This window comes from Pseudonocardia yunnanensis (genome assembly GCF_039534065.1).
Lineage (GTDB): Bacteria > Actinomycetota > Actinomycetes > Mycobacteriales > Pseudonocardiaceae > Pseudonocardia > Pseudonocardia yunnanensis.
In genome coordinates this window covers 1-53,365 of sequence record NZ_BAAAUS010000060.1, presented here as the reverse complement: position 1 = coordinate 53,365, position 53,365 = coordinate 1, and the positions used below count along the sequence as shown (strand labels likewise).

Here is a 53,365-nt window from a genome sequence, read left to right as displayed (position 1 = left end):
GGCGCCCGGTACCAGTCGATCTCCGTAGCGGCGGCGGCCCAGAACGACTCCGGCCAATCAAGACTTGCGCGGAACATATTGCGGTAGCTGATCACTTCTCTGCTCCGATCGTCGTCAACACATGACTCCGTCGCCGAGGGCACTGACCGCCACGTCGGCGAAGCAGCCCTGGGTGGCGCAAGTTCGTCAAGGTCAGGCAGGGCGACGCTGCAGGTAATGGACGTACCAGCCGACCACCGATCAAAAACCGGCTAGGCACCGTGACCGAGCTCGCCGAGCGTGTGCGGCTCACTGTCTCGCCGTGCCACTGCCGCCTGCGCGCCCTGGAGCATTCGGGCCATCGCGAGCTACCGAGCTTCATCTTGACGCCCACGCCCTCGGGTCCGGCTTCGACGCTCTCGTGTTCGCCACCATGCGCGACGCCGACCGCGACACCGTCGACGCCTTCGAAAACGCCGTCTCCGCCACCCCCCATCTCGCGCAGGCCCAACGGCTCTTCGGAATGACGGCTGCGCGCACCCGTCACCGATCTGCACCCCGCACGGCCGTCGCAGCAGTCGGGCGTGCGACATCTTTGCCAGGTGGCGCGGTCGAAGGTGGCGCCGATGGCCTCGGCGAGCCCGGTGTGTGCGCCGGAGTTGACCAGCGCGACTCCGGACAGCCCGCATGCGACCAGCGAGCGCAGGAAGGCCAACCAGCCCGCCCCCCTCGGCCGAGACGACGTCCAGGCCAACGACCTCGCGGCGTCCGTTGGCGGTGATGCCGACAGCGACCAGGGCGTGCACGATCACGGTCCGGCCGCCCTCGCGGACCTTCTGCGTCAGCGCGTCCAACCACAAGAACGTGGGCCCCCGCCGGTGGTCGTCGCCCGCTCCAGCGACGACCGCCAGTGGCTGCTGAACTACGTCGCGAGCCGCCACGTCGACGGCGCATGCTGATCGCGCCGCAACGCGGCGACCCACTCGGTCGGATGCTCCAGGAGACGGGTGTGCCGGTGGTGTTCATGGGCAGGCCGTTCGACGTGACCGGCTGCCGGTACGCCGACGCCGACAACGTGGGCGGCACGGCTGCGGCGGTCGAGTACCTACACGCGAAGGGCAGGCGCGGGATCGCCATGATCACGGGCGCCCGTAGCATGCGATCGGGCACGGACCGTCTCGCCGGCTACCGGCGGGGGCTTGAGCAGGTCGGCCTCGCGGCGGACGAGCGGCGCATCATCGACAAGCGACTACACCGAGGACGGCGGCGAGCGGGCCATGAGCGAGCTGCTCGGCCGGTCCGTGCCGATCGACGCGGTGATCGCCGCCTCGGACGTGAGCGCGGTGGGGGCGCTGCGGACGGCGCGGGTGCGCGTACCTCGCGACATCGCGGTGATCGGCTTCGGCGACGACCCGAACAGCGCACGTCACCGTCCGCCCCTCAGCACGGTGGCGCAACCGGTGGTCGAGATGGGGCGGCAGCTGGCCACGCTCATGGTGGACCCCATCGAGGGCAGAGCCGGAAAGCGACGGGTGGTCGTGCCGACGCGGCTCGTGGTGCAGGGCACCTCATGAGCCCGGGCGACTCGCGGCGTTTGGGGGTGGGGTCAGCTGCCGAAATCGACCGTCACCGGGCGGGACTGGCAGGCAAGGACGAAACCGGTCGCCACCTCGTCCTCAGTGACCCGGGCCCGGCAGGTGCCGCAGGCCCCGCCATTGCATGCGAACGGCAGGTCGCCGCGCACGCTCTGCGCCGCGTCCAGGATGGACTCGAGTCGGGAAGGATCAGGGTGCGGAGCGGCCGTCGGGCACGCCGGTGATGCCGCTGGTGGCTCCTGTCTACATCTGCTCGTCGTCCCTCACCGGCTCCGGCGGCGGCTCGTCGCTGCTCGACCGCACCCCGAGATCGTTGCGCAGCGGGCTGGAACAGCAGTAGCGTCCGATCCCAGGACGCGGAAAACGCATTCCACGTACCGGAACGCGTGTGTCCCGCGACCGGAGAGGCGCACAAGGTGCGGATCGCGGAAATGCTGCCCGTCGAGGGCGCAGGCGGGGACCTCTGGACACTCATGCAGCAGGCAGGCGTCACCGACGCCGTCGGCAGCCTGCCCGCCCCACCGCCCCGGATCGACGTGAACAGCGCCGACCTGCCGTGGGACTACCTGCCCATGGCCCGCACGAAGGACCTCTACGAACGCAACGGCTTCCAACTCGGCGTCATCGAATGGCGACCCCCACTCAACCTCGCCAAACGCGGGCTGCCCGGCCGTGACGAACAGATCGATGCCGTCTGCACCCTCCTGCGGAACATGGGCAGGCTCGACATCCCGGTCTGGTGCTACGAGTGGATGACCGACCGCAACTGGGTACGCACGAGCACCGCGATCCCATCCCGCGGCGGCTCGACCGTCACCGGCTTCAACCGCAGCGTCTTCGAAGCAGGCCCGCCACCCCCACTCGGCCCGATCTCCGAAGCACAGCTCTGGGCGAACCTCGAGTACTTCCTCGCCAAGGTGCTCCCCGTCGCCGAGGAAGCAGGCGTCCGCATCGCCATGCACCCCGACGACCCGCCCCTCTCCCCCCTCGGCGGCATCGGCCGAATCATGTCCAGCGTCGCGGGCTTCGAGCGACTGCTGGAGATCTCCCACAGCCCGGTCAACGGCATCACGTTCTGCCAGGGCAATTTCCGGCTCATGACCGACGACCTGCCGGCGACCATCCGAGAGCTGGGCACGACCGGGAAGATCTTCTTCGTGCACTTCCGCGACGTCGAGGGCACCGCCGAGAACTTCGTCGAAACCTGGCACGACGCGGGCCCAACGGACATGCTGGCCTGCATCGAAGCCTACCGAGACATCGGCTTCGACGGTCTCATGCGCTCAGACCACGTGCCCACGCTGCACGGCGAGGTCGGCCTGCCCGCCGGATACGGCGCCCTCGGGCGCCTGTTCGCCGTGGGATACATGCGCGGACTGCTCGAGGGAGCCGCCCGCACCGCAGGGCCGGGATACCGCTGACCTCGAACGTCAACCGGTCACCCACCGCATCCGGCATGCGGTCGAGCGCGACCGTGCGGAACCCGATCCGCCGCTGCCACGCGCATCGCTCTCGGGGTGGTCCGACCCCAAGGTGATCGCGTCGAAGGTAACCCACCAGGCCCCGCTAGGCGCTCCTCGGACGACGGGCGCGGGGGACCCACCTCGGCTCCCGCCTGGTCGGTCACAGCGGTACCGCCGTGACCGAACGGGTCTACCGCCACCAACTGCAGGCCGTGCTCGACGAGGGCACCCCCGCGATGGACGACCTCTTCCCACGCAACGAGCGAGACAGTCACTCAGATAGTCACTCAGCAAGAAACCATGATCGAGAACCTGCGTCCCACGGCTTCAGGCTCAGGCGAGGTACAAGCCCTCAAGCCCAGCCTTTCCGCAGGTAGAAATGCTGATGGGCGGCTCCCCCGACGTAGGGAACCGCCCATCGTGCCGTCGGGACGACAGGATTTGAACCTGCGACCCCTTGACCCCCAGTCAAGTGCGCTACCAAGCTGCGCCACGTCCCGGCCGCCCCCGAGGGAGCTCGATCAGCTTACCCCATCGCCAATCCGCCCCCACCGGCCGGTCGCGGCTCCCCCCACTGCCCTGGTAGCCCCACTCGCCCGCCCGCTCACGCCCGGATGTCCGGGGATCACGGCCCGGCCAGTCTCTGCCGCACCGGCCGATGACACCACCGCCCTCGGTCGCCCTTCGGAGGCGACCTTCGTGGGTACCGCCCGGTAACTCTCAGATGCCGGAGGGCTGTGCCAGCAGGTCCGCCACCGCTGCGTCGATGAAGGCGGTGTCGACCGGGTTGGCGCCGCCTCCTGCGAAGTGGCCCCAGACTCCAGGGATGACGCGCAGCTCGGCGTTCTGCATGTGCGAGACCGCCCACTTCTCGTCCTCGGGAGGGAAGTAGAGGTCCTTCTCCGCGGGCATCACGATCGCGCGGGCTCGGATGGAGGCCAGGGCCTCCTCCGTGGACGCGAAGCCCGGCGTGGTGCCGACGTCCCCGCTCCACCAGGTGTCGAGCATCGTCAGGAGGTTGTTGGGGTCGCGGTCGTCGAGGAAGAAGCCCTCCCAGAAGCCGACGGCGAAGTCCTCGAGCGAGGTGTACCCGAGCTCGCGCCAGACTTCGTCCCAGTAGAACGCCTGGGAGAAGCCCCAGCCCGCGTAGATCCGGGCGAAGGCCCGGAGGCCGCGTACCGGCAAGGCGTCCGGCAGGTACCAGCCCTCGGCGAAGGCGGCGTCGGCGCGCATGGCCCAGCGAAGGGAGTCGAGGAAGACCTGGTTGTGCGGGGCCGTCCGTGATGACCCGCAGAACGGCAGCATCCGCTGCACCATCTCCGGGTGGCTGACGGCCCACTGGTAGGTCTGCCCCGCGCCCATCGACCAGCCGAGCACGAGCGGGAGCGTCTCGATCCCGAACACCTCGGTGACGAGGCGGTGCTGCGACGCCACGTTGTCGCGGACCGAGATCCGCGGGAACCGGGCTCGATCCCACGGCGGCGGCGTGTTCGACGCCGACGAGCTCAGCCCGTTGCCGAGCATGTTCGGCACGATGATGAACCAGCGATCGGGGTCGAGTGCCATGCCCTCGCCGATCAGCCACTCGTTGTCCCAGTGCCGGCCCGAGTACCAGGTCGGGTAGACGATCGCGTTGTCCTTCGCCGCGTTGAGCGTCCCGTAGGTCTGGTAGGCCACCTTCGCCGGGCGCAGCGTCGCGCCGCACTCGAGTGTGAAGTCCGGGATCTCGTGGACGTCGTAGGGCGCGTCCGGGCCGGTCATGACGACACCGCGCAGCTCCCCCGGTCCGCGGACACGGGGCCCGAGGCCGACGGCTTGATGTCGAAGTCGAAGATCGCTGTGGGCAGGTAGAGCGAGCAGCAGGCGTTCGGGATGTCGACCACACCGCTCACCCGCCCCTCGATCGGCGCCGAGCCGAGCAGCAGGTAGGCCTGCGCACCGGTGTAGCCGAACTTCTTCAGGTACTCGACGGCGTTCAGGCACGCGTTCCGGTAGGCGGCGGTGGCGTCGTTGTAGAGCTGGGTGTCGCTCGTGTGGTCCACGCCGATGCCGATGAACGTGACGAACTCCGAGTAGCGCGGCTCGACGTTGCCGGGTATGAGGATCGGGTTGGTGGTGACGCCGTAGGTCTCCATGCCGCCCTTGATCAGGTCGACGTGGAAGTCGATGAACCCGCCCATCTCGATGGCGCCGCAGAACGTGATCTCGCCGTCGCCCTGGCTGAAGTGCAGGTCGCCGCCCGAGAACAGCGCCCCGGGCACGTGCACCGGGTAGAAGACGCGCGAGCCGCGGGTGAAGTTCTTGATGTCGTGGTTGCCGCCGTTCTCCCGGGCGGGAACGGTGCGGGCGCCGTCGCGGCCGATGGCCGACAGCGCGTCGCCGGAGGCGGTGCCGCCGAGCACGGACTCCTCCAGCGGCGGAAGAGCGAGCGGCGGGACGCGGTCCGGGTCCGTGGCGATCAGCGCGCGCTCGCGGGCGTTCCAGCGGGCCAGGAGCTCGGCGGACGGCGCGGTGCCGAACAGGCCGGGGTGGGTGATACCGGTGTACTCGACACCGGGGATGTGCCGGGAGGTGGCCTTCTGCCCCGCGAAGTCCCAGATGGCCTTGTAGGCGTCCGGGAAGGTGTCGGTGAGGAAGCCGCCGCCGTTGTGCTTCGCGAAGATCCCGGTGTAGCCCCAGCCCTGGCCGGGAGCATCGCCGACCTCCTGGGGCACCGGGCCGAGGTCGAGGATGTCGACGACCAGCAGGTCGCCCGGCTCGGCGCCCTCCACGTAGATGGGCCCGGACAGCATGTGCGCGTGGGTCAGGTCGACGTCGCGGACGTCGTTGGCGGAGTCGTTGTTGCCGATCTGCCCGTCGGTCCACTCACGACACTCGACCCTGATCGACTGACCAGGGCGCACGGTCACCGCGGGCGGAATGTCCGGGTGCCAGCGGTTGTGGCCGGGCACCGCCTGGTCGCGCATGGACTTGGCCTGGTCGACGGAGAACACGACATCGGGCATGAGGACCTCCGGAAGGCGCGTGCGGTTGCGATCGGGTCAGGGGCGGGGCAGCCGGGCGTGACGGGGGTCCCTGGTGACGGGCGTGGCCCGGCGGGACCGTCCGGGGACGGACGTCACGACCGGCGGGGAGTCGGCGCTCCGCTCGCCGGCGTCGAGCGCTCGGCGCAGTGAGGGGTCGAGCCTGCGGAACGCCGGGCCGCCGAAGACGCGGCGGGCGACCTCCCCGCAGTCGGGGCAGCTTGCCGGGTCGGCGGCCTCCGCCATCGGCCGGACGAGTTCGAAGTCATCACCCGAGGGGCACCGGTATGCGTAGGTCGGCACGGCAGGTCACCTCCTGGAGCTGAAACTGTCAGATGAAACTATTTTGATCAAAACATTCAGTCAAGCCTGGAGCTGGGCGACGACGTCCAGGTCCAGCCCGTCGGCGCGGGCCAGGTAGACGCTCTGCATCAGGTGGTTGCCCGCCATCCGAACCGTCCCACGTGGACTGTCGTAGGCGAGGGTCTCGGCGGCTGCGGAGAGCTCCTCGGACCCGAGACTCCCGGCCTTCTCGGCCAGCCTCGCCAGCAACGTCACGCCCTCGTAACAGGACTCGCCGAGCGACCCGGGCACCGGGGCCTGGACTCCGAATCGGGCCGCGTAACGGCGAGAGAAGTCGAGCCCGGACGCAGTGGCGAGCGCTTCGAAGTAGCCGGACGCGGCGTAGAGCTCCCGGGTGGCCGCGGCGCCTGTGGCGAAGACCATGTTCTCGTCCATGAGCGGGCTGAGCCGCACACACGCCTTGTCCAGCCCGGCGGCGGCGAACGCGCGGTTGAACCGGACGGCGTCCGAGCCGACCAGCAGCATCAGCACGCCCTCGGCACCGCTGCGCTCGACGCGTTCGACGGCCGCCGCGAAATCCTGGGTGCCCAGCGGCACGAACACCTCGTCGAGGATCCGGATGTCCGCCGAGTGCTGCGCGAAGCGGCGCGCCACGGCCGCGGAGGCGAGCGGCCACACGTAGTCGTCCCCGACCACGCACCACGTCCGGACGCCCAGTTCGCCCGCCATCCAGCGGAGCGCCGGGAGCAGCTGCCGGTCCGGGGTCTCCCCCGCCATGAAGACCCCCGGGGTTCGCTCGCCGCCCTCGTACAAGGGGCTGTACACGTAGGGCGCGCGGCCGGACACGAGCGGCGCGAGCTGCTGGCGGACAGCGGAGATGTGCCAGCCCGTGACCGCCTCGACCGCTCCCGTGCTGAGCAGCATGTCGATGTCGCCGGCCACCGCCTGCGGGGCGCGTCCGCCGTCGACGACCAGCAGCCGTAGCTCCCGCCCCAGCACCCCGCCGCCTGCGTTGACCTCGTCGGCCGCGAGCAGACCGCACGCCTCGCATGACGGGCCCACAATCGCCGCGGGCCCGCTGCGCGGTACCACGAAGGCGACTTCCAGCGTGTCACGGCTCATGGCGCATCCCCGGTCCCGCTCTCGCCCGGTGTCGAGGTGACTTCCTGCGATATGGCTTCCTGCCGCTGACGATGCCCGACGACGAGGCCCGATGAGGAGACCCTGCCGGTGACAGTGTTTACGATGAACGCGGCTACGTCACGCGGCCGAAGGAGGATGACGTGACCCTCTCTCGGGTGCCCTCGGCCGACCCGTCCGCGCTCACGACCGCGGTTCCTGAGCTGCTCCGCCAGGTGGCCTACCAGGTGTCCCGCCGCGTCGAGGCCGCGCTTGGCCCGGACGGCCCGACGCTCGAGCAGTGGCGGGTGCTCGACCTGCTCGCCGACGGGACCGGGCACCCCATGACGGAGATCGCGGGTCACGCGATGGTGCCCCCGCCCACCCTCACCAAGATCGTCGACCGGCTCGTGGACCGTGCGCTGGTGTACCGGCGGGCCGACGAGATCGATCGGCGGCGCGTGCTCGTGTTCCTGTCCGAGCACGGCCGCAGGACCCACGCCCGTCTCGCACCGGGCGTGGCAGGCGTCGCGGAGGCGCTGGCCGGCGAGCTCGGCGCTCAGGACGCCGCGCGGCTCGCGGAGCTGCTGGAGCGACTGCGCGCGCTGCCCGCCTGACCGCGGGCTACGCGGGCTGTTCCTCGCGGGCCGGGGCGGCGGGAGGCGGCACGGCGCGCAACGGGAAGCTCGCCCGCACGACGAAACCGGCGTCCACCCCGGGTCCCCATGACAGCCGGCCGCCCACCGACTCGACGCGCTCGGCGAGGCCCGTCAGGCCGGCTCCGCCACCGCCCAGCGGCTCGCGCCGCGACCGCACCGGACAGGTCGGGGCCGAGTTGCCGACCTGCACCTCCAGTTCGTGGGGAAGCCAGCGCAGGTCGACGCGGACGGCGGTGCCGGGCGCGTGGCGGGCGGCGTTCGTCAGCGACTCCTGCACCACGCGGTAGACGGCACGCTCGACGGCGGGGGCGGCATCCCCGGGCGTGCCGGTGTGCTCCAACTCGACGTCGACGCCTGCGGCCCGCGACCCGGCCACGAGAGCCGCCAGGCCCGTCAGCCCTGGGGTGTGCTCGCGCCCGTCGAGCATTCCGAGAGCGACCCGCATCTCCGCCAACGCCCGCTTGGCGAGCGCCCGGAGCTGCTCGGCCCCACGGCGCGTCTCGTCCTCCGCGGTGGTGGTGGCGATCGCCGCGGCCCCCACCGCGATCAGTGTGGCGTGGTGCCCGACCGAGTCGTGGATCTCCCGGCCGATCCGGGCCCGCTCCTGAGCCCGCGCCGCCTCCTGCGAGGCCGCGAGTGCTTCCTCACGCGCACGCTCGAGGTCTCTGAGGCTCTCCGTCAAGCGTTCCCGGGTGGTCATGAGCAGCCCCAGTGAGGTGGGCGCGATGGCGTACAGCGCGACGAACGCCACGGTGAGCACGATCCGCTGCCAGGGCAGCGCCTGGGTCAGGAGCACCGGGGTGACGGCCGCGACGACCGGGGGCAGCAGCCACGGAACGGTGGTCGACGCGCGTGCACCGCGCCTGCCGAGGGCGTAGAGCGCGACCAGTGCGGGGGGCCATGCCAGGCCGCCGGCGAGGCCCCACAGTGCGGTGAGGACGGCGAGTGGGGGCCAGATGTGGCGCAGCGGCAGCAGCGCGCAGGCCACGAGGGCTGCGGGCACCGACCACGAGAACGCCGGCACCGCCCAGAGCACCGCGATCGCCGGCACCGAGATGACGGCGATCTCCGTGACGAATCGACGTAGTAGCTTCGAGCTCATCGCCGGATTCCCCCCGCTCGGGGCGCCCGTCTCGCACCCTTCACGTAATGCCCCAGTTCTGTGCCATCAGCGCCGCCTGCACCCGGTTCTCCGCCCCGAGCTTCGTGAGCAGTGCCGAGACGTACTTCTTGACGGTGGCCTCGGCGAGCCCCAGCCGGGACGCGATCGCGGCGTTCGACTCGCCGGCCGCGAGCCCGCGCAGCACCTGCTGCTCGCGCAGGGTCAGGCCGGCGGGAGGCGGCGCGGGCCACCCGGCCGCGAGGCGGGGCAGCAACCGCGCCGTGATGCGCGGGTCGAGCACGGCGCCGCCTGCGGCCAGGTCGCGTACGGCCCGGATGAGCGCGTCGGGATCGGTGTCCTTGAGCAGGAAGCCCTGCACCCCGATCCGCAGCGCCTCGGCGACGTAGTCGTCGTGGTCGAAGGTGGTGAGGATCGCGGCGGGCGGGGCATCGGGCCGGGCGCGCAGGACGCGCAGGGCCGAGAGTCCGTCGGTGCCCGGCATCTGGACGTCGGCGAGCACCACGTCGGGCCGGTGGGCGTCGACGGCGGCGAGCAGTTCGGCCCCGTCTCCGGCCTGGCCGACCACCCGCACCGCACCCCCTGCTTCGAGGACCGTGCGCAGCCCGGCGAGCATCAGTGGCTCGTCATCGGCGAGCACGACACGGACGGGCGCCCTCCCCTGCGCCGCGTCGACCGCCATGTGGCCGAGAGTAACCGGAGCGCACCGGTCATCCCCAATCCAGCTCAGCGCTTGCGGGGCCGCTTCTCGCGCACCCGCACCGAGATCCGCACCGGTGACCCGGTGAACCCGAACTCCTCGCGGAGCCGCCGCTCCAGGAACCGCCGGTAGCCGGCCTCCAGGAACCCGCTCGTGAACAGCACGAACGTCGGCGGCCGCGTCTGGGCCTGGGTCGCGAACAGAATCTTCGGCTGCTTTCCCCCGCGCACCGGCGGCGGGGTCGCTGCGACCACCTCGGCCAGCCAGCCGTTGAGCCTGCCGGTGGGGATCCGCCGGTCCCAGGACTGCAGCGCGGTGCGCAACGCCGGGGCGATCTTCGCGACCGCACGGCCGGTCAGGGCGGAGACGTTGACCCGTTCGGCCCACTGGACGCGAACGAGGTCGCGCTCCAGCTCGCGCTTCATCGCGAGCCGCCGCTCCTCGTCGACGAGATCCCACTTGTTGAACACGAGTACGAGGGCCCGGCCGGCCTCCTCCGCCATACCGATCACCCGCTGGTCCTGCTCGGCGATGGGCTCGCTCGCGTCGATCAGGACGACCGCCACCTCGGCGGCCTCGATCGCCGCCCGCGTGCGCAGGCTCGCGTAGTACTCCATGCCGCTCGCCATGTGGACGCGCTTGCGGAGGCCCGCCGTGTCGACGAAACGCCACACCTCGCCGTCCAGCTCGACGAGCGAGTCGACGGGGTCGACAGTGGTGCCCGCGACGTCGTGGACGACCGAGCGGACCTCCCCCGACACGCGGTTGAGCAGGCTGGACTTGCCGACGTTCGGCTTGCCGACCAGCGCCACACGGCGCGGTCCCCCGGAGCCCCCGCCGGGAAGGTCCCGCGGGCTCTCCGGCAGTGCCTCGAGCACGGCGTCGAGCAGATCGCCCGAACCGCGCCCGTGCAGGCCGCTGACGGGGTGGGGTTCGCCGAGCCCGAGCCGCCACAGGGCGGCGGTGTCGGAGGTCAGCCGGTCGTCGTCGACCTTCGTGGCAGCGAGCAGCACGGGACGGTCCGAGCGGCGCAGCACCCTCGCCACGGCCTCGTCGGTGGTGGTGGCGCCGACGCTCGCGTCGACCACCAGCAGCACCGCATCGGCGGTCTGGATGGCCAGCTCGGCCTGCGCGGCGACCGCCGCCTGCAGCCCGGTGGCGTCGGGCTCCCAGCCACCGGTGTCGACGAGCGTGAACCGGCGGCCGTTCCAGAGCGCGTCGTAGGCGATGCGGTCGCGGGTGACGCCCGGAATGTCCTGCACCACCGCTTCGCGGCGCCCGATCAGCCGGTTGACCAGCGTGGACTTGCCGACGTTCGGACGCCCGACGACGGCGAGCACCGGCGCGGGCGGCAACACCTCCGACTCGGGGAAGCCCTCGTCGCCGGACCCGGGGCCGTCCTCGTCGTCGGCGCTCACGAACTCGCCGGGGTGGAGCCCCAGCGCTGCCATCGCGGCGACGTCACCGTCGTCGATCGGCCGGGTGTCGTTGCTCGGCCCCACCCGCGGGCCCTCGGTACCACTCACGTCCTGCTCCGAACATCATCGAGTTCACGGACCATCCCGGCCAGCTCGGCCCGGACGGTCTCGGTGGCGGTGGCCAGACCCGCCCGGCCACCACCAGGGGCCACGGTCAGCGGTTCTCCCACGAGAACGTCCACCTTGGGGCGCCACCGTCTGCCCGAACCATCGGGCCGACGGGTACCCCGGCAGACCACCGGGAGCACCTCCGCTCCCGAGGTGCGGGCCAGCCAGGCCGCGCCGTGCTGCGCAGCAGCGACCTCGCCCGCGCCCCGCGTGCCCTCGGGGAAGACCCCGATCAGGCCACCGGAACGCAGGACGTCGAGCGCGGTCGTCAGCGCTCGCCGGTCGGGCTCTCCGCGTCGAACCGCGAGCTGCCCGATCCGCGGCAGCCACCAGCCGATCACGCCTGAGAACATCTCCTGCTTCGTGAGGAACACCGCGCGGCGGCCCAGTAGTCCGAACAGCAGCGGACCGTCGACGAACGCGCTGTGGTTCGCGACGAGCACGACCGGTCCGGTGGCCGGGATGCGGTCGCGGTGGTGCACCCGTACCTGGTAGACGGGCAGGAAGAGCCACGTGCCGACCCAGCGGGCGAGGTCGTGCAGCCATGGCAGTGAGCCAGGCGGTAGATCGGCGTTCACGTCAGGAGACCTCTCTCCCGTACCAGCCGCAGCAGCTCCTCCAGCACGGCGTCGACGCTGAGGTCGTCGGTGTCGAGCACGACGGCGTCGGCAGCCGCGTGCAGCGGCGAGGTCTTGCGCGTGGAGTCGAGGCGGTCACGACGCCGGACGTCGGCCAGCACGGTGCCGATGTCCGCGTTGCGTCCCGCCTTGCGGTCCTGGGCGCCGCGGCGGGCAGCCCGGACCTGCTCCGATGCCGTGAGGTACACCTTCAGCGGGGCGTCCGGCACCACGACGCTGCCGATGTCGCGGCCCTCCACCACGATGCCGCCCTCGGTGGCGAGCGCGTCGGCCACGATCGCGCGTTGCCGCTCCACCAGCGCGGTGCGCACGGCGGGCACGGCCGAGACCGCGCTCACCGCTGCCGTCACCTCGGGGCCGCGGATCTCGGACTCGACGTCCTCGTCGGCCAGCAGGATGCGGGGAGCGTCCGGATCGACGACCGACCGCAGGTCGGGCACGGCGTCGAGCGCGACGCTCTCGGTGGCAGGCTCCGAGCCCTCGAGACCCTCGCGCAGCACGGCCAGGGTGAGCGCCCGGTACATGGCACCGGTGTCGAGGTACGCGGCCGCGCCTGCGTGGGCCAGCCGCCGCGAGACCGTGGACTTCCCGGTGCCCGAGGGGCCGTCCATCGCAACGACCCCGCGCAACCGCCCTGTCACCGTTCGCCCCTGTCCGGGCCAGCGGCCCTACCACCTTGCCGCACGCCGTTCGCGGATCGCGACCCATCATGCCGTGCGGACCGACGATGATCTCAGCTCGGGGCCGAAACCGCAGGTCGGGAAGCCGACGGAGGCTACTGGGGCAGATCGGTGCGCAGCGCCGCGGCTCCCCGCAGGTACACGTGACGCAGCTGGGCGCGCGACCGCTCGGTCTCCACATGCGCGAGCAGCCGCAGCGTGCGCGGCAGAGCCCCCGGAACCGCGATCTCCGACGCGCAGAGCAGCGGCACGTCGGTCAGGCCGAGCAGGCGCGCCGCGTAGGCGGGGAACTCGGCTGTGAGGTCCGGCGTGGCAGTGAAGACGATCGAGATGATGTCGTCGGCCGTCAGCTCGTTGCGTTCGAGCACGGTGCTGACGAGTTCCGCCGAACCGTCGAGGATCTCCTGCCGGCTGTCGCCGTCCACCTGGATCGCACCGCGTACCGCGCGAACCGCCACCGTCACATCCCGACCGAACGGTAGAGCGACCCGACCTCTTGCTGGGTGAGCGGACGGAAGCGCCCCGGCCGCTGGTCGCCGAGGCGCACGTCGCCGATGGCCGTGCGCACCAGGCGCTGCACCGGGAACCCGACCTCGTCGAGCAGCCTGCGGACCACGTGCTTGCGCCCCTCGTGGATCACCAGCTCCACCAGCGACCGTCCGGCGGTGGAGTCCACCAGCTTGAACGAGTGGACCGCGACCAGACCGTCCTCGAGCTCGATGCCCTCGCGCAGCCTGCGCCCGAGGTCACGCGGCACCTGGCCGACGACCTCGGCGAGGTAGGTCTTCTCCACCTCGTACGACGGGTGCATGAGACGGTGGCCGAGCTCGCCGTCGTTGGTGAGCAGCAACAGCCCCTCGGTGTCGGCATCGAGCCGACCGACGTGGAACAGGCGCGCGCGAGGGGCGCCGTCGAAGTGCTCGTCGACGATGCCACGCTCGACGACGAGGTCGCCGACACACGGCCTGCCGCGGTCGTCGGACATCGTGGAGAGGATCCCCCGGGGTTTGTTCAGCGCCAGGTGCACGAGGTCGTCGCGCAGCACGATCCGTGCCCCGTCGACGTGCACCACCGCGGTGTCAGGGTCGATCCTGCGGCCCATCTCCCGCACGATCTTGCCGTCGACGCTCACCCGGCCCGCCGCGATCAGCTCCTCCGCCGCACGGCGGGACGCGACGCCGGCCTGGGCCAGCACCTTCTGCAGCCGCACCCCATCGGGCCGGGCTTCCGTACTCATCTGACTCATCTCGATGCTCATGTCTCGGTACTCAGTCGTCACAACTCGTCGATCGCGTCCACATCGGGCAGCAGCGGCGCCAGCGCCGGCAGCTCCTCCAGCGACGACAGTCCGAGCCGTTCGAGGAACAGCTCGGTGGTGCAGAACAGGGTGCCCTGCGTGGAAGGGTCCGCCCCCGCCTCCTGCACGAGCCCGCGGGTGAGCAGCGTGCGGAGCACACCGTCGCAGTTGACCCCGCGAACCGCCGACACCCGGGCCCGCGTGACGGGCTGCCGGTACGCCACCACCGCAAGCGTCTCCAGCGCCGCCCGCGTGAGACGGGCACGCTGGCCGTCGAGCAGCAGGCGCTCGACGTAGGGGGCGTAGGCGTCACGCGTGTAGAACCGCCATCCCCCTCCGGTCTTCCGCAGGTCGATGCCGCGCCCCGTCTCGGCGTAGTCCGCCGACAGGCGCAACAGCGCCGCACGCACCCGCGCGACGGGCTCCTGCACGGCCAGCGCGAGGGCCTCGTCCTCGGTGGGGGCGTCGACCACCAGCAGCAGCGCTTCGAGGGCGGCGTCGAGCTCGGCGTCGCTCAGCGTGATCTCGTCCGGGCCGATCTCACCGGGGGTGTCCTGGTCCGGGCCGAGCTGTTCCGGGGAGACGGGCCCGGCGTCGTCGGGACCGTCGGGATCGGGAGAGGTGCTCACATCCATGAGGCTCACTGGCCTGTCGTCACTCATCACTCTCGTCGGGGCCGGCCGCCTGTGCGGTACCGGGCTCGGGGAGGGATCCAGGCTGGTCAGGCGGACTCCAGCGTACCGTCAGCTCGCCGAACGGCTCGGGCTGCTCCAGGTGGACGGTGGCCTCGCGGTAGAGCTCCAGCAGAGCGAGGAACCGCGCCACCACCTCGAGCGGCCCGTCGCAGTCCGCGGTGAGCAGCGCGAAGGTGGCCACACCCAGCTCGGCGAGCCGCTCCCGCAGGATCGCGACGTGCTCGGCCACCGACACCTTGGCGGCGTGCAGGTGGTCGAGCCCCACCGTCGGCGGCGGCTTGGGCCGGAACACCGAGGCTGCCAGGTCGGCGAACGTGGCAGGGTCGACCCCCAGCAGCACCTCGGGGAGCAGCACGGCGAACCGCTCCTCCAGCGCCACCGACCGCGGGAAGCGGCGCATCGCGCCGGCTTCGAGCTCCACGAACAGCGCCGCCACCTGCTTGTACGCGCGGTACTGCAGGAGCCGGGCGAAGAGCAGGTCGCGCGCCTCCAGCAGCGCTAGGTCCTCCTCGTCCTCGACGTCGGCGTCGGGCAGCAGCCGGGCCGCCTTGAGGTCGAGCAGGGTGGCCGCGATCACCAGGAACTCGGTGGTCTCGTCGAGGTCAGCGTCATCACCGAGAGCGGCGAGGTGCGCGATGAAGTCGTCGGTGACGGTGTGCAGCGCCATCTCGGTGATGTCGAGCTCGTGCTTCCCGATCAGCTGCAGCAGCAGGTCGAACGGGCCCTCGAAGTTGTGCAGGCGCACCTGGAACCGCGGCCGTCCGCCGTCGAGCAGCGGGGGACCGTCATCGACCGGCGCTCCGGTCTCGACCAACGTCACCGTGCGATGACCTCGCGCGCCAGCAGGCGGTACGCCTCGGCGCCGTTCGATGTGGGGGCCCACGTGGTGATGGGCTCGCCTGCCACGGTGGTCTCGGGGAACCGCACGGTGCGGTTGATCACGGACTCGAACACGAGGTCGCCGAACGCCTCGATCACCCGCTGGCGGACCTCGCGGGTGTGCAGCGTGCGGGGGTCGAACATCGTGGCCAGGATGCCGAGGATCCGCAGGTCGGGGTTGAGCCGCTGCTGCACCTTGTCGATCGTGTCCATCAGCAGTGCCACGCCCCGCAGGCTGAAGAACTCGCAGGCCAGCGGGATCAGGATCTGGTCGGCGCAGGCGAGTGCGTTGATAGTGAGCAGGCCGAGCGAGGGCTGGCAGTCGATGAGGACGACGTCGTACCGGTCGAGGACGGGCTTGATCGCACGGCCGAGCGACTGTTCGCGTCCGACCTCCGTGACGAGCTGCACCTCGGCGGCGGACAGATCGATGTTGCTCGGCAGCAGGTCCATGCCCTCGACGCCGGTCTCGCGGATCACCTCGTCGACGTCGATGTTCTGCTCCATGAGCAGGTTGTAGATCGTGGTGTCGAGCTCGTGGGCCTGCACGCCCAGGCCGACCGACAGCGCGCCTTGCGGGTCGAAGTCGACGAGGAGCACCTTGCGGCCGTACTCGGCGAGAGCTGCGCCGAGGTTGATGGTGGAGGTCGTCTTGCCGACGCCGCCCTTCTGGTTCGCCACCGCGATGACCCGCGCCGGGCCGTGCTCTGTGAGGGGGGCCGGCTCCGGTACCTGGGCATGCGGCCTCCCGACTCCGTCGTGTTCGGCGGCGTCGTGGTCCTCGTCGAGCGGCTCCGGGCTGGGGGCGAAGGGCCGCGGTGTGTCCAATGCGGGCTCCGGTCTTCGGCGGGCGACCCATGGTGAGTCGATCCCGGCAGACTAGGAGGCCGGGTTGACGACGGGCAACGCGCCCCGCCGTACGCCGGCCGACTGATCGGCGCAGGTCGGCCGACCGCTGCCCAACGCTACCCGCGGCGGCGTTCGTCCGTTGCGGGGGCGGGCCTCGCCGGGCTGCGGTCAGGTCACCAGCTGCACGCCCGCGGCCACGAGTTCGCGCACGGCGGGGGCAGCAGGATCGGCGTCGGTGACGATCCCTGTCACCTCGGCGAGCGGGAGCACCGCGAAACGGGAGGCCGCACCGATCTTCTCGGCGCTGGCCAGCACATAGGTGTCGGCGGCCCGCCGGGAGAGCGCGCGTTTCATGGCGGCCTCGTCGGCGTCGCCGGTGGTGAGCCCCGCCTCGTGGTGCACGCCGGTGACGCCCAGCAGGAAGACGTCGGCGGTCACGGCCTGCGCAGCCTCCACCGCGGCCGCACCGCACGTGACCAGGGAGTGTTTGAAGAGGCGGCCGCCGAGCAGGAACACCTCGACGTCGCGGTGGTCCACGAGGGCCGCGGCCACGGACGGGCTGTGCGTCACCACGGTGGCCGTGAGGTCGAGCGGAAGCGTCCGCACGACGGCGAGCGCCGTCGTGCCCCCGTCGAGGATCGCGGTGCTGCCCGGCGTGACGAGGCGGGCGGCGATGTGCGCGACGCGCGCCTTGCTCCCCGGTTCGACGTGCTCGCGCCCGGCGACGTCGGCGATCGCGGGCGAGACCGGCAGTGCTCCGCCGTAGACCCGCTGGCAGAGACCGGCAGCGGCGAGATCACGCAGGTCGCGCCGGACGCTGTCCTCCGAGACGCCGAGCTCGTCGGCCATGTCCTTGGCCACGATCCGCCCCTCGCTGCGGAGGCGGGCGAGGAGCAGGTCACGACGCTGCGCCGCAAGCATGCACGTTCTCCCTTGTTTCTGCCGACTTTTGCACGTTACCGTGCCGAATGTGACGAAACCACTGCTGATCCTGATCGCCGGCCCCTACCGCTCCGGCACAGGCGACGACCCCGCCCTGATGGCGGCCAACCTGGAGCGGCTGGAGGAGGCGGCCTGGCCGATCTTCCGGGCCGGGCACGTGCCGATGATCGGGGAGTGGGTGGCGCTGCCCGTGCTGCGCGGAGCGGGCGCCACGGGTGTGACCGACCCGCTGGCGCAGCAGGTCATGTACCCCACGGCGCACCGGCTCTTGCAGCACTGCGACGCGGTCCTGCGCCTGCCCGGCGCGTCGACCGGGGCGGACCAGGACGTCGCCATCGCGCGCGAGCGCGGCATCCCCGTCTACAGCGACCTCGCCGAGATCCCCGGGGTGGAATCGCTAACCGAGCGCGCGGGGGTGTGAGGTCGCGTAGACCTCGCGCAGCGTGTCGACCGTGACGCTCGTGTAGATCTGGGTGGTGGTCACCGACGCGTGGCCGAGCAGTTCCTGCACCACCCGCACGTCCGCGCCACCGGCGAGCAGGTGTGTGGCGAAGCAGTGCCGCAGCGTGTGCGGCGAGACGTCGGTGGCGAGCCCGGCCGCCTCCGCCGCGCCGCGCAGGGCATGCCAGGCACTCTGCCGCGACAGCCGAGCCCCACGGGCGTTGAGCAGGAGCGCCGAGGTGCCGCGGCCGCGAGCGGCGAGAACGGGACGGGCCCGCACCAGGTAGGCGTCGACGGCGGCGAGCGCCGGGCGTCCCACGGGGACGATCCGCTGCTTACCGCCCTTGCCGCGCAGCAGCACGGTGCGACCCGTGGTGTCGAGGTCGTCCCGGTCGATGCCGACGGCCTCGGAGATCCGCGCGCCCGTGGAGTACAGGAGTTCGAGCATCGCACGGTCGCGCAGCGCGCCTGGTCCGTCGCCGACACAGCCGGCGAGTAGCTGCTCCACCTGGTCGAGCGTGAGCGCGCGAGGCAACCGGGCCGGCAGCGCCGGTGGGCGTACCTCGCGCGCGGCGTCGTCGGCCAGCAGCCCATCGCGCACCGCGAACCGGTGCAGCCCGCGCACCGCCGCGAGTGCGCGGGCGGCCGACGACGCCGCCAGCGGCGACGGCCCACTGCGCAGGGCCGTCACGAAGCCGGCGACGTCGCCCTCCTGCACGGCGCCGAGGTCGTCGATCCCGAGGGTCTCGAGGTACTGGAGGTAGCGCCGCAGGTCGGTGCCGTAGGAGCGCATGGTGTTGACCGCGCTCCCCCGCTCCACCGTGAGGTGGTGCAGGAACGCCTCCACCACCTCGTCGGGTCGGGCACCCACGGCGGCATCCTCCCGCACGGCGGCCTCGGAGCCGTGCAGGCGCGTGTCACGAGAGCGCGGGGATCACCTCGCGCTCGAACAGCTCGATGCCCGAACGGTCGTAGGCGGCCTCCGGGAAGTTGAAGATCCCGTAGCCCATTCCCAGGTCACGCAGCTTGCCGAGCTTCTCGACGACCTGCTCGGGCGTGCCGAACGCGGCCGAGCTGCGGTACGACTCGGCGTTGCTCTCCGCCCGCTCCGCACCCACGTACGGCTCCAGCCGGGCCTTCAGGGTCGCCAGCCGCTGCTCGGCCTCCGCCTCCGAGCTGCCGATCGCCACGTTGAAGTTCGACGAGCGCACGATCGCGTCGAAATCCGTGCCCACCGTGTCGCAGTGCTTCCGGAGCACCTCGGACTTGTGGGCGAAGACCTCGGCGTCACCGCCCCCGATGTTGGCGTACTGCCCGTACTTCGCGACGATCTTCAGGGTCACCTTCTCCCCGCCCCCGGCGATCCACAGCGGGATGCCGCCCTCCTGCAGCGGGAGGGGCCGGACGATCGCGTCGCTCACCTGGTACTGCTTGCCGTCCAGGGTGGCGATGCCCTCGGTCCAGGCCTGACGCATGATCTGGACACCCTCGTCGAGCATCCGCAGCCGCTCCGGCGCCGACGGGAAGCCGTAGCCGTAGGCCCGCCACTCGTGCTCGTACCAGCCGGCGCCGATACCCATCTCGATGCGGCCACCGGAGACGATGTCGCAGGTGGCTGCGACCTTCGCGAGGTAGACCGGGTTGCGGTAGCTCATGCACGTGCACATCTGCCCGAGCCGCACCCGCTCGGTGACCGCACCGAACGCCGACATCAGCGTCCACGCCTCGTGGGTCGCCTGGTCGGTGGGAACGGGAACGGTGTGGAAGTGGTCGTAGACCCAGATCGACTCCCACGGGCCCGCGTCGGCGTGCTGCGCGAGCCCCTTCATCGCCTGCCACTGGTCGGCGGGGTCGATACCGACCAGATCGTGTCGCCATCCTTGGGGAACGAACATTCCGAAGCGCATACCGGTCACGGACCTGAATAGTAGGACGGATCATCCGTTCGCACCCGCCCGTGCAGTGTGCACAGCCAGAGGGTTGCCACCGGGCAATCTGCCTCGTGACCATGTCGTGGCCCCTACCTACCGTCGATCCGACGTCGGAGGAGGGTGCGCCATGGCTGCTGCACATGTGGGTGTCGACGACTACGCGCTGGTCCGCGTACCCCAGGACGAGCGGTATTCCTGGTGGTCGGTCGCTGTGCAGCGGTTCGGGCAGGTCTCGGCGCTGAGCCAGTTCCTGCTCGGCTCGACCGTCGGCTTCGGCATGGCCTTCTGGGACGCGTTCTGGGCGTTCACGCTCGGCGCGGTCATCCTGGAGCTGGTCTGCATCGGCGTCGGGATCATCGGGTGCCGGGAAGGTCTGCAGACTTCCGTACTGACCCGCTGGACAGGGTTCGGCCACGGCGGCAGCGCCGTGGTCGGCGTCGCGATCGGCATCTCGCTGATCGGCTGGTTCGGCATCCAGTCCGGCGTCTCGGCGGAGGGCCTGCTCAGCCTGATCGGGGTGCTGCCGAGCTGGGCGTGGTCGCTGATCTTCGGTCTCGTGGTGACGCTCATCGTGCTGTGGGGCTTCGCGTCGATGAAGTGGGTCGCCTACGTGACCGTGCCCGCCTTCATCGTGCTGGTGGCGTGGTCGGTGGGCACCGGGCTGTTCGGCCACGACGTGGGCGCGCTCGTCGCGTCACCACCACCGGGCCCGAGCATGTCGCTGCTGGAGGGCACCACCCTCGTAGCGGGAGGCTTCATCGTCGGGGCCGTGATCACCCCGGACATGACCCGGTTCAACCGCACGTCCGCGGACGTCGTCAAGCAGACCGTCGTCGGCTTCACGATCGGTGAGTACCTCATCGGCATGTCGGGCGTGCTGCTCGCGCACGCGATCCGGTCCGACGACATCATCACGATCGTCACGTCCTCGGTCGGCTGGGTGGGCACCCTGGTGATCATCCTGGGCACGCTGAAGATCAACGACTGGAACCTCTACAGCTCCGGTCTCGGCATCGTGAACTTCGTGGGCACCGTGTTCGGCAAGCGCGTGAACCGCGCGATGGTCACTCTGATCATCGGTGTCGTCGGCAGCCTGCTGGCCGCGGGCGGCATCCTCGACAGCTTCACCGGGTTCCTCACCCTGCTCGGCGTCGCGTTCCCGCCCATCGCCGGGATCATGGTCGCCGAGTACTTCGTGGTGAAGCAGTGGCGGCCCGAGCTGGACCGCTCCCGCGCCGCGGGCACGCTGCCGGAGACAGCGCCCACCTGGGTGCCCGCCACGCTCGTCATCTGGGTGCTCGCCGCGCTCATCGGCGAGTTCGTCGCGTGGGGCCTACCGAGCATCAACTCGCTGATCGCGGCGTTCCTGCTCTACGTGGTGGCTGGGAAGCTCGGGCTGGTCCGGGGGGTCGGCCTGAGCCGGACGGCGGAGGGCACAGAGCTGCCCGCCGCCCATCGAGAGGTGGTTTGATGCGGATCGGGATCGACGTCGGCGGCACCAACACCGACGCAGTCCTCATGGACGGCGACCAGGTGCTCGCCGCGGTCAAGGCCCCGACCACGGCGGACGTGACGACGGGCATCGTCATGGCGCTGAACGGGCTACAGGGTCAGCACCCGTTCCCGCCCGCCGACGTCCGGGCGGTGATGATCGGCACCACGCACTTCATCAACGCGCTGGTCGAGGCCCGGGGGCTGGCCCCGACGGCAGCGCTGCGGCTCGGCCTTCCCGCCACGGCGTCGCTACCGCCGATGGTCGACTGGCCCGACCGGCTCGTCGCGGCCATCTCCGGGCGCGGCTACCTCGCCCACGGCGGGCACGAGTTCGACGGCAGGCCGATCTCCCCGCTCGACGAGGACGAACTGCGCCGCCACGCCGCCGACATGGCCGCACACGGCGTCCGCTCGGTCGCGATCTCGTCGGTGTTCTCGCCGGTCAACACGGAGTTCGAACAGCGGGCAGCCGAGGTGCTCGGCGAGGAGCTGGGCCCGGACGTGCCGGTGTCGCTGTCCCACGAGATCGGGCGGGTCGGGCTGCTGGAGCGCGAGAACGCCACGATCATCAACGCGGCCCTGCGCGAGCTCGCCGCGGGCATCGTCGACGGTCTCTCGGCCTCGATCGCAGGTCACGGCATCACCGCGCCGCTCTACCTCAGCCAGAACGACGGCACCCTGATGGACGTCGAGTTCTCGCGCCGTTACCCCGTGGCCACGTTCGCGTCCGGCCCGACCAACTCGATGCGCGGGGCCGCCGTGCTCTCGGGCCTGGACACCTGCGCGGTCGTGGACGTGGGCGGCACCACCACCGACGTCGGCGTGCTCACCGGCGGCTTCCCGCGGGAGGCCACGGTGGAGGTGAGCGTCGCGGGCATCCGCACCAACTTCCGGATGCCCGACGTGCTGAGCATCGGGCTCGGCGGCGGCAGCCTCGTGCGTGGGCGCGGGACGGACGTGACGGTGGGGCCGGACTCGGTCGGCTACCGGCTCACCGAGCAGGCACTCGTCTTCGGCGGTGACGTCCTGACCGCCACCGACGTGGCCGTGGCGACGGGCAGGGTCGCGATCGGCGATCCGTCCCGCGTGGCCGGGCTCGCGCCCTCCGACGTCGCAGCGGCGCTGGAGCGGATCGGTGCCGACGTCGCCGACGTCGTCGATCGGATGCGGATCTCCGCCGACCCGCTGCCGGTGGTGGCCGTCGGTGGCGGCTCGGTGCTGCTCCCCGACTCCTTCCCGGGCCTCGGGCCCGTGCACCGGCCGGAGCACTTCGCGGTGGCCAACGCGATCGGCGCGGCGATCGCGCAGGTCGGCGGCGAGGTCGATCGGGTGTTCGCGATCGAGCCCGGACGCCGTGACGCCGCCGTGGACGAGGCCCGTCAGGAGGCGGTGGACCGTGCGGTGGTGGCGGGTGCCGACCCGGCCACCGTCGCGATCGTGGACTTCGACGAGGTTCCCATCCCCTACCTGCCAGGCAACGCGACCCGCATCCGCTGCAAAGCGGTGGGCGACCTGCGCATCGAGCACGTGGCCGGGCGGCACGCATGACCGGCACGCTGACCCCGCCCGTCACCGCGATCGGCGAGGACGACCTGGAGTCACTCGCCAGGGGTGCGGCCGTGCTGGGCACCGGCGGCGGGGGCGACCCGTACATCGGGCGGCTCCTCGCGGCCCAGGCGCTGCGGGAGCACGGCCCGGTCCAGCTCGTCGCCCCGGCGCAGTTGCCCGACAACGCCACCGTCTTCCCGGTCGCGATGATGGGCGCGCCCACCGTGATGGTGGAGAAGACGCCCTCGGTGGAGCGCATCGGGCACGCGGTCGCCGCGCTCGCGGAGCACCTGGGCGTCACGCCGACGCACATCGCGTGCATCGAGGCCGGCGGGGTGAACTCCACGTTCCCGCTGGTCGCCGCGGCACGGCTGGGGCTCCCGCTGGTGGACGGCGACGGCATGGGCCGCGCGTTCCCCGAGCTGCAGATGGTGCTGCCGACGTTGCACGGCGTGGCGGCCACACCGATGTCGATCGGGGACGAGAAGGGCAACGTCGGGCTGCTCACGTCGATCGACAACCACTGGGCGGAGTCCCTCGCGCGCTCGCTGACGATCACGATGGGCTGCGCCGCGATCATCTCGAACTACGTGATGACCGGCGCGCAGGCGCGCGAGGGCCTCGTGGCCGGGACGCTGAGCCTGTGCACCCGGATCGGGCGGCGCGTGGAGCAGGTGCGCGCCGCGCACGGTGACGCGGTGCTCGCGGTGGCCGACGAGCTCGGCGGCCGGGTGCTGCACACCGGCAAGGTCGTCGACGTCGCACGGCGCACCACCACCGGCTTCGCCCGCGGCAGCGCCGTGATCAACGGCGCAGACGGCGACCTGACACTCGAGTTCCAGAACGAGCACCTGGTCGCCCTGCGCGACGGCCGGGTGGAGGTCACCACACCGGACCTGATCATCGTGCTCGACACCGACTCGGGCGAGCCGGTCACCACCGAGGCGCTGCGATTCGGCCACCGCGTGAGCGTGCTCGCCGCGCCTGCCGACGAACGCTGGCACTCCCCGGGCGGCATCGCGCTCGTCGGCCCGCGGTACTTCGGCTACGACACGGATCCCGTCCGCTTCGACGCCCGGGAGCGCCCGTGACGTGGACGCTGGACCCGCAGGACCTGCCCGACCTCGCCCGCGGCGCGGCGCTGCTGGGCACGGGCGGCGGGGGCGACCCGCACATCGGCAGGCTCATGGTCGAGGCGGCGATCCGCGAGCACGGGCCGGTCACGGTGCTCGACCCCGACGAGGTCGACGACGCCGCGTTCGTCGTGCCGACCGCGATGATGGGCGCGCCGACCGTGATGGTGGAGAAGATCCCGCGCGGCGACGAAGCGGTGATCGCACTGCGCACCCTGGAACGCCACCTCGGACGCTCCGCCGACGCCACGATGCCGATCGAGTGCGGTGGCATCAACTCCATGATCCCGCTGGTCGTGGCCGCGACCACCGGGCTCCCCGTTGTGGACGCCGACGGGATGGGCCGGGCGTTCCCCGAGCTACAGATGGAGACGTTCGGCGTCTACGGCGTGCCGGGCTCCCCCATGGTCGTCGCGGGCGACCACGGCGAGACGGTCACGATCGACACCGGCGCGGACAACCGGCGGATGGAGTGGCTGGCGCGCGGCGCGACGATCCGGATGGGGGGCGCGGCGCTGATCGCCGACTACCCGATGTCCGGGGCCGACGTGAAGCGCACGGCGGTGCCGCGCACGCTCTCGCTCGGCCTGTCTGTCGGGCGGGCGCTGCGGGAGGCCCGCGAACAGCTGCGCGACCCGATCTCCGCGCTCGCCGAGGCTCTCGCCCCCACCGCCTACTCGCACCTGCGTGTGCTCTTCGCGGGCAAGGTCGCCGACGTGGAGCGGCGCACCGTCGACGGGTTCGCCAAGGGCCGGGCGCGGTTCGTGTCGTTCGACGGCACCTCGACGCTGCGCACGGTCTTCCAGAACGAGAACCTCGTAGCCGAGGTCGACGGCGTCGTGACCTGCATCGTTCCCGACCTGATCTGCGTGCTGGACGCCGAGTCCGGGGAGCCGATCACCACGGAGACGCTGCGCTACGGGCAGCGTGTCGTGGTCATCGGCATCTCGACCCCGGAGATCATGCGCACGCCGGAGGCGCTGGCGGTGTTCGGGCCGTCGTGCTTCGGGCTCTCGCACGAGTTCCGTCCCGTCGAGGACGCGGTGCCGGTGAGCTGACAGATCATGAGGCGGCGAGCTCACACTGCAGGAGTGGTCACTCGACCGCAGCCCGGGCGGTCCACAGCTCCGGAAACGGAATCTCGTCGAGCGTCGGCGACAACCAGGCCACTGTCGGCTCGCCGAAGTAACCGTCCCGATTCCCGAACGTCCGGCGCACCGACATCAGGTGCCGGTACTTCCAGGTGGTGAGCTCCTCGGCGATGTCTGCCAGCGTCTCGCCCAGCGCGAAGAGCTCCCCGTGCTCCTCGGGAGCCTGGTAGACGGTGCGCCACACTTCGCCCACCTCCGGGTGCGGCACGTACGGGGCGGCGAAGTCCCGCTGCAGGCGGTCCGCGGAGATCGGGTGACCGCTTCGGGTGAGAAGGCCGAGCACGTCGTCGTAGAGGGTGGGTTGACCGAGGATCTCGCGCAGCTCGCGCAGGCGGGTCGGGGTGCCCTCGAGGGAGGCGAGCCCGTCGGTCGATCTGCTCCCCAGCAGGAACGCCATCCAGCGGAACATCCACGACTGCAGGGCACTGAACTGTCGCCTGCCATGAACCTCTGCGATCCCGCGCTGGATCGGGCCGAAATCGACCGGGGTCATCCACGAGAGCGACAACCAGTTCCCGTTCAGGGCACGAAAGTGAGCCGCGGTCCGGCGCAGGGTCGCCGTGGCCTGGCCGAGCTGTTCGCTTCGAAGTTCGCCCTGGGCCGTCCGGACCTCGTGGACGATCAGTCCGAAATAGAGCTCCATGACCTGCGCGTTGACCATGAAGGCCGGCTCGGCCGGGCTGTCGCTGAGGGGCCTCTGCAGGGTGTGCAGCACTTCGCTGCACAGGTACGAACTGTATGGCGTCTGCTCATCGGGATCACCGGGGCCGGGATGGTTCAGCAGCATCCTCTTCCCGTTGCGCGTGTCCTGCGGGGGCTGCAGGGAAGACATGGCCGTCTCCTCGACTCTTTCACGAACCAACAAGAATGTTGCGACGTCGGCAGGCGGGATACGCGCCGGGCGCGGGCATAGCCGGTCAGGCCCCGCCGAGGAAGGAGCGCACGGCATCGGCGACCGTGCCGGGCACGGCCACGTGGGCGAAGTGTGCCTGCTCGGGGATCTCGACCCGAGTGGCCGCAGGCAGTCTCTCGACGAGGAACCGCGTGGCGTCGACCTGGTACTGCGCGGTCGTCTCTCCGAGCAGCAGCAAGGTGCGCTGCTGGATCGTCGTGAACCGATCGAGGTCGCCGACGAGCCCGTCGATGGCGCGCAACTCGCGCGGCAACGTCGGGACGAGGTCGACCATCCTTTCCCACATCGGGGTCTGGCGCAGGTCCGCGAGATCGGGCTCGTCCATGTTCACGATGTCGGTAAGCATGATCGACAGCGCTCGCTCGTGCTCCCCGGCCGCGACCGCGGCGGCACAGGACGTGCAGGCGTCCCCCGCGATCAGGTCCACCACCGGCAGGGGAGGCTCATAGAGGATCAGTGCGGAGATGTCGGCTCCGGCGGCTGCCGCCGCAGCGGCGATGATCGCGCCGTACGAGTGGCCGATGACCGCCGCTCCTGGTCCCGCGGCGGCGAGCACGGCGTCGAGGTCGGCGACCTCGGTCGAGAGGTCGTAATCCGCCGCGTCGCCGCTGAGTCCACGACCACGGCGGTCGACGAGCATGACGGTGTAGTGCTCGGCGAGGATCTGGGCGACCGGCAGCCACTGCTCGCCGGTCGAGATCGCTCCGTGTGCGATGACGATCGCAGGGCCGGTGCCGAGCTGACGCCACCCGATGGGAGTGCCGTCGGCGGAGGTGGTGTGCTTGAAAAGCGCCCCCTGCATGGCCCCCATATTGATCTTCTCAAATGCGGCCCGGCAATAACCCCCGAGTGGCATTTCCTCGAGGCTGGACCGGGTGGGTGCCGCCGGCGAGAGCAATGAGTTCAGAGTCGCGGCAACCGTTCCCACCTTTCGCGCGCTCCTCGCCCGGTAAGGATTCAGCTGAGCTGAAGACCCCTCGTCGCCGCCGAGTCAACTTTGGAACCGGAAATATGCCATTTTCGCCGATTCCGGTGCAACCGAGCTGATCATGTTCTGGTGGGCTCGGCAAGCGACGGTCCGCACCGCAGGGGCATGGGGGCGGCGGTCGAACCCATGAGCAATGGTTCACCCGTTCGTGACGGACGACTGCGACTATGCACAGGTGACGGGAGCGCGACTCGGGGCCGACGACGTCGACGCCCTCGTGGTCGGGCTGACGCTCCTCGGTTCGGGCGGTGGTGGCGACCCGCAGCTGTTCCGCCGTGCCCTGCGCGACGCGCTGGCCCGGTCCGAGGTGGTGCTGCACGATCCGGCCGAGCTCGGCGACGCGCCCGTCGTCGCCGTCGGGATGCTCGGCGCCACCCGCGTGCTCACCGAGAAGCTGCCGAGCGGCCGGGAGATCCTCACGGCGGTGCGTGCGCTCGCGCGCTGGACGGGTGTGGAACCGGCCGCGGTCATGCCCTACGAGGCCGCCGGGCTCAACGGCGCGATGGCTGTGGCCGCCGCGTGTGAGCTCGGTCTGCCGCTGCTCGACGCCGACCTCATGGGCCGGGCGCTCCCCCGTCTCGACCAGCTCACCCGCGCCGTTGCCGGTGGCCCGATCACGCCGTACGCGATGGCCGAGCCCACCGGCGAGATCGTGCTGGTCGACGACGCGGGCCCCGCCGCGCTGGAACGGCTCGCCCGCAGCGTCGTGGCGCAGGGCGGTGGCTGGGCCGGGGGCGCACTCGCCCCGGTACCCGCGAGTCGCGCCCACACGGACGCGTGCGTCGGCACCCTCGCCCGTGCCCTCGCGCTCGGCCGCGCTCACGCGACGCTCGTACGGCCGACCGCCGACGAGGTCGCCACCGCGCTCGCCGGCCGGGTGCTGGCCGCAGGCAGGACCGTCGAGATCGCCCGCCACCCCTCGGTCTCGTTCGGTCGGGCCGGGATCGCCGTGCTGGACGACCGCCCGGCCGGTGGCGTGCTGCGCATCGAGGCCGAGAACGAGTACCTGCTGGCGCTGGTCGACGGCGAGCCGGTGGCGAGCTGCCCCGACCTGATCTGCCTGCTCGACCGCCGCACGGCCGCCCCGATCGCGGTGGACGCCCTCCGGCCCGGCGACGACGTGCTCGCGGTGGTGCTGCCCGGGCCGCCGTGGTGGCGGGCGAGCGCGCAGCGGCTGCGGCACGTCGACCCGCGCGCCTTCGGGCTCGACTGCGACCCCGTGCTGCTGCCCGAGGCCGTGACACTGCCCGACAGGACCGAGATCCCGGCATGACCGGTCCCGGTCCGCCGCCGGTGGCGCTGCGCGCGCTGCTCGCCCACCCCGACTGGGCCGGCGCGACCGTGCTGGCGGGCGACGCCGAGTCGCCCGTCGTCGTCCGGGACGTACGCACCGTGCCCGACCTGCGCGCCGACCCGTCCGGGCCACCTGGCGCGCTGCTCGCCGTCGCGCTGTCGGGCGACCGGGAGGACTGGCACCTCGACGTCCTGCTGCGGCGGGCGGCTGCGGCCCGCGTCGTGGCCGTGCTGCTGCCTGGCACACAATCTCTGCGCATTGCGAGCCACCTGCTCGCCGACCGGGTCGGGCTCATGGTCCTCGGAACGGACGACCCCCTCGCGAGTGCGCTGGCTGCCACCCGCCTGCTGCGCGAGCCCGACCAGGTGGTGGCCGACCTGGTGACGCGCACCGCGGCCGTCTGCGCCGCGGTCGCCGGCGGCGTCGACGAGCTCGTGGCCGGGCTCGCCCGGGTGTGGCGGCGCCCGGTCTGGCTGCTCGACGGCACGGGTGGCGTGGCCGCAGGGCCCGAACCGGGGCCGCCCGACGCGTCGGCGGTAGTCACGGTCCTGCGCCGGTCCGTCGGAACCGACCGGCCTCGCTCGGGCTCCCTCGCCGTGGCCGTACCGACCGGGTTGCCCGCCGAGCGCGCGGCGGTCGAGGCCGCCCTCGGTGTGGCCGTCGGTGCCGTGGGCCAGCGCATGGCCGAGAAGCGGCTCGCGGTCGAGCGCGACGCGCGCCTGCGGATGTCCCTGCTCACGGAGCTCGTGCAGGCCCCGGCCGAGCTGGACGCCGTCACCCGCCGCCGCGCCCTGGACGCGGGCTGGGAGCTCGAGGGCTGGCACGTGGGGATCCGGATCGACGTGCCGGGCACGGTCGACCCTGTCACCATGAGGCCGGAGGTGCTGCGCGCGTTCGACACCGCGCACCTGCGCGCGTTCGTCGTCGAGCAGGGCTCGGGGTGGGCCGCATGGTCGACCTTCCCCGACGAACCGGCGGCCGAGCAGCTCCAACGGCACGCGACGGTCGTCCGCCGAGCCCAGTGGCTGCTGCGCTCCTCGTTGCCCAGCGCGATGGGCGTCGGGCGCGTGCATCGCGGCGCCACCGGCCTCGCCCGCACCCTGGGCGAGGCGGACGATGCCGCGCGGCTGGCAGCAGCCCGCTCCGCAAGTGGCTACTTCGTTCACGTGGACCGGCTCGGGCTCGGTCAGCTTCTGCTCGGCTGGACCCGCACCGACACGTTCCTCCCGGCCGCCCGCTCGATGCTGGAGCCGCTGCGCGACCAGCCCGGTGACCTGCTCACCACGTTGACGGCCTACCTCGACGCGGAGTCCTCGCTCACCGAGACCGCCGCGGTGCTCGGCGTCCACCGCAACACCGTGACCGCCCGGATCGCCAGGGCCCAGGAGCTCCTGGGGATGGAGCTCACCGACCCCGACGAGCGGCTCGCCCTGCACTTGGCCTGCCGCAGCGTGCTGTTCCACACCTGACGGTCCGGGGCACGGCCGCCGGTGCAGTCAGGACACTCGTTCCCACCCGCGTCGCGGCGGCCGCCCGCCGGTCCGGGAGCGGTAGACGATGTAGGGACGGAAGAGGTAGCCGATCGGCGCGGTGAAGGCGTGCACGAGGCGGGTGAACGGCCAGAGCGCGAACAGTGCCATGCCGATCAGCGTGTGGATCTTGAACGCGAGACTCGACCGTGCCATCGACTCGATGTCGGGTTGGAGCACGAACAAGGACCGGAACCACGGTGAGACGGAGTCGCGGTAGTTGTGCTCCTCGCCCCCGCCGGCTCCGAGCAGCGTGGTCGCCAGCCCGGCGACGATGGCCGCCACCAGCACGACGTACATCAGCTTGTCGTTGCGGGTGGTGGCGCGGAAGACGGGTCCGGTGGTGCGGCGGCGGTAGATCAGGATCCCGAGCCCGACCAGCGTGCAGATTCCGGCGATGCCACCGAGCACGAAGGCCTGGACGTGGTAGCCCTGCTCGGTGAGCCCGATCGCCGAGGTCCAGCTCTCCGGGATGAGCAGCCCGATCACGTGCCCGATGACGACGACGAGGATTCCGAAGTGGAACAACGGACTGCCGATGCGCAGCAGGCGTGACTCGTAGAGTTCCGAGGACCGGGTGGTCCAGCCGAACTTGTCGTAGCGGTACCGCCAGATCGTCCCGCCGACGAGCACCACGACCATGACGTACGGCAGCACGCCCCACAGCATCACGTCGAGCAACGTCATCGGTGGTCTCCCTGCCTGATCGTGTCGGGTGCGATCGAGAAGGGCATGAGCTCCAGCCCCACCTGCTCACGCGGTGGTCCCCGCCGGGCCATCTCCTTGGCCGCCGCCACGGTCTCGGGCGACGGGCCCGGCAGCAGGGTGCACACCGCGGCCACGGGCTCGGCGTAGGGCGTGCCTGCGTCGCGGAGTGCGAGCCGGAGCAGTTCGAGCCCGGGGCGATGCTCCTGCAGCAACGCCAGCCCGCCGGTGAGGTCGGTGGTGGCGGCGAACTCCAGCAGGACGGGCAGGAAGTCGGGCAGCTCGGTTCCCGTGAGCTCTACGCCGGCCTCCCGGAAACGCGCCTTCAGTGCCGCCAGCGCCGCGCCCCGGCGTCGGGTGTCGCCGTCGGACCACCAGGTCAGGTAGAGGCAGCACCGCCTGCGCTCGTCGAAGATCGAGACGTAGTGGCGGGCGAGGTCGGTCTCGGTCTCGCCCGCCACGACGTCGAGGAAGCGCAGCAGCGGTGTCCGGGCGGGTGCGTCGATGCCCTGGAGGGCCTCGCGGACCAGGGGAAAGTTGGCGCGTACCTGGTGGTTCGGGTACTGCAGGCACACCGACGCCGCTTGCAGGACCACCGCGCTCTCGCGTTCGCCGCTCATTGCCCACCCGTCCCGTCACGACGGGGTGGGAACAGGCCGTCGGGACGGCCGCGGCCGTCCCAGTTCAGGAGGTTCACCCGGCCCCCGTGGCCGCCGGTCGGCGACACCGCATCGCTGGTCTGCCGGTCGCGCAACGCGTGGAAGGTCTCGACCGAGACCGGTGACGGACGACCGGACGACTCGCCGAACGGACCGCTGTCGAGCATCCCGGGCCCGCCATCGTGGTCGAGGCTGCAGGCCAGCTCCTCGAGCTGCTGGGCCTCACCCTCGTGCGCCGTGGGGATGACGTAGCGCTCCTCGTACTTGGCGATCGCGAGCAGCCGGTAGAGCTCGACGAGGTCGGCGCCGGTCGTGGCCACAGCCGTGGCGATCGACTCGTCGCGGTCACGGCCGAGCGTGACGTCACGCATGTACGAGCGCATCGCGGCGAGCTTGAGCAGCACCTCCCGCACCGGTGCCGGGTCGCCCGCGGTGAACAGCTCCGCCAGGTACCCGATCGGAATCCGCAGCGCGTCGACGGCACCGAACAGGTTGCCGGCGTCCTCGCCGTCGTGGCCGGTCTCGGTCAGGCGATCGACCACCGGCGAGAGCGGCGGGACGTACCAGACCATCGGCATCGTGCGGAACTCCGGATGCAAGGGCAGCGCCACCCGGTAGACCTTGGCGAGGCGGTACACCGGCGAGCGGCGGGCCGCGTCCAGCCAGTCCTCGGGGATCCCGTCGTGACGGGCCGCGGCGAGCACCTGCGGGTCGTGCGGGTCCAGGAGCACGTCGAGCTGGGCGCGGTAGAGCTCCTTCTCGTCGGCCACCGATGCCGCCGCGGCGACCCGGTCGGCGTCGTAGAGGACGAGCCCGAGGTAGCGCAGCCGCCCGACGCACGTCTCGCTGCACACGGTGGGCAGGCCGACCTCGATCCGTGGATAGCAGAGGGTGCACTTCTCGGCCTTGCCCGTGCGGTGGTTGAAGTAGACCTTCTTGTACGGACAGCCGGTGACGCACATCCGCCAGCCGCGGCAGCGGTCCTGGTCGACGAGCACGATGCCGTCCTCGGCGCGCTTGTACATCGCCCCCGACGGGCACGACGCCACGCACGACGGGTTGAGGCAGTGCTCGCAGATCCGGGGCAGGAAGAACATGAACGCCTGCTCGTAGGACAGCTTCACGGCGTCCTCGGACTCCCGCCGCAGCCGCTGGACGATCGGGTCGAGCGGGGCGAGCTCGGGAGCACCGCCGAGGTCGTCGTCCCAGTTCGCGCTCCACTCCACGGCCATCGGCTGTCCGGAGATCAACGACCGCGGCTGCGCCACCGGGAAGTCCTCGCCGAGTGGAGCCTCGGTGAGGGTTTCGTAGTCGTAGGTCCAGGGCTCGTAGTAGTCCTGGATCGTCGGCAGCACCGGGTTGGCGAAGATCGAGAAGAGCTTGCGCATCCGGCCGCCGGCGCGCAGCGCGAGTCGGCCGCGCCGGTTGCGCACCCAGCCGCCGCGCCAGCGTTCCTGGTCGGCGAACCGCCGCGGGTAGCCCTGCCCGGGACGGGTCTCGACGTTGTTGAACCAGACGTACTCGGTGCCCGCGCGGTTGGTCCATGCCTGCTTGCAGGTGACCGAGCAGGTGTGGCAGCCGATGCACTTGTCGAGGTTCATGACCATGGCCATCTGCCCCATCACACGCATGTCAGTACCTCACCGTCTGCTCGCGGCGGCGCACGACCGTCACCTCGTCGCGCTGGTTGCCGGTGGGTCCGAGGTAGTTGAAGGCGAAGGAGAGCTGCGCGTAGCCGCCGATCAGGTGCGTGGGTTTGAGCATGATCCGGGTCAGTGAGTTGTGGATCCCTCCGCGTCGCCCGGTCGTCTCCGAGAGCGGCACGTTCACCAGCCGCTCCTGGGCGTGGTAGACGAACGAGGTGCCGGTGGGCAGGCGATGGGTGACGATCGCGCGGGCGACCAGCACGCCGTTGCGGTTGACCGCCTCCACCCAGTCGTTGTCGCGCACCCCGATCGCGGTCGCGTCCGCCTCGCTGAGCCACACCGTCGGGCCGCCGCGGGACAGCGAGAGCATGAACAGGTTGTCCTGGTACTCGGAGTGGATGGACCACTTGGAGTGCGGCGTCAGATAGCGCACGGTCACCGACGTGCCACCGGCGTCGCCGATGCGTGGCTCGCCGAACAGCCGGTGCATGTCCAGGGGCTGGCGGAAGACCGGCAGCGTCTCACCGAACTCGTGCATCCACTCGTGGTCGAGCAGGAAGTGCATGCGCCCGGTGAGTGTGTGCCACGGCTTCTGCCGCTCGACGTTGACGCTGAACGGCGCGTAGCGGCGCCCTCCGGTCTCGCTGCCCGACCACTCCGGGCTGGTCAGCACCGGCACCGGCCGGGCCTGCGTGTCGGCGAACGAGATCCGTCGTTCCTCGCTGCCCTCGGCGAGATCCGCGAGTCGCATTCCGGTGCGCCGCTCGAGCTCGCGGAACCCCGCGACGGCGAGCCTGCCGTTCGTCGTGGCCGAGAACGCGAGGATCGCCTCGGCCATCTTGGCGTCGGTGTCGATCGCCGGACGCCCCGCGCCCACCCCTTCCGGCATGACACCACCGCTTGCCGCCAACTCGGCGACCTCGACGTCCGGGTGGTAGGTGACGCCCTTCGTGCTGATCCCGAGCCGCTCCACGAGCGGCCCGATCGTCGCCATCTTGTCCGCCACCGCCGCGTAGTCGCGCTCCACGACCACGAACCCCGGCATGGTGCGTCCAGGGGCCGCTTCGGCCTCGCCGGCCCGCCAGTCGCGGACCTCGCCACCGGGCTGCGCCGTCTCACCGGGCGTGTCGTGCTGCAGCGGCACCGCGACGACGTCACGACGGGTACCGAGCCGGGCGGCGGCGAGCTCGGAGAACCGGCGGGCGATGGCGTGGAAGGCGTCGAAGTCGGTGCGGGACTCGAACGGTGGATCGATCGCCGGGCTGAACGCATGCACGAAGGGATGCATGTCGGTGGTGCTGAGATCGTGTTTCTCGTACCAGGTGGCCGCGGGCAGCACCACGTCCGACAGCAGCGTGGAGCTGGTCATCCGGAAGTCGAGCGAGAGCAAGAGGTCGAGCTTGCCCTGCGGTGGTGTCTCCTCGCGCCAGTGCACGTCGCGGGGGCGCACGCCGGGAGGGGCTTGCTCGGCGCGCAGGTTGTCGTGGGTGCCGAGCAGGTGGCGCAGGAAGTACTCGTCGCCCTTGGCCGACGAGCCGAGCAGGTTGGCCCGCCAGAGCGTGAGGCACCGCGGCCAGTTCTCCGGCGCGTCGGGATCCTCGACCGCGAACCGCAGGCTGCCCTCCTGCAGCCTGCGCGCGACGTGCGCGGGCACCTCCTCCCCCGCTGCGGCCGCCTCGTCGGCGAGGTCGAGGGGGTTGCGGTCGAACTGCGGGTACGACGGCATCCAGCCCAGCCGCGCCGACAACGCGACCGTGTCCATCGTGTGCATCCCGGTGAGCCGGCCCCGCGCGAGCGGCGAGGCGAGGGCATCGGCGCGGTAGCGGTCATAGCGCCACTGGTCGGTGTGGGTGTACCAGTACGCCGTGCCGATCATCGTGCGTGGCGGGCGCTGCCAGTCGCCCGCCGTCGCCATCGTCGCCCAGCCGCTTGCCGGGCGGCACTTCTCCTGCCCGACGTAGTGCGCCCAGCCGCCCCCGTTGCGGCCCATCGACCCGGTGAGCATCAACAGCGCCAGCACCGCCCGGTAGGTGGCGTCACCGTGGAACCACTGGCAGATGCCGCCGCCCATGATGATCATCGTGCGGCCCTGCGACTCCTCGGCGTTGCGCGCGATCTCGCGCGCCACCTGCACGGCCTGGGCCGCCGGCACCGAGGTGATCGGCTCCTGCCACGCCGGGGTGCAGGGTTCTGCGTGGTCGTCGTATCCGGCAGGCCAGGTACCGGGCAGGCCCTCGCGGCGCACGCCGTACTGGGCGAGCATCAGGTCGAACACGGTGGTCACGAGCCGCCCACCCACCTCGATGACCGGGACACCCCGGTGCACCACGGCACCGGATCCGTCGAGTGCGTCGAAGCGTGGCAACAGCACCTCGACCGCGCGGTCCTTCCCCGAGGCGGTCAGCTGCGGGACGACACCGGCGAGGTCGAGGTTCCAGCGTCCGATCCCGGACTCGGCGTGGCGAAAGCCCAGCGACCCGTTCGGCACCACGGCCTCTCCGGTGCGCTTGTCGATCAGCACCGTCTTCCATGCGGCCTCCTCGGACCTGTCTCCGAGATCCGCCGCGGTGAGGAACCGCCCCGGCACGAAGCCGCCGTCGTGGCTGTCGAGGGTCACGAGGAACGGCATGTCCGTGTACTGCGACACGAAGTCGGTGAAGAACGGCACCGAGCGCTGCACGAAGAATTCGGTGAGGATCACGTGCCCCATGGCCATCGCCAGCGCGCCGTCGGTGCCGGGCTGGGCGGGCAGCCACGTGTCGGCGAACTTCGTGTTGTCGGCGTAGTCCGGCGAGACCACGACGACCTTCTGCCCCCGGTATCGGGCCTCGGCCATCCAGTGGGCGTCCGGCGTGCGGGTGATCGGCACGTTGGAGCCCCACATCAGCAGGTAGGTGGCGTTCCACCAGTCCCCCGACTCCGGGACGTCGGTCTGGTCGCCGAACACCTGCGGTGAGGCCACCGGCAGGTCGGCGTACCAGTCGTAGAACGACGTCATGCACCCGCCGATCAGCTCGATGAACCGCGAGCGGACCGCGTGGCTCACCATCGACATCGCCGGGATCGGCGAGAAGCCCGCGATCCGGTCGGGTCCGTAGGTGGCGATCGTGTGCACGTGAGCAGCGGCGACGATCTCGACGGCCTCGTCCCACGTCGCACGGACGTGGCCGCCCTTGCCCCGCGCGCGCTGGTAGCGCCGCCGCTTGTCGGGGTCGCCCGTGATCTCCGCCCACGCTGCCACCGGGTCTCCGAGCCGCGCCTTCGCCTCCCGGTACATCTCGGCGAGCACACCCCGCACGTACGGGTACCGCACCCGGGTGGGCGAGTAGGTGTACCAGGAGAAGGCCGCGCCACGAGGGCAGCCGCGCGGCTCGTACTCCGGGGAGTCCGGCCCGACGGACGGGTAGTCGGTCTCCTGGCTCTCCCAGGTGATGATCCCGTCCTTGACGTAGACCTTCCACGAGCACGAGCCGGTGCAGTTGACCCCGTGGGTCGAGCGGACGACCTTGTCGTGGCTCCACCGGTCGCGGTAGAAGACGTCGCCGTCGCGGCCACCCTCGCGGTAGACCGCACGCAGATCGTCGGACACGGAGCGGCGGGTGAAGAAGCGCCCCGTTCGCAGTAGAGCATCGACGACTGGGCCGTCGGTCGCCTCCCGATCGCCTCCTCGGACCGCCATCCGGGCCTCCCCAGGGATGTGATCACCATCACAATACAGCCACCCTTGGGACTACGCTGGCTCGCTGACCTGGACGGACGCCCGCGAGGAGGCGAGATGGCCAAGCCGACGAGCGCGGAGGCGGGCCTCGAGGCCCAGCCCGCGCCGAGCCCGCTGGCGTCGTACTTCCCCGGCTACTTCGCGATGGTGATGGCCACGGGGATCATCGCGATCGGGTGCCGATCGCTCGGCATCCCCTGGCTCGGCGAGGCGCTCTACGTCGTCGCCGCCGCGGCCTACGTCGTGATCGCGGTGCTCACGACCGCCCGGCTCGTCCGCTACCCGAGGCTCGTGACGGCCGACATCACGAGCCATGCCAAGGGCTTCGCGTTCACCACCGCCGTGGCAGGCACGGAGGTGCTCGGCGCGGCGAGCCTGATCCTCTTCGGCTGGTGGCAGCTCGCACTGGCCCTGTGGTGGGTCGGGGTCGCGCTGTGGGCGGTGCTGATCTACACGACGCTCATCGCTGTGGTGCTGCGCGAGGAGAAGCCCGGTTTCACCGCGGGAATCAACGGAACCTGGTTCCTGCTCACCGTCTCGACCGAGTCGATCGTCGTGCTCGGCGCACTGCTGCTACCCCAGATCGGCGGCGAAGCCCTCGCCTTCACCTGCCTCGCGTTCTTCTGCCTCGGAATCCTGCTCTACGTCATCGTCATGACGATGATCTTCGCGCGCTGGACCTTCTACCGGCTCAGCCTTGCCGACGAGGACCCGCCTACCTGGATCGCCGCGGGGGCCGTGGCGATCACCGCGCTGGCCGGGTCGAATCTGCTCCTCGCCCGCACCGCGGACCCTCTGCTCGAACGTATGGCACCCGCGATCGAGCTGTTCGTCGTGCTGGCGTGGGCGACCTCGACGTTCTGGTTCCCACTCATGGTCGCGATCGGCGTGTGGAAGCACGTGGTGAACCGCTTCCCGCTGCGCTATCACCCCTCGTACTGGGCGCTGGTCTTCCCGCTGGGCATGTATGCGGTCGCCACCTTCAAGATGAGGCTCGCGATCGAGCTCGGCATGCTCGCCTGGCTACCCGTGGTGGCGCTGGCGATCGCGCTGGTCGCGTGGGCAGCGACCTTCTTCGGCCTCATCCACCACGTCACGCGCGCGACAACCGCCGGTTGACCGAGCATCCCCGCCACGCTCGAACGGCTCACCGTCGTCGCGAAGAAGCATGATGGTCTCCATGGTGGTGTGGCCGGTGACCGCGACGGTGCAGGAGACCCTCGGAGCCGCCGGGCTGTGGCGCGGCGCCGAGCTGGTGCTCGATGCGGCCGTGACGATCGCCAGCCCCAGTTGGTGGGGAGCCGACTCTCGGCGATGGTCGGTGCGCTCGCCCGTTCCCGACCAGCTCGTGGGCACCGCAGCGTTCGTGAAGGTCATGGAGCCGCACGCGCACGCCTACGTCGATCTCGCATCGGCGTTCGCCCTCGCCGTGGAGGCGGGCGACGCCGGGATCGGACCCCGGGTCCACCTCGCCGACGTCGACCGCGGGCTGCTCGTGATGGAGGACCTCACCGGGCTCGCCGCCACCGCCACACTCGACCGGTTCGACGACCTCGACAGCGTCGAGCAGCTCGTGGCGCTACGGCGGGCAGTGCACAGGCTCCCCGGCTGCACCCGCCGCGCCACGGTCTTCGACGACATACGCGCCGCACACCGGCTCGTCGTCGACGCCGGCGGCGAGCTGCCGGAGGACTTTCCGTGGATGGTGCGCATGCTCGGCCCGGCAGAGGAGCGGATCGCCGCGAGCGGCTACGACCTCGTGCCCTGCCACGGCGACGGCAACGTCTCCAACGTCCTCATCACGCACGGGGACGGGAGCCTTCGCCTGGTGGACTGGGACTGCGCCGCGCTCATGGACCCGCTGCAGGACCTCGGTGTGCTGCTGCAGGAGCTTCGTGCGCCCGACGTCGACGCCCGGGCGGTGTTCGAGATGTACTGGGGGACCTCGGACGACGCCCTGTTCGACCGCTGCCGCGTCTACGGCATCGCCGACTCGGTCCGCTGGGGCCTCGTCGGCGCCTACGCCGACGCCGCGCGCCCGGGCACCCACGAGTACACGAAGTTCTCCGACTGGCAGTTCCTGCGCGCCCGGGCAGCCCTGCGCGACCCACAGTTCGACGACCGGCTGCGGAACCTCTAGTGGGCGGCATCCTCATGACCGACGACACCGTGGGCCGCGTCCTCGGCACGGCCCGCACCGACGCCGAACGCGCGGTGGAGAAGGCGCTGGGCGCCATCACAGCCTGGTCCGGCAGGCACATCCGGTACGCACCCGTCTCCGGCGGCCTGCAGAACAGCAACTGGTGCCTCACGGTGGAGGGCGCGCCCAGCCGGTACTTCATGAAGATCCCCGGCGCAGGCAGCGAGGCCTTCATCGACCGCGAGGTCGCGAACCAGGCGGCCCGGCTGGCGGACAGCTTGGGGATCGGGCCGGGGATGGTGCTCTTCGACGCCGTCAGCGGAGTCGAGGTGGTCGAGTTCCTCGAGGACTATCGGGCCTGCACCACCGGCGACCTCAAGCAGCCGGAGCTCGCGCACCAGGTGATCGCGCTCTACCGGACGCTGCACTCGGGCGAGCGGCTCCCGCTCACCAAGACCGTCTTCGACATGATCGACGAGCACCTGGACCAGGTGCGGGAGCTCGGGGCCGCCCTACCTGCGGACACGGACCCGATCCTCGCCGAGTACGCGGCGGCCAGGAGCGCGCTCGAGGCCACGGGCATGGACCTCGTCCCGTGCCACAACGACTCCAAGCCCGGCAACTTCCTCATCGGCACCGGAGGCGACGCCCTGCCCATGAAGATGATCGACTTCGAGTTCGCGTCCAACAACGACCGCGCCTACGACCTGGCCGTGCTCGTCACGGAGATGTTCTTCGGCGAAAGGCAGACCCTGGAGCTCGTGGAGGCGTACTACGGCTGCGCCACCCGGCCCCTGACCGCGCGGGTACAGCTGTTCATCGCGCTGGCCGACCTCAAGTGGGGCCTGTGGGGATGCCTGCAGAGCAGGCTGAACCCGGGATGGGATTTCGACTACCGCAAGTACGGGCTCTGGAAGCTCATGCGGTGCCGGATGAAGATCGCCGACCACCGCTGGGCTGCCTGGCTGGAGGCCGCCTGAGCGATCCGGACGAAAGAGACAGTGAGCGTCATACGGCGCGAGTACAGGCACAGAGGCACGAACCCCCGGTACCGTCGTTGACATGAGCACGCCCGGCCCCCGTCCCATACGCATCGGCAATGCGGAGCGGGAAGCGGCCGTGCGCGCCCTCGGGGAGCACTACGCGCAGGGCCGGCTCGACCAGGAGGAGTACGAGGAGCGCACGACCGCCGCGTACGCCGCCCGCACCAGCGATGATCTCGTGCCGCTCTTCGACGATCTCCCCCGCGACGAGCAGACCACCACCGTGCTGCCGGCGCCACCCACAGTCGCCGCGCCCGCTCTCCGTTCCCCGCGCGACCCCGAAGCGCCGTACGGACGCGAGCCGATGACCGGGATCCCCTACTCCGATCGGTACAAGGTCGTCGCCGGAGTGCTGCAACTGCTGTTGCCGTTCGGGATCGGGCGGTTCTACAGCGGCCACATGGGGATCGCGATCGCCCAGCTTCTGTCCTCGTTCATCGTCATCGGCGTGATCTGGGCCTTCATCGACGGCATCGTGATCCTCGCCGGGCGGCCCACCGACCCACGTGGACGGCCCCTACGCCCCTGATCCGTCGCGAGCCCTACTCCTTGTGGCGCTTCCGCTCGGCATAGCGCGTCGGCCGGTCCTGCCACGGGGCGTCCGCGGGCCGTGCCGCCGCGGGCACACCGGAGATGGCATGAGCGGCGAGCACCCCGGCCACCGTCGCCCCGTTGACGATCGTGCCCGAGAGCACCATCCGCACCGCGACCGACAGCGAGATCCAGCGGGTGGACAGGTCCGCCTCCTCGTCGTCACCCAGCTCCGGGCGACCGACCTCGGTGAGGTCACGCGCGAGGTACACCCGCACCGACTCGTCGGAGAAGCCCGGCGAGGCCACGACGTCGACCAGCGTGGACCACTCGGCGGCGGCCAGCCCGGCCTCTTCCGCGAGCTCCCGCTTCGCCGTGTCGAGCGGGTTCTCCCCGTCGACGTCGAGCAGGCCGGCGGGCAGCTCCCAGAGCCGCCGCCCCACCGGGTGGCGGTACTGGTGAATCACCATCAGCCGGTCGTCGGCGTCCAGGGCCGCGATCGCGACGGCGCCCGGGTGCTCCAGGATCTCCCGGACGGCGACGCCCCCGCCGGGCATCACCACCTCGTCGGCGCGCAGCGCCATCACCGCGCCGGTGTAGATGTCGTTGCTCGCCTTGACCGGGAAGTCGTGACGCGGGGCGGTCATGACGGCGCTCCGTTGACCCCGGCTGCCGCGCGTTCGCGGGCGGGCAGCTCCACCGGCAGCCGGTCGGCCGCCCGGTAGTCGAGAGCGGCCCGCACGAACGCACTGAACAGCGGGTGCGGACGCGTCGGTCGGCTCTTGAGCTCGGGGTGCGCCTGCGTGCCGACGAAGAACGGGTGGACGTCGACCGGCAGCTCGACGAACTCCACCAGCGTGCTGTCCGGCGAGGTGCCGCCGAACACCAGGCCCGCCTCCTCCAACCGTTTGCGATAGGCGTTGTTGACCTCATACCGGTGGCGGTGCCGCTCCGACACCTCCCGGGTGCCGTACGCCCCCGCGACCACGGTGCCGGCACCGAGGGTGGCGGGGTAGGCCCCCAGCCGCATCGTGCCGCCCATGTCGCGCTGGCCGGCGACGACGTCACGCTGGTCGGCCATCGTCGAGATCACCGGGTGCGGGGTGCGCTCGTCGAACTCGGTGGAGTTGGCGTCGCTCAGGTTCGCGAGCGAGCGCGCTGCCTCGATCACCATGCACTGCAGCCCGAGGCACAGGCCGAGGACGGGGATGCGGCGCGTGCGGGCGTGCCGGACGGCGCCGAGCTTGCCCTCGATCCCGCGCACACCGAAGCCGCCGGGGATCAGGACGCCGTCCATGCCCTCCAGCGCGGCCGCCGCACCTGCCGGGGTGCGGCACTCGTCGGACTGCACCCACACGATCTCGACGCGCGCGCGGTGGGCGAACCCGCCCGCCCGCAGCGCCTCCGTGACCGAGAGGTAGGCGTCGGGGAGGTCGACGTACTTACCGACGAGCGCGATCCGCGCCGTCTCGTCCGGATGGTGGACGCGGTCGAGCAGGTCGCCCCACACCGTCCAGTCGACGTCCCGGAAGGGCAGCGAGAGCCTGCGCACCACGTAGGCGTCGAGCCCCTCCCGGTGCAGCACGCGGGGGATGTCGTAGATCGAGGGCGCGTCGGGGGCCGCGACGACGCCGTCGGTCTCCACGTCGCACATGAGGCTGATCTTGCGCTTCATGTCGTCCGGGATCTCCCGGTCGGCGCGCAGCACCAGCGCGTCGGGCTGGATACCGATGTTGCGCAGAGCCGCCACCGAGTGCTGCGTCGGCTTCGTCTTGAGCTCCCCCGACGGCGCGAGGTAGGGCACCAGCGAGACGTGCAGGAAGAAGCAGTTGTCCCGGCCCACGTCGTGGCGGACCTGGCGGACCGCCTCCAGGAACGGCAGCGACTCGATGTCGCCGACCGTGCCGCCCACCTCGGTGATCACGATGTCGGGCGTGATCCCGTCCTCGTCGGGCTCGCCCATGGCGAGAATGCGGTCCTTGATCTCGTTGGTGATGTGCGGGATGACCTGGACTGTGTCGCCGAGGTACTCGCCGCGGCGCTCCTTGGCGATCACGGACGAGTAGACCTGGCCGGTGGTGACGTTGGCGTTGCCGCGGAGGTTCCGGTCGAGGAAGCGCTCGTAGTGGCCGATGTCGAGGTCGGTTTCGGCGCCGTCCTCGGTGACGAAGACCTCGCCGTGCTGGAAGGGGTTCATCGTGCCCGGATCCACGTTCAGGTAGGGATCCAGTTTCTGCATGATGACCCGGAGGCCGCGAGACGTGAGCAATTGCCCGAGGCTCGAGGCGGTCAGACCCTTACCCAGCGAGGACGCGACCCCGCCGGTGACGAACAGATGACGCGTCGCGCGAGGCTGCACGGGGTTTCAGGGTACATACGACGCGCCGCGCCGGCCGCTCCCACCCGCCTCTTGCGCCACGCTTCGCCCGGTTTGCGGTGCAAAAATCACCAAAGGTGAGATACCGACCGCCCACCGTGATCGGGCGTCACGCCGCAGGCGCGGCGCCGTCGGCGGCCGTCGTGGCAGTGCCGTAGCGCCCCGCGCGCCCGTCGAGCTGCTCGCGCAGCGCCAGCACCGCCGAGACCTGACCGGCGCCGGTCTGCACGTCGTCGACCGTGGAGAGCGAGGCCGTGACGTTCGGGTCGGCCCTGGCCACCCCGACGGGTCCCGTCGCGTCGGCCGAACCCGTGCGACCCGCCAGCACCGCACCGCCTCCGGCCCGGTCGAGCTGCGCTGCCAGGCGCGCCGTGACGGCCGCTGCGTCGGCGCCGTCGATTCCCGCGACGGCGCCCCCGGTGAGCACGAGCACCAGGTCGGCCGGGCGGGGCCGTTCCCCCGGCGTGACGAACCCGGTGGACATGAGCCCGGTGAGCACCGCGTCGGCCTGCGCCGGTGTGACCTGCCCGGACGACTTCAGCAGGACACCACTCAGGAGACCACCCACCAAGCTGCCGGTGTCGGACGCCGCGGGCAGCTGCGCTCCGGTCGGCAGCAGCTGCGAGGTCAGCTCACGAAGCTGGTCGGCACGCGCGGGATCGCCGACGGCGTCGGTCAGGGCGATCTCACCGCCCACGGTGGCCCCGGACGGGGCGAGCAACGCCCGCACGGCGTCGCGGTCGGCGGGGTCGGCGCCCGACGTCACCAGCGCGACGGTGCGGCCCTGCAGCAACCCCCGGACCGCCGCCGGGCCGGTGCGCCGCGCGAACTCGTCGGCGCCGCGCTGGGCGGCGGCCAAGGCATCACGCTGCACCGTCAGCGTCTGGACCTGCCCGCCCAGATCGTCGGCCCGGGCGGCGACGGCCGAGAGCAACCGGTCCGACACACCGCTCGCGCCCAGCACGACGCCGACCGCGAGCGCGAGGAACACGGCGCCGATCGACACCGCGTGGTAGCGCAGGGAGATCACCGCAGCCATCCCATGACGTAGTCGAAGAGCGCTCTCCAGCTCTGGGTCAACCACGTCACTGCGGCATCGCCCGCGTGGGACACGAGCAAGGCGGTGGCGAGCGCCACCAGCGCAGCGACGATCATCAGCAGGATCGCCCCGGACGTGATGCGGCTGCGGTAGAGCGTGGCGATCACCCGGCCGTCGACGAGGATGCCGCCGAGCTGCAACCGCGTGAGGAACGTGGAGGCGTTGCTTCCCGAACGCCCGCGATCGAGGAACTCGGCCATGCTCGCGGACAACCCCACGGTGACCACGAGCGACGCACCGTCGTGCGCGGCGATCAGCAGCGCGAGGTCCTCGGCGTTGGCCGAGCTCGGGAACGTCACCGCCCCGGCCCCGAGATCCTGCACGCGGTGCAGGCCCGGGGCGTGACCGTCGGCGAATGCCGGGACGACGACGTCGGCGCCGCAGGTGAGCGCCTCGGTGGACACCTCGCTCGGGTCGCCGACGATGAGCTGCGGCCGGTATCCGGCCGCGAGCAGCACGTCCGCGCCGGCCCCGACCCCCACCAGCACCGGTCGCTGGTCGCGGATGAAGTGCTTGAGCTGCGCGAGCTCCGCCGCGTGGTCGAACCCGGCGGCGACCACCAGCACCTGCCGGCCGGCCAGCTCGACCTCGACCTGGGGGACACCCGCGCCGTCCAGCAGCATCGCGCGCTCGCTGCGCATGAACTCGATGGTGTTGGCCGCGAACGCCTCGAGCTGGTGGCTGAGCCCGGACTTCGCCTCCACCATGGCGTCGGCCACCATGTCGGCGGTCTGCTCGATGCCATCGGCGAGACGCAGCTCCCCTGCGTAGACGACGCCGTCGAGCAGCCTGATGCGACTGCCGTCCTTGATGGTGTGCAGCGCCTCGGCGCCGACGTCGTCGACCAGCATGATCCCCGCATCGATGAGCGCCTCCGGCCCCAGGTTCGGGAACCGTCCGGAGATCGACGGGGACGCGTTGACGACGGCGGCCACCCCCGCCGCGACGAGGGCATCCGCGGTGGCACGATCGAGGTCGACCTGGTCGAGCACCGCGATCTCCCCCGGTTTGATGCGCCGGAGCAGACCGTCGGTGCGCCGGTCGACCCGCGCAGTGCCCGCAAGCCCGGGGAGCACGGGACGCGAGCGGTGCAACAGACCGGAGATCTTCATTCCAGGCACCCGCCTTCCATGGTGGCACTGTGGCATCCGGCGCTGTCGACACGAGGAAGGCACGCCGAGCGATCACCCGCACGCACGGAGCGGGACGAACGGGTCTATCAGGCGCGAGTGGCCGCTCTCCGGCGACTCTTCGCCCCAGCACTGCCCGACCCGGCGCTCTTCGGAGCGGCACCGTTGACGGCAGCGCGGCCCGCCGCCGCGCGGTCGGCCTCACGGTGCGCCCGGGCCGCTCCCAGCAGCTCCTCGGCGTGGGCGCGGCCGGTGTCGGTGTCGTCGAGCCCGGCCAGCATCCGCGCGAGCTCGACGATGCGGTCGCTCTCGGCCAGCGTGCGCACCCGGCTACGGGTGGGGCCACCGCCGTCGCGCGCCGACTTGTCGACCACGAGATGCCGGTCGGCGTAGGCGGCGACCTGGGGCAGATGCGTCACCACGATCACCTGGTGGCGCGCCGCGAGCCGGGCGAGCCGGCGCCCGATCTCCACCGCGGCCCGCCCGCCGACGCCGGCGTCGACCTCGTCGAACACCATCGTGGGCACGGGGTCGGCCCCCGCGAGCGCCACCTCCAGCGCCAGCATCACGCGCGAGAGCTCCCCGCCCGACGCCCCCCTGTGCAGAGGCAGCGGCGAGGCACCCGCGTGCGCCACCAGCCGCAGCTCCACCTCGTCGACGCCGTCGGTGCCGGCCACGAGCGTGGCGGATCCGATCAGGAGCGCGTCGGCCGCACCGGGCCCGGCCTCGCGTGGGACGACGGCGACGAGCAGCCGCGCATCGGCCATCGCCAGCCCGCCCAGCTCAGCGGTGGTGTCGGCCGCCAGCCGAGCAGCGGCCTCGGTGCGGGCGGCGGTGACGGCCGCAGCGTGCTCGGCCAGCTCGACGCCCAGTGCGTCGCGGCGCGCGGCCAGCGCCGCGAGGGCCTCGTCGGAGGTGTCGAGCCCGGCCAGCCGCTCCTCGGCGGCCTCGGCCCAGGCGATCACGCCGTCGATGTCGGCGGCGTACTTGCGGGTGAGCGCCTTGAGCTCGGCCTGCCGGGACAGCACGGACGCCAGCCGCTCCGGGTCGGCGTCGAGCCGGTCGAGGTAGCCGGTGAGCTCGGTGCCGACGTCGCCGAGCAGCGCGAGCACCTCTTGCAGCCGTGTGTCGAGCATGGTGAGCGCCGGGTCGCCCGCGCCGGCGAGGCGGTGGCGTGCATCGCCGATCAGCGCCAGTGCGCCCGGCGCGTCCGGGTCGCCGTCCTCGGGGCCGATGAGCGCGAGCTGGGCGCCGGCGGCGACCTCGCGCAGGTCGTCGGCCGCGGACAGCCGGTGGGCCAGCTCGGCCAGCTCGACGTCCTCACCGGGCTGGGGGTCGACCGCTTTGATCTCGGTGAGCCCGTGGCGCAGCAGGTCGGCCTCCTGGGCGAGCCGCCGCGCGCCGTCCCGCCGCTCGACGAGCTCGGCGGCCACGCGCTGCCACTCGGCCCGCACGGCGCGGTAGCGCTCGAGCGGCTCCGCCACCGCGTCGCCTGCGAAGCGGTCCAGCAGGGCGCGCTGCTCGGCCGGGCGCAAGAGCCGCAGCTGGTCGTTCTGCCCGTGGACGGCGAGCGTGACGTCAGCGAGCCGGGACAGCACCCCGACCGGAACCGACCGCCCGCCCAGGTGTGCCCTGGACCGGCCGTCGGCGCTGACGGTGCGGACCGCGATGAGGGTGCCGTCCTCGTCGGCGTCGGCACCCACCTCGTCGGCGACCTTCAGCGCCGCGGGGTCGGCGCTGAAACGCCCCTCGACGACGGCACGACGCGCGCCGTCGGCAACGCGCGAGGACTCCGCCCGCCCCCCGCCGAGCAGCGACAACCCCGTGACGACCATGGTCTTGCCCGCACCTGTCTCACCGGTGAGCACCGTGAGCCCCGGATCCAGGTCGAGCGTTGCGTCGTCGATCACGCCGAGGCCCTGGATCCGCATCTCGGCCAGCATGGGGCGAAGCGTACGGCGCCGGCCCGACAACGCCTCAGTTGCCGGACTGCGGCGCGCCGCGCCATCCCCTGACGGGCAGGTCGAACTTGCGCACCAGCCGATCGGCGAAGGGCTGCCCGTCCAACCGCACCATCCGCACCGGCTCGTTGCTGCGGGCGAGTTCGACGCGCGCCGCGGGCGGCAGCACGACGTTGCGCCGCCCGTCGCATTCCAGGACGGCCGGCGGACCGGTCGCATCGACCTCGATCGCCACCTCGCTGTCCGGCGCGATCACCATCGGGCGCGAGAACAGCGCATGCGCGTTGCTCGGCACCAGCAGCAGCGCCTCCACCTGGGGCCACACCAGCGGCCCACCCGCGGAGAACGCATAGGCAGTGGAGCCGGTGGGCGTGGCGCAGATCACTCCGTCACACCCGAACGCCGAGACCGGCCGCCCGTCGACCTCGAGGACCACCTCGAGGATCCGCTCCCTGCTGGACTTCTCGACGACCGCCTCGTTGAGCGCCCACGAGCGGACCAAGACGTGCCCGTTGAGGCGCGCCACGGCGTCGATCGTCATGCGTTCCTCGACGGAGTAGTTGCCGTCAACGACCGCGTCGAGTGCCTCGCCGAGCGACTCCTCCTCGGCCTCGGCCAGGAATCCGACCCGTCCGAGGTTCACCCCGAGCAGCGGGACCCCCACCGGACGGGCCATCTCCGCGGCCCGCAGCAGTGTCCCGTCGCCACCGAGCACGAGCACCACCTCAGCGCCCTCGGCACAACCGGGTCGCCCTTCGACGACACGTGGGGTGAGCGAGTCGGGCAGGTCGCCGTTCTCCACCTCGGCCCACTCCTCGCCGATCACCCGGAGCCGGACGCCGGACGCGGCGAGGCGGTGCGCCACCGCTGCTGCCGTGCGCCGGTTCTTCTCCCGCCCGGCGTGCAGGACGACCAGAATCTCCCTGGTCACGGACCCTCCTCGATCGCCCTGGTCAGCACCAGGTCCCCGGCATCGTCGCCATGTCGCGACAGCCGAAGGAAGTACTCCACGTTTCCGGACGGGCCGGGCAACGGGCTCGCCACCGCACCGCGCAGCACCAGCCCCAGCGCCCGCGCCGCGGCCGTCACCTCGGTGAGAGCCGCGAGCCGCAGGCCGGCGTCGCGCACCACCCCGCCGGCGCCGAGCCGCTGGCGGCCCACCTCGAACTGTGGCTTGACCATCGGCAGGAGCTCACCGTCGGCGCTCGTGCACGCCGTGAGCGCGGGCAGCACGGTGCGGAGCGAGATGAACGACAGGTCGGCGACGACCAGGTCGGCCGGGCCACCGATCGCGTCGGGTTCGAGCGCGCGCACGTTGGTGCGGTCGTGCACCTGCACGCGGGCGTCGCTGCGCAGCCGCCACACCAGCTGCCCGTACCCGACGTCGACGGCCACAACCTGCGCGGCGCCTCGTTCGAGCAGCACGTCGGTGAACCCACCGGTGGACGCACCGGCGTCGAGGCATCGCAAGCCGGTGACGTCCTTGTCGAACGCGTCGAGCGCGCCGATCAGCTTGTGCGCGCCGCGGGACGCCCACTCGCGCTCATCGCCCGCGGTGACGGTGACGGGTGTGTCGGGATCGACGACCGTGGCGGGCTTGCCGGCCGGCACCCCGCGAACCACGACCCGGCCCTGCTCGATCAGCTCGCTCGCCTGCTGTCGCGAACGGGCATAACCGCGGCGTACCAGCTCGGCGTCGAGACGACGTCGGGTGACCACCGTCACGCAGCGCCGGAGGTTCCCGCGGCGAGTGCCTCGCCCAGCGCGGCGTGCACCCGCTCGAACGCCTCCACGTGCTCGGCGAGCGGCCGGTCGCCCAAGCCGTCGAGACCCGCCATTGCGCGGGAGACGATCTCCTGCGGATCCGCGGGCCCTGGTGGAGGGCCCGGCTTGGGCACGGTCATCGGTGCTGCGCTCCCGCATCGTCGGTGCCGGTGTCGCCGCGCGCCCCGCGGGCTGCGGGCGCAGCGGCGCCGGTAGCACCCACGGTAGCCGAGCCGGAGCCCGGTGCGTCGAGCCCGAGCGCACGCAGCGCCCGCTCGGCGACGGAGCCGTCGGCAGCGACGGTGGCCGCGCCGCCGCCCGCCGCCCAGTGCACTGCACACAGCGTGCGGAGGGCGTCCAGCGGCTCCGCGCCGTCCGACCCCGTGAGCGTCAAACGCCCCGGTCCGGTCACGTGCGCGTCCCAACCGGGACGGGGCCCGGGCGCGAGTTCCTCGGGAGCGCGGGTGAGCGCACCGAGATCGGCAGCGACGTAGTCGGGCCGCAGCGCGGGCGGTGCGGCGAGCAGCTCCGCAGGGTCGGAGACGCCGGTCAGAACCAGGAGCGTGGGAAGACCGGCGGCGCGCCCGCCCTCGATGTCGCTGTCCAGCCGGTCGCCCACCATGAGGGCGGACTTCGCCCCGGTGCGCTCCACGGCGGTGTGCAGGAGTTCGGGAGCAGGCTTGCCTGCGACCTGTGGCTCGCGTCCGGTGGCCACCCGCAGCACGGAGACCATGGCGCCGTTGCCCGGCAGCAGTCCGCGTTCGGTCGGCAGGGTGGCGTCCAGGTTGCACGCCACCCACACGGCGCCGGCCCGCAGGGCGACCGATGCCTCGGCCAGCACCCGCCATCCGGTGTCCGGGCTGTGCCCCTCGACCACCGCTACCGCGTCCTCGGCCCGCTCCGTCACGGCCAATCCGGCGGCGACCACCTCGGCGGCCAGCGCGTCCGTGCCGACGACGAGAACCCGCGACCCCGCAGGCAGCTGGGCGGCGAGCATCGCCGCCGCTGCCTGCGAACTGGTGACCACGTCACCGTCATCGGCCGGGTAGCCGAGCTCCACGAGGTGCGCGGCCACGTCCGAGGGCCGCCGGGAGGCGTTGTTGGTGACGTAGAACGTGGGCACGCCGCGCGCGAGCGCCCCCTTCACCGCCTCCACCGCACCCGGCACGGCCCCCCGGCCCCGGTACAGCGTGCCGTCCAGGTCGGCGAGCACCGCATCGTGGCAGCTGAGGAGGTCGGCCGCGTCTGTCGAGTGGGCGGTCACGGCCGCGAATCCCGCACTGAGTCACGCACGTCCCCGCTGGGATCGACCGGCTCTGCCCCTTCGACAGGAACCTCGCCGGCCTCTCCCTTCACGGCCTCGCCCACGGTGTCCTCTCCCGGTGCGTCGTGCTCGCCCGCACTGCCGGCCGGCGGTGCGGCGGTGTCCTCCGCCTCGGCAGCACCGTCAGCGCCGCCCTCGGCCTCGTCCACGCTCTCGGCGAGTTCCCCGTCGCGCAGTCCCTCATCCGCCTTCGGCTCTTGCTCGGCGGGCGGGACGGAAGCGGGGCCCGACTCCTCGGGAGCTTCGACCTCATCCGCCGGGGCGGTGGTCTCCTCGAGTTGCCGGTCGGGATCCTCCGGCGGCTCCTCGCCACTCTCGGCGTCCGCATCGGCTGACTCCTCGCGACGCAGATCCTGCGGCCCGGGCTCCCGTTCCGTGGCGTCCCCGAATTCGTCGAACTCCTCGGGACCGAACTCGATGTCCTCATCGGGGAGCGATTCGCCGGTCAGCTCGGCGATGCGGAGATCGGCGTCGGTATCGCCGTCCACATCGGCATTGGCTGCGTTGACGAACCATTCCAGCGCGTCGGACTCCCGCCCGGAGGCGAGCAGGTTGTCGGCGTGTGCGTAGAACAGCCGCGCGCTCCACGGGTCACGGCGGGCCGGATCCAGCTCCGGCACCTGCAGGCTGATTACGGCAGCGTCCAGCTCACCCAGATCGCGACGGGCCCCGGCGGCCACGATGAGCAGTTCGATGCTCTCGGCCCGATCGAGCTCGCGGACCTCGGGTCCGCGGCTCAGGTCGAGCGCCCGCTCCGGGCGCCCCAGGGCACGTTCGATGTCGGCCATCACCGCCAGATGCCCAGGGCCACCGCCCATCCGGCGGGCGGCCCGCAGCTCGCCCAGCGCCTCCGCCCATTCGCCGGCGTGGTAGGCCGTGATGCCCGCGGCCTCCCGGACGACGGCGATCCGCGACGCCCGCGTGCGGGCGAACCGGGCGTGCTCGAGCGCGAGCCCAGGGTCCTCGTCGACGAGCATCCCGGCTGCGACGAGGTGGCGGGCCACGCTGTTCGCCGTGTCCTTCTGCAGACCCCTGAGATCCCGGCGGACCTCGGGATCAAGGCTTGCCGTCGTGATGTCGTCGCTCAGCGGCGGCTCGGAGACACGCGCCACCGGCACGCCCTCGGTCGGACGTCCGCCCGAACGAGACGCAGTCCGCTGCGGCGGACGGCTCCCGGGCGCACCGCCCGGTCCCTCACCCCGACGCTGTCCCGCGCCACGACCGCTTGCACCGCGATCGCCGGACCGGGCAGGGCGGCCCCGCTCGGCACCGTAGGAACGCTCGGTGCGGGGACCCCTCGCCGGGCGGCCCCGGTCATCACGCTGCTCGCGGTCGGCCCGGTCATCACGGCCCTCGCGGCCATGGCCCTCGCCGTCCTCGTTGCCGGGACCGTCCGCGCGGTCGACGGCTGCCTCACGCTCGTGGTCCGGCGCGGAGGTAGATGCCGGCGAGACGGGCCGCTCCTCGCTCCTCAGCTCCTCGACCGGAGCGCTGCTCTGCGGTTCGCGCTCGGCCCCTTGCTCCGGGCGCGTGTCGCGCGCGCTGTCAGCTCGAGCGGCGTCCTCCGGCGGAGCGGCCGGTCGATCGCTCGCCCGGCTTTCCGAGCCGCTCTCCGGAAGCTCCTGATGCGAGACCTCCGGACGGTCCGCCCATCCGCTACCGGCGCGCTCATCCGGTCTCTCGGCTCCACGGCTGCGCGGGCGGTCGTCCCCACGGTTCGACCCACGATCGCGGTCGTCACTCTGGTAACGACCACGCTGGCCACCGGCCTCACCGCGGTCACCGCGGTAACCGCCGCGGTCGCGTCGTTCGTCGCCGCGGTAGCCGCCACCGGTCTGTCCTCGGTAGGTCCCACGGTCGCCCCGTTCGCCGCTCGAGTCGCCGCGATGGCCACGCCGGTCGTCGGACCGGTACCGACCGCTCTCGCTGCCTGTCTCGCCCCGGTAGCCACCGCGGTCGCCCTGGTACCGACCCGTGCCGGTGGACTCGCTCCGAGGGGCACCGCGGTCATCGCGGTACCGACTCTCGCTGCCGGTCGCACCCCGGCTGCCGCTCCGGTCGTCCCGGTACTTGCCCCGGTCGCCTCCGGATTCGCCACGGTTTCCGCTGCGATCGTCCCGCCGGTACTGGCCACGCTCGCCACCGGACTGACCGCGGTAGCCACTGCTGCGGTCGTCGCGCCGGTACTGGCCGCTCTCGCCGCCAGATTGGCCGCGGTAGCCGCCGCTGCGATCGTCGCGCGAGTACTGGCCCCGCTCGCCCCGGTAGCCGCCCCGGTCACCGCCGTCGGAACGACCCCGGTTCGACGTCCGATCACCGCGGTCATCAGCGGTGTACCGGCTGCTCTGTTCGCCACCGCCGGCACCGCGGTATCCGGCCCGGTCGCTTCGGTCGCCGCCCTGATAGCGGCCGCGCTCACCGCCGGATTCGCCGCGATACCCCGGCCGACCTCCACGATCGTCCCTCGCGAACCGGCCCCGCTCGCCGGTGGAACCACCGCGGTATCCGCTCCGGTCGCCCCGGTCGTCTCCCCGGTACCGGTCCTGGTCCCTGCCGCCTGAACTTCCGCGGTACTGGCCCTGCTCCCGCCCACGGTCATCGCGAGACCCGCCGCGACCGCCCTGCGGCGACCGACGCTCGGAGCTCCCGCGGTCCGACCAACCTGCGCCCCTCGGCCGGTCCTCGGAACGGCCTCGATCCGCGCCACCACTGCGCGCTCTGTCAGGACGATCCCCGCGCCGACGGTCGGTGCTCGAAGAGTCGTCGCGTCGCGAATAAGGGGCATCGTCCGAACGTCGACGATCCGAGCCTGCGCCACCGCCGGACCACCGCGACCCGTCCGCACCGCCGCGTTCGTACCGGCTGCCGCCTGCCGAATATCCGCGACGCTCACCAAAGCGGTCGGCACCTCGCCCACCACCGCGCGGACCATCGTCACGCCTGCGGTCGTCGCGTCGGGCCGCATCGCGGTTGCCCGAGCCGCCGGTGCGCCGCTCGCCGGCGCCCCACTGCGACTCGCTGCGCGGCCGGTACGGGCGATCCGACTCGCGCGCAGACCAGCCCGAGCCGGTGCGCCCGCCTCCGCCGCCTGTGCGGTCGTCACGCCGGCCGCGCTCGCCGGCGCGGCGCTCCTCGCCTCGCTCCGGGCGGTCGCCGCCGCGTGCCTGCCGATTCTCTGGTCTCCGGGCTCCGTCGCGATCTTCTCGTCGCGGGCGGTTATCGCCGGAACCATCCGCGATACTCACCTGCAGATGATACAAAAAAGTGGGCCCCCGCCTTCCGGCGGGGGCCCACAAAATTGTTGAATGTCGGCGGCGAC

General features: G+C 71.8%; 49 protein-coding genes, 1 tRNA gene and 1 pseudogene. 15 read left to right on the top strand and 36 right to left on the bottom strand.

The window, feature by feature from the left end; all coding sequences use genetic code 11:
* Nucleotides 1-562: 562 nt before the first annotated feature.
* A pseudogene (locus tag ABD743_RS40625) lies at nucleotides 563-851 on the bottom strand (transposase); the annotation flags it as partial.
* 327 nt (nucleotides 852-1,178) lie between these two features.
* On the opposite strand from ABD743_RS40625, the gene ABD743_RS40620 reads away from it, so the two are divergent.
* Nucleotides 1,179-1,553, top strand: a complete 375-nt coding sequence (locus ABD743_RS40620) for a substrate-binding domain-containing protein (protein ID WP_344729438.1) — start codon at nucleotides 1,179-1,181, stop codon at nucleotides 1,551-1,553.
* Between the two features lie 32 nt (nucleotides 1,554-1,585).
* On the opposite strand, the gene ABD743_RS40615 is transcribed toward ABD743_RS40620, so the two are convergent.
* Nucleotides 1,586-1,723: a 2Fe-2S iron-sulfur cluster-binding protein gene (locus ABD743_RS40615; RefSeq protein WP_344729436.1), complete on the bottom strand. Its 138-nt coding sequence runs from the start codon at nucleotides 1,721-1,723 to the stop codon at nucleotides 1,586-1,588.
* Nucleotides 1,724-1,990: 267 nt separating this feature from the next.
* On the opposite strand from ABD743_RS40615, the gene ABD743_RS40610 reads away from it, so the two are divergent.
* A complete protein-coding gene (locus ABD743_RS40610; protein ID WP_344729434.1) occupies nucleotides 1,991-2,995 on the top strand; it encodes a mannonate dehydratase in 1,005 nt (334 codons plus the stop codon).
* A 468-nt stretch (nucleotides 2,996-3,463) separates the two neighbouring features.
* Here the strand turns inward: ABD743_RS40610 and ABD743_RS40605 are convergent.
* From ABD743_RS40605 to ABD743_RS40585, 5 genes are all read right to left on the bottom strand, one after another.
* A tRNA-Pro gene (locus ABD743_RS40605) sits at nucleotides 3,464-3,537 on the bottom strand.
* Nucleotides 3,538-3,757: 220 nt separating this feature from the next.
* Entirely contained in the window at nucleotides 3,758-4,798 is a 1,041-nt protein-coding gene (locus ABD743_RS40600; protein ID WP_344729432.1) for an alpha/beta fold hydrolase, read from the bottom strand.
* The gene (gene fmdA / locus ABD743_RS40595) at nucleotides 4,795-6,042 is read right to left on the bottom strand and encodes a formamidase (RefSeq protein WP_344729430.1); all 1,248 of its coding nucleotides are present in this window, start codon (nucleotides 6,040-6,042) and stop codon (nucleotides 4,795-4,797) included. Before fmdA ends, ABD743_RS40600 begins: the two co-directional genes overlap by 4 nt.
* A 36-nt stretch (nucleotides 6,043-6,078) precedes the next feature.
* On the bottom strand, nucleotides 6,079-6,363 hold the full coding sequence (locus tag ABD743_RS40590; protein ID WP_344729428.1) for an FmdB family zinc ribbon protein: 285 nt from the start codon (nucleotides 6,361-6,363) through the stop codon (nucleotides 6,079-6,081).
* A 60-nt stretch (nucleotides 6,364-6,423) separates the two neighbouring features.
* Nucleotides 6,424-7,485: a substrate-binding domain-containing protein gene (locus ABD743_RS40585; RefSeq protein WP_344729426.1), complete on the bottom strand. Its 1,062-nt coding sequence runs from the start codon at nucleotides 7,483-7,485 to the stop codon at nucleotides 6,424-6,426.
* A gap of 161 nt (nucleotides 7,486-7,646) precedes the next feature.
* On the opposite strand from ABD743_RS40585, the gene ABD743_RS40580 reads away from it, so the two are divergent.
* Nucleotides 7,647-8,099, top strand: coding sequence for a MarR family winged helix-turn-helix transcriptional regulator (locus tag ABD743_RS40580; RefSeq protein WP_344729424.1), 453 nt, complete (start codon nucleotides 7,647-7,649; stop codon nucleotides 8,097-8,099).
* 7 nt (nucleotides 8,100-8,106) lie between these two features.
* Here the strand turns inward: ABD743_RS40580 and ABD743_RS40575 are convergent, their stop codons facing one another.
* From ABD743_RS40575 to ABD743_RS40525, 11 genes are all read right to left on the bottom strand, one after another.
* Nucleotides 8,107-9,243 carry a sensor histidine kinase gene (locus tag ABD743_RS40575; protein WP_344729422.1) on the bottom strand — a complete coding sequence of 379 codons (1,137 nt, stop codon included), beginning with the start codon at nucleotides 9,241-9,243 and terminating at the stop codon, nucleotides 8,107-8,109.
* Between the two features lie 40 nt (nucleotides 9,244-9,283).
* The gene (locus ABD743_RS40570; RefSeq protein WP_344729420.1) at nucleotides 9,284-9,943 is read right to left on the bottom strand and encodes a response regulator; all 660 of its coding nucleotides are present in this window, start codon (nucleotides 9,941-9,943) and stop codon (nucleotides 9,284-9,286) included.
* A 44-nt stretch (nucleotides 9,944-9,987) separates the two neighbouring features.
* On the bottom strand, nucleotides 9,988-11,412 hold the full coding sequence (gene der, locus ABD743_RS40565; protein WP_344729448.1) for a ribosome biogenesis GTPase Der: 1,425 nt from the start codon (nucleotides 11,410-11,412) through the stop codon (nucleotides 9,988-9,990).
* A gap of 71 nt (nucleotides 11,413-11,483) precedes the next feature.
* Nucleotides 11,484-12,125, bottom strand: a complete 642-nt coding sequence (locus tag ABD743_RS40560; RefSeq protein ID WP_344729418.1) for a lysophospholipid acyltransferase family protein — start codon at nucleotides 12,123-12,125, stop codon at nucleotides 11,484-11,486.
* Nucleotides 12,122-12,796 carry a (d)CMP kinase gene (gene cmk, locus ABD743_RS40555; protein ID WP_379659286.1) on the bottom strand — a complete coding sequence of 225 codons (675 nt, stop codon included), beginning with the start codon at nucleotides 12,794-12,796 and terminating at the stop codon, nucleotides 12,122-12,124. Before cmk ends, ABD743_RS40560 begins: the two co-directional genes overlap by 4 nt.
* Nucleotides 12,797-12,960: 164 nt before the next feature.
* Complete coding sequence (gene aroH / locus ABD743_RS40550; protein ID WP_344729414.1) at nucleotides 12,961-13,323, bottom strand: chorismate mutase; 363 nt, start codon at nucleotides 13,321-13,323, stop codon at nucleotides 12,961-12,963.
* Between the two features lie 2 nt (nucleotides 13,324-13,325).
* The gene (locus ABD743_RS40545) at nucleotides 13,326-14,102 is read right to left on the bottom strand and encodes a pseudouridine synthase (protein ID WP_344729412.1); all 777 of its coding nucleotides are present in this window, start codon (nucleotides 14,100-14,102) and stop codon (nucleotides 13,326-13,328) included.
* Between the two features lie 38 nt (nucleotides 14,103-14,140).
* Complete coding sequence (gene scpB / locus ABD743_RS40540; protein ID WP_344729410.1) at nucleotides 14,141-14,824, bottom strand: SMC-Scp complex subunit ScpB; 684 nt, start codon at nucleotides 14,822-14,824, stop codon at nucleotides 14,141-14,143.
* Nucleotides 14,817-15,671 carry a segregation and condensation protein A gene (locus tag ABD743_RS40535; protein ID WP_344729446.1) on the bottom strand — a complete coding sequence of 285 codons (855 nt, stop codon included), beginning with the start codon at nucleotides 15,669-15,671 and terminating at the stop codon, nucleotides 14,817-14,819. Before ABD743_RS40535 ends, scpB begins: the two co-directional genes overlap by 8 nt.
* A gap of 2 nt (nucleotides 15,672-15,673) precedes the next feature.
* Nucleotides 15,674-16,564, bottom strand: a complete 891-nt coding sequence (locus ABD743_RS40530) for a ParA family protein (protein WP_344729408.1) — start codon at nucleotides 16,562-16,564, stop codon at nucleotides 15,674-15,676.
* A gap of 189 nt (nucleotides 16,565-16,753) precedes the next feature.
* Nucleotides 16,754-17,506, bottom strand: a complete 753-nt coding sequence (locus ABD743_RS40525) for a DeoR/GlpR family DNA-binding transcription regulator (protein ID WP_344729406.1) — start codon at nucleotides 17,504-17,506, stop codon at nucleotides 16,754-16,756.
* A gap of 49 nt (nucleotides 17,507-17,555) precedes the next feature.
* Between ABD743_RS40525 and ABD743_RS40520 the strand changes: the two genes are divergently transcribed.
* Nucleotides 17,556-17,948 carry a DUF4406 domain-containing protein gene (locus tag ABD743_RS40520; protein WP_344729404.1) on the top strand — a complete coding sequence of 131 codons (393 nt, stop codon included), beginning with the start codon at nucleotides 17,556-17,558 and terminating at the stop codon, nucleotides 17,946-17,948.
* Here the strand turns inward: ABD743_RS40520 and ABD743_RS40515 are convergent.
* Both ABD743_RS40515 and ABD743_RS40510 read right to left on the bottom strand, forming a co-directional pair.
* Entirely contained in the window at nucleotides 17,925-18,839 is a 915-nt protein-coding gene (locus ABD743_RS40515; RefSeq protein ID WP_344729402.1) for a site-specific tyrosine recombinase XerD, read from the bottom strand. The genes ABD743_RS40520 and ABD743_RS40515 overlap by 24 nt on opposite strands.
* 46 nt (nucleotides 18,840-18,885) lie before the next feature.
* Nucleotides 18,886-19,875: an LLM class F420-dependent oxidoreductase gene (locus tag ABD743_RS40510; RefSeq protein ID WP_344729444.1), complete on the bottom strand. Its 990-nt coding sequence runs from the start codon at nucleotides 19,873-19,875 to the stop codon at nucleotides 18,886-18,888.
* A 151-nt stretch (nucleotides 19,876-20,026) separates the two neighbouring features.
* Between ABD743_RS40510 and ABD743_RS40505 the strand changes: the two genes are divergently transcribed.
* Genes ABD743_RS40505 through ABD743_RS40490 form a run of 4 tightly spaced genes read left to right on the top strand, consistent with a single transcriptional unit; the run spans nucleotide 20,027 to nucleotide 25,132 of the window.
* Nucleotides 20,027-21,370: a purine-cytosine permease family protein gene (locus tag ABD743_RS40505; RefSeq protein ID WP_344729400.1), complete on the top strand. Its 1,344-nt coding sequence runs from the start codon at nucleotides 20,027-20,029 to the stop codon at nucleotides 21,368-21,370.
* Nucleotides 21,370-22,941: a hydantoinase/oxoprolinase N-terminal domain-containing protein gene (locus ABD743_RS40500; protein WP_344729398.1), complete on the top strand. Its 1,572-nt coding sequence runs from the start codon at nucleotides 21,370-21,372 to the stop codon at nucleotides 22,939-22,941. The genes ABD743_RS40505 and ABD743_RS40500 overlap by 1 nt, the downstream gene beginning before the upstream one ends.
* Nucleotides 22,938-24,032 (top strand): S-methyl thiohydantoin desulfurase family protein, encoded by a 1,095-nt coding sequence (locus tag ABD743_RS40495; protein ID WP_344729396.1) that lies wholly within the window; start codon nucleotides 22,938-22,940, stop codon nucleotides 24,030-24,032. Before ABD743_RS40500 ends, ABD743_RS40495 begins: the two co-directional genes overlap by 4 nt.
* Nucleotides 24,029-25,132 carry an S-methyl thiohydantoin desulfurase family protein gene (locus tag ABD743_RS40490; RefSeq protein ID WP_344729394.1) on the top strand — a complete coding sequence of 368 codons (1,104 nt, stop codon included), beginning with the start codon at nucleotides 24,029-24,031 and terminating at the stop codon, nucleotides 25,130-25,132. Before ABD743_RS40495 ends, ABD743_RS40490 begins: the two co-directional genes overlap by 4 nt.
* A gap of 37 nt (nucleotides 25,133-25,169) precedes the next feature.
* Here the strand turns inward: ABD743_RS40490 and ABD743_RS40485 are convergent, their stop codons facing one another.
* Together ABD743_RS40485 and ABD743_RS40480 are read right to left on the bottom strand one after the other, a co-directional pair.
* On the bottom strand, nucleotides 25,170-26,057 hold the full coding sequence (locus ABD743_RS40485) for a tryptophan 2,3-dioxygenase (RefSeq protein ID WP_344729392.1): 888 nt from the start codon (nucleotides 26,055-26,057) through the stop codon (nucleotides 25,170-25,172).
* 85 nt (nucleotides 26,058-26,142) lie between these two features.
* Nucleotides 26,143-26,940, bottom strand: a complete 798-nt coding sequence (locus ABD743_RS40480) for an alpha/beta fold hydrolase (protein ID WP_344729390.1) — start codon at nucleotides 26,938-26,940, stop codon at nucleotides 26,143-26,145.
* A 361-nt stretch (nucleotides 26,941-27,301) separates the two neighbouring features.
* On the opposite strand from ABD743_RS40480, the gene ABD743_RS40475 reads away from it, so the two are divergent.
* Nucleotides 27,302-28,399, top strand: a complete 1,098-nt coding sequence (locus ABD743_RS40475) for a DUF917 domain-containing protein (protein ID WP_344729388.1) — start codon at nucleotides 27,302-27,304, stop codon at nucleotides 28,397-28,399.
* The gene (locus ABD743_RS40470) at nucleotides 28,396-29,889 is read left to right on the top strand and encodes a PucR family transcriptional regulator (RefSeq protein ID WP_344729386.1); all 1,494 of its coding nucleotides are present in this window, start codon (nucleotides 28,396-28,398) and stop codon (nucleotides 29,887-29,889) included. The genes ABD743_RS40475 and ABD743_RS40470 overlap by 4 nt, the downstream gene beginning before the upstream one ends.
* A 27-nt stretch (nucleotides 29,890-29,916) precedes the next feature.
* Here the strand turns inward: ABD743_RS40470 and narI are convergent, their stop codons facing one another.
* The 4 genes from narI to ABD743_RS40450 are packed head-to-tail and all read right to left on the bottom strand — an operon-like array spanning nucleotide 29,917 to nucleotide 36,638.
* Nucleotides 29,917-30,636, bottom strand: a complete 720-nt coding sequence (gene narI / locus ABD743_RS40465) for a respiratory nitrate reductase subunit gamma (RefSeq protein ID WP_344729383.1) — start codon at nucleotides 30,634-30,636, stop codon at nucleotides 29,917-29,919.
* Nucleotides 30,633-31,274 carry a nitrate reductase molybdenum cofactor assembly chaperone gene (gene narJ / locus ABD743_RS40460; protein WP_344729381.1) on the bottom strand — a complete coding sequence of 214 codons (642 nt, stop codon included), beginning with the start codon at nucleotides 31,272-31,274 and terminating at the stop codon, nucleotides 30,633-30,635. The genes narI and narJ overlap by 4 nt, the downstream gene beginning before the upstream one ends.
* Nucleotides 31,271-32,944 (bottom strand): nitrate reductase subunit beta, encoded by a 1,674-nt coding sequence (gene narH, locus ABD743_RS40455; protein ID WP_344729379.1) that lies wholly within the window; start codon nucleotides 32,942-32,944, stop codon nucleotides 31,271-31,273. The genes narJ and narH overlap by 4 nt, the downstream gene beginning before the upstream one ends.
* Nucleotide 32,945: 1 nt before the next feature.
* The gene (locus tag ABD743_RS40450) at nucleotides 32,946-36,638 is read right to left on the bottom strand and encodes a nitrate reductase subunit alpha (protein WP_344729377.1); all 3,693 of its coding nucleotides are present in this window, start codon (nucleotides 36,636-36,638) and stop codon (nucleotides 32,946-32,948) included.
* A gap of 96 nt (nucleotides 36,639-36,734) precedes the next feature.
* Here ABD743_RS40450 and ABD743_RS40445 point away from each other — a divergent pair, with 96 nt between their 5' ends.
* From ABD743_RS40445 to ABD743_RS40430, 4 genes are all read left to right on the top strand, one after another.
* Nucleotides 36,735-37,796, top strand: a complete 1,062-nt coding sequence (locus tag ABD743_RS40445) for a tellurite resistance/C4-dicarboxylate transporter family protein (protein WP_344729376.1) — start codon at nucleotides 36,735-36,737, stop codon at nucleotides 37,794-37,796.
* Nucleotides 37,797-37,872: 76 nt separating this feature from the next.
* Nucleotides 37,873-38,817 carry a phosphotransferase family protein gene (locus tag ABD743_RS40440; protein ID WP_344729374.1) on the top strand — a complete coding sequence of 315 codons (945 nt, stop codon included), beginning with the start codon at nucleotides 37,873-37,875 and terminating at the stop codon, nucleotides 38,815-38,817.
* A 14-nt stretch (nucleotides 38,818-38,831) separates the two neighbouring features.
* Nucleotides 38,832-39,797 carry a phosphotransferase gene (locus tag ABD743_RS40435; protein WP_344729372.1) on the top strand — a complete coding sequence of 322 codons (966 nt, stop codon included), beginning with the start codon at nucleotides 38,832-38,834 and terminating at the stop codon, nucleotides 39,795-39,797.
* Between the two features lie 82 nt (nucleotides 39,798-39,879).
* Nucleotides 39,880-40,389, top strand: coding sequence for a DUF1707 domain-containing protein (locus ABD743_RS40430; protein ID WP_344729370.1), 510 nt, complete (start codon nucleotides 39,880-39,882; stop codon nucleotides 40,387-40,389).
* Between the two features lie 13 nt (nucleotides 40,390-40,402).
* On the opposite strand, the gene ABD743_RS40425 is transcribed toward ABD743_RS40430, so the two are convergent.
* The 10 genes from ABD743_RS40425 to ABD743_RS40380 all read right to left on the bottom strand — a co-directional run bounded on the left by ABD743_RS40425 (nucleotide 40,403) and on the right by ABD743_RS40380 (nucleotide 51,158).
* The gene (locus tag ABD743_RS40425; protein ID WP_344729368.1) at nucleotides 40,403-41,038 is read right to left on the bottom strand and encodes an NUDIX domain-containing protein; all 636 of its coding nucleotides are present in this window, start codon (nucleotides 41,036-41,038) and stop codon (nucleotides 40,403-40,405) included.
* The gene (gene pyrG / locus ABD743_RS40420) at nucleotides 41,035-42,750 is read right to left on the bottom strand and encodes a CTP synthase (protein WP_344729366.1); all 1,716 of its coding nucleotides are present in this window, start codon (nucleotides 42,748-42,750) and stop codon (nucleotides 41,035-41,037) included. The genes ABD743_RS40425 and pyrG overlap by 4 nt, the downstream gene beginning before the upstream one ends.
* A gap of 127 nt (nucleotides 42,751-42,877) precedes the next feature.
* Complete coding sequence (locus ABD743_RS40415) at nucleotides 42,878-43,798, bottom strand: copper transporter (RefSeq protein WP_344729442.1); 921 nt, start codon at nucleotides 43,796-43,798, stop codon at nucleotides 42,878-42,880.
* A complete protein-coding gene (steA, locus tag ABD743_RS40410; protein WP_344729364.1) occupies nucleotides 43,795-44,979 on the bottom strand; it encodes a putative cytokinetic ring protein SteA in 1,185 nt (394 codons plus the stop codon). The genes ABD743_RS40415 and steA overlap by 4 nt, the downstream gene beginning before the upstream one ends.
* A gap of 107 nt (nucleotides 44,980-45,086) precedes the next feature.
* Complete coding sequence (recN, locus tag ABD743_RS40405) at nucleotides 45,087-46,940, bottom strand: DNA repair protein RecN (RefSeq protein WP_344729362.1); 1,854 nt, start codon at nucleotides 46,938-46,940, stop codon at nucleotides 45,087-45,089.
* A 34-nt stretch (nucleotides 46,941-46,974) separates the two neighbouring features.
* The gene (locus ABD743_RS40400) at nucleotides 46,975-47,889 is read right to left on the bottom strand and encodes an NAD kinase (protein WP_344729360.1); all 915 of its coding nucleotides are present in this window, start codon (nucleotides 47,887-47,889) and stop codon (nucleotides 46,975-46,977) included.
* Nucleotides 47,886-48,677: a TlyA family RNA methyltransferase gene (locus ABD743_RS40395; RefSeq protein ID WP_344729440.1), complete on the bottom strand. Its 792-nt coding sequence runs from the start codon at nucleotides 48,675-48,677 to the stop codon at nucleotides 47,886-47,888. The genes ABD743_RS40400 and ABD743_RS40395 overlap by 4 nt, the downstream gene beginning before the upstream one ends.
* A gap of 2 nt (nucleotides 48,678-48,679) precedes the next feature.
* Nucleotides 48,680-48,862, bottom strand: coding sequence for a hypothetical protein (locus tag ABD743_RS40390; RefSeq protein ID WP_344729358.1), 183 nt, complete (start codon nucleotides 48,860-48,862; stop codon nucleotides 48,680-48,682).
* Entirely contained in the window at nucleotides 48,859-49,986 is a 1,128-nt protein-coding gene (locus ABD743_RS40385; RefSeq protein ID WP_344729356.1) for an HAD-IIA family hydrolase, read from the bottom strand. Before ABD743_RS40385 ends, ABD743_RS40390 begins: the two co-directional genes overlap by 4 nt.
* Entirely contained in the window at nucleotides 49,983-51,158 is a 1,176-nt protein-coding gene (locus ABD743_RS40380) for a hypothetical protein (protein ID WP_344729355.1), read from the bottom strand. The genes ABD743_RS40385 and ABD743_RS40380 overlap by 4 nt, the downstream gene beginning before the upstream one ends.
* Nucleotides 51,159-51,671: 513 nt before the next feature.
* Between ABD743_RS40380 and ABD743_RS40375 the strand changes: the two genes are divergently transcribed.
* Complete coding sequence (locus ABD743_RS40375; RefSeq protein ID WP_344729353.1) at nucleotides 51,672-52,607, top strand: hypothetical protein; 936 nt, start codon at nucleotides 51,672-51,674, stop codon at nucleotides 52,605-52,607.
* Nucleotides 52,608-53,365: the final 758 nt, after the last annotated feature.

Coding starts and splice junctions, on each gene's coding strand:
- ABD743_RS40600 (WP_344729432.1), bottom strand. CDS start 4,798: ATGACCGGCCCGGACGCGCCCTACGACGTCCACGAGATCCCGGACTTC.
- fmdA (WP_344729430.1), bottom strand. CDS start 6,042: ATGCCCGATGTCGTGTTCTCCGTCGACCAGGCCAAGTCCATGCGCGAC.
- ABD743_RS40585 (WP_344729426.1), bottom strand. CDS start 7,485: ATGAGCCGTGACACGCTGGAAGTCGCCTTCGTGGTACCGCGCAGCGGG.
- ABD743_RS40575 (WP_344729422.1), bottom strand. CDS start 9,243: ATGAGCTCGAAGCTACTACGTCGATTCGTCACGGAGATCGCCGTCATC.
- ABD743_RS40570 (WP_344729420.1), bottom strand. CDS start 9,943: ATGGCGGTCGACGCGGCGCAGGGGAGGGCGCCCGTCCGTGTCGTGCTC.
- der (WP_344729448.1), bottom strand. CDS start 11,412: ATGGCAGCGCTGGGGCTCCACCCCGGCGAGTTCGTGAGCGCCGACGAC.
- cmk (WP_379659286.1), bottom strand. CDS start 12,796: ATGGACGGCCCCTCGGGCACCGGGAAGTCCACGGTCTCGCGGCGGCTG.
- ABD743_RS40545 (WP_344729412.1), bottom strand. CDS start 14,102: ATGAGTACGGAAGCCCGGCCCGATGGGGTGCGGCTGCAGAAGGTGCTG.
- scpB (WP_344729410.1), bottom strand. CDS start 14,824: ATGAGTGACGACAGGCCAGTGAGCCTCATGGATGTGAGCACCTCTCCC.
- ABD743_RS40525 (WP_344729406.1), bottom strand. CDS start 17,506: ATGCTTGCGGCGCAGCGTCGTGACCTGCTCCTCGCCCGCCTCCGCAGC.
- ABD743_RS40510 (WP_344729444.1), bottom strand. CDS start 19,875: ATGCGCTTCGGAATGTTCGTTCCCCAAGGATGGCGACACGATCTGGTC.
- ABD743_RS40505 (WP_344729400.1), top strand. CDS start 20,027: ATGGCTGCTGCACATGTGGGTGTCGACGACTACGCGCTGGTCCGCGTA.
- ABD743_RS40500 (WP_344729398.1), top strand. CDS start 21,370: ATGCGGATCGGGATCGACGTCGGCGGCACCAACACCGACGCAGTCCTC.
- ABD743_RS40495 (WP_344729396.1), top strand. CDS start 22,938: ATGACCGGCACGCTGACCCCGCCCGTCACCGCGATCGGCGAGGACGAC.
- ABD743_RS40485 (WP_344729392.1), bottom strand. CDS start 26,057: ATGTCTTCCCTGCAGCCCCCGCAGGACACGCGCAACGGGAAGAGGATG.
- ABD743_RS40480 (WP_344729390.1), bottom strand. CDS start 26,940: ATGCAGGGGGCGCTTTTCAAGCACACCACCTCCGCCGACGGCACTCCC.
- ABD743_RS40470 (WP_344729386.1), top strand. CDS start 28,396: ATGACCGGTCCCGGTCCGCCGCCGGTGGCGCTGCGCGCGCTGCTCGCC.
- narI (WP_344729383.1), bottom strand. CDS start 30,636: ATGACGTTGCTCGACGTGATGCTGTGGGGCGTGCTGCCGTACGTCATG.
- narJ (WP_344729381.1), bottom strand. CDS start 31,274: ATGAGCGGCGAACGCGAGAGCGCGGTGGTCCTGCAAGCGGCGTCGGTG.
- narH (WP_344729379.1), bottom strand. CDS start 32,944: ATGCGTGTGATGGGGCAGATGGCCATGGTCATGAACCTCGACAAGTGC.
- ABD743_RS40450 (WP_344729377.1), bottom strand. CDS start 36,638: ATGGCGGTCCGAGGAGGCGATCGGGAGGCGACCGACGGCCCAGTCGTC.
- ABD743_RS40445 (WP_344729376.1), top strand. CDS start 36,735: ATGGCCAAGCCGACGAGCGCGGAGGCGGGCCTCGAGGCCCAGCCCGCG.
- ABD743_RS40435 (WP_344729372.1), top strand. CDS start 38,832: ATGACCGACGACACCGTGGGCCGCGTCCTCGGCACGGCCCGCACCGAC.
- ABD743_RS40430 (WP_344729370.1), top strand. CDS start 39,880: ATGAGCACGCCCGGCCCCCGTCCCATACGCATCGGCAATGCGGAGCGG.
- ABD743_RS40425 (WP_344729368.1), bottom strand. CDS start 41,038: ATGACCGCCCCGCGTCACGACTTCCCGGTCAAGGCGAGCAACGACATC.
- steA (WP_344729364.1), bottom strand. CDS start 44,979: ATGAAGATCTCCGGTCTGTTGCACCGCTCGCGTCCCGTGCTCCCCGGG.
- recN (WP_344729362.1), bottom strand. CDS start 46,940: ATGCTGGCCGAGATGCGGATCCAGGGCCTCGGCGTGATCGACGACGCA.
- ABD743_RS40390 (WP_344729358.1), bottom strand. CDS start 48,862: ATGACCGTGCCCAAGCCGGGCCCTCCACCAGGGCCCGCGGATCCGCAG.
- ABD743_RS40375 (WP_344729353.1), top strand. CDS start 51,672: ATGCGAGACCTCCGGACGGTCCGCCCATCCGCTACCGGCGCGCTCATC.